The following is a 57,671-nucleotide window of genomic DNA, read 5'->3' as shown; positions in this document are numbered from 1 at the left end:
GTGGCGTTCGGTCGCCGCAGGGGCGAAAGAAGCTCCTGGCGCCAGCCAGTTGATCACCTGTGTTGCAACGCCCCCTTGAAACCGCCCGGCCGCGTCAGGGACCTTTCCCGGCGGAGCGGACGACCGCCTCCGGTGCCCCTCGGTGCCCTACCGCCCTCAGGGTGAGGGTGATCCTCACGGGCAGAACCTGACAGTGTGCAGGGTTTGGCGGCGATATGCCGACATATTGTAGGTATGAGCGATGGCCCCGAGAGGCGATACTCGATGTATGTCGGACCTCCTTGCGCGCCATCGCGCGGTAATGCCCAACTGGCTGGCCCTTTACTACGACGAGCCCATCGAGATCGTCTCGGGCAAGGGAAACCGCGTCGTCGACGCGTCGGGCAAGAGCTATCTCGACTTCTTCGCGGGCATCCTGACCAACATGATCGGGTACGACGTGCCCGAGGTGCGCGAGGCCGTCGAGCGGCAGATCGCCACCGGTGTGGTGCACACCTCCACGGTCTACCTGCTGCGCGGTCAGGTGGAGCTGGCCGAGAAGATCGCGAGGCTCTCCGGCATCCCGGACGCGAAGGTCTTCTTCACCAACTCCGGCACCGAGGCGAACGAGACCGCTCTGCTGCTGGCGACCTACGCGCGTAAGTCCGACCAGGTGTTCGCCATGCGGCAGAGCTACCACGGCCGCTCCTTCGGAGCGGTCAGCGTCACGAGCAACCGCGCGTGGAAGAACAACTCGCTGTCACCGCTGAACGTGCACTTCCTGCACGGCGCCGACCGGCATCTCACCCGGTTCCGCGGCCTGTCCGACGCCGACTACATCGCGGCGTGCGTCGACGACCTGCGCCACGTGCTCTCCACCGTCGTCGCCGGCGACGTGGCGGCGCTGATCGCCGAGCCGATCCAGGGGGTGGGCGGTTTCACCATGCCTCCCGACGGGCTGTTCGCCGCCTACCAGGAGGTCCTCGACGCCGAGGGCATCCTGTTCATCTCCGACGAGGTGCAGACCGGCTGGGGGCGCACCGGCTCGGCCTTCTTCGGCATCCAGAACCACGGCGTCACGCCCGACATGATGACCTTCGCCAAGGGGCTGGGCAACGGCTTCGCGGTCGGCGGCGTCGTCGCCCGCGGCGACCTGATGGACAACCTCCACGCCGTGGGACTGGCCACCTTCGGCGGCAACCCGATCTCCATGGCCGCCGCCAACGCCACCCTGGACTACGTCCTCGACCACGACCTGCAGGCGAACGCCGCGAGGACCGGCGCCCTGATCATCGACGGGCTCCGTGCGGCGGCGCCGAGGCTGCCGATCGTCGGCGACGTCCGCGGCAAGGGCCTGATGTTCGCCGTCGAGCTGGTCGACCCGGCGACCGGCGAACCCTCGCCGGCCCTCGCCACCCGGTTCATGGAGGAGACCAGGAAGTCCGGCCTGCTCGCGGGCAAGGGCGGCCTGAAGGGCAACGTGCTCCGGATGGCCCCGCCGCTCACCCTCTCCCTCGACGAGGCCGCGGACGGCCTCGGGATCATCGTCAGCGCGCTCGAAACCATCAACGCCGAGGTCGTCTCGTGAAGAACGTCACCCACTGGATCGGCGGAGGCCCCGTCGAAGGCTCCGACCGTACTTCGGAGATCTTCGACCCCGCGACAGGGGAGGTCGCGGGCCGCGTCCACCTCGCGTCCGTGGGCGAGGTGGACGCGGCCGTGGCCGCCGCCGTCGAGGCCTGGCCCGCCTGGCGGGACGCCTCGCTGGTCAAGCGCTCGCAGGTGCTGTTCCGCTTCAGGGAGCTGATGTACGCCAACCGCGACGAGCTGGCCCGTCTCATCTCCGAGGAGCACGGCAAGGTCCACTCCGACGCGCTGGGCGAGGTCGCGAGGGGCCTGGAGGTCGTGGAGTTCGCCTGTGGCATCCCGCACCTGCTCAAGGGCGGTTTCTCCGAGGGCGTCTCCACCCGGGTCGACTCCTACTCGATCCGGCAGCCGCTGGGCGTCGTGGCCGGGATCACCCCGTTCAACTTCCCGGCGATGGTGCCGATGTGGATGTTCCCGATCGCGATCGCCGCGGGCAACGCCTTCGTCCTCAAGCCGTCGGAGAAGGACCCCTCGGCGTCGCTGCTGATGGCCGCGCTGTGGAAGGAGGCCGGGCTGCCCGACGGCGTCTTCAACGTCGTCCAGGGCGACAAGGTGGCGGTGGACCGGCTGCTGGAGCACCCGGACGTGCGCGCGGTCTCGTTCGTCGGGTCCACGCCCATCGCGAGGTACGTCTACGAGACCGGCACCTCCCACGGCAAGCGGGTCCAGGCGCTCGGCGGCGCCAAGAACCACATGCTCGTCCTGCCCGACGCCGACCTCGACCTCGTCGCCGACGCGGCGGTGTCGGCCGGTTTCGGCTCGGCGGGGGAGCGCTGCATGGCGATCTCCGTCGTGCTCGCCGTGGATCCGGTCGGGGACGAGCTGGTCGACAAGATCGTCTCTCGGGTCTCCGCGCTCACCGTCGGTCCCGGCGATGACCCGTCCTCCCAGATGGGACCTCTCGTCACCGGGGTCCACCGCGACAAGGTCGTCTCCTACCTCGACCTGGGCGTTTCCGAAGGCGCCAAGCTCGTCGTGGACGGCCGCCTGACCCCCGTCCTCGGGGGCGGTGCCGCCCAGGACACGGCCGGATTCTGGCTCGGCCCCACGGTCCTCGACCACGTGGCCGCCGGCTCCCGGGTCCACCGGGAGGAGATCTTCGGCCCGGTCCTGTCGATCGTCCGCGTCTCCTCGTACGAGGAGGGCCTGGAGCTGATCAACGGTGGTGAGTTCGGCAACGGCACCGCGATCTTCACCAACGACGGCGGCGCGGCCCGGCGTTTCCAGAACGAGGTGGAGGTCGGCATGATCGGCATCAATGTGCCGATCCCGGTGCCGATGGCCTTCTACAGCTTCGGCGGCTGGAAGGCATCGCTCTTCGGGGACACCCACGTCCACGGGGCCGAGGGCGTGCACTTCTACACCCGGGGCAAGGTCGTCACCTCCCGATGGCTCGACCCGAGCCACGGTGGCGTCAACCTCGGCTTCCCGACCAACGGGTAGCCTCCGACCCGCGAGGCCCGCGCCCCTCCTGCCGGGGCGTGGGCCTCGCGTCTTTTTCCGCCCCTTTCTCGGTGCGACATGCGGACACCCGGGGTGGGCGCGGGCCGGTAGGCTCCCGGGCAGGTCGGTGGCGATGTCGGGAGGAAACCTCGTGGGCCTCGTGGGCAGGGACAGGCTTCGCCTGGCGCGGCTGGGAGCGCTGTTCGGAGTGGGCGTGCTCGCGCTCGCCGCCTGCGCCCAGGCGGGGGCCACGACCACGGCGAGGCCGATGCGCGGCCCCTCGTCCTCCGCGACACCCGTCACCCCCTCCGCGACGCCCACCGCCGCGACCCGTGCGGCCAGTCCGAGCCCGACGCCTTCGCCGTCCATCGGCGAGGGCGAGGGCACGCTGCGGGTGCTCACCTTCCAGGGGTACGTCGAGTACGGCGGGACCAGTTCGCAGGTCAACTGGCTCACGCCCTTCGAGCGGGAGAGCGGCTGCGTCGTCAAGCTCGACCGGGTCCGTACGAGCGAGGAGATGGCCGTCAGGTTCGCCACCGGCGCCTACGACGCCGTCTCACCCGCTCCCGACCTGGCGGGGCTGCTGGTGGCGCAGGGGAAGGTGGCGCCGCTGGAGACGGCGTTGGTCGACGACTACCGGCGGATCCCCAGGCGGCTGCGCGAGCTGCCCGGCCTGCGCGAGGACGGCAAGGTCTACGGCATCCCCTACCTGTGGGGGGTCAACCGGGTCCTCTACGAGGAGGGCAGGCCCGAAGGGCCGTCGGCGCTCTACGAAACGTCCTCCGCGGCGATCAGGAACAGCCCGCTGAGCATCGCCGACGCCGCGCTCGCCCTCGGCGGGAGGCGTCCCGGGTCGAAGACCGAGGATCCGTTCCAGCTCACTTCCGCGCAGCTCGACGCCGCCCTGAGGCTCCTCGCCGAGGGCGAGGGTCCCGACCGGGTTTACTGGGACGGCTCACTCGACCTGGTCAGGGCCCTGTCGGCGGGACCGGTGCGGATCGCCCAGGCCCTCCCGTACCACCTGGACCTCTTCCGGCGCGCGGGCCGGCCGATGAAGGCGCTGGAGGGGGTGCCGATGACCGGGTGGGTCGACTCGTGGATGCTCGCGGCGAAGCCCGCCAGCCCCAACTGCGGCTACCGGTGGCTGAACTGGGTGAGTTCGGCGTCGGCGCAGCGCCCCGCCGCGGCCTGGACCGGGCTGGCCCCGGCCAATCCGGAGGCGTGTGGCGGTCACGCCCGTCGGATGTGCGAGATCTACCACGTGCGAGACAGCCGGTGGCTGCGCGATGTCGTCTTCGCCACCCGCCCGACGCGCGATTGCGGGGGTCGTGGTGGGGAATGCACCGATTACACCGAGTGGGCGGAGCGCTGGAAGCAGCTCCTGAAGTGACCGGTTTCCCGCCGGTCCGAGCGTGAAGGGCCGCGGGCCCGTCCTTCCCTCCTCGTGACACTCGTCTCCAGCCATGCCCGCATATCTCGCGTTTTGCCGCGCTTTTCGTTGTCGTGATCGTGTTTGGCGATGGATTCGGTGGGAAAATCATGGTCTCAATATCGACTGGTTGACCAGTCAGTGGGTAGTCTGGTCGCCATGAGAATCCTTCTTGTTGGAGCGGGCGGCGTCGGTTCCGCCGTCGTGCCGATCGCCGCACGCCGAGATTTCTTCGAACACATCGTGGTCGCCGACTCCCAACAGGACCGGGCCACCGCCGTCGTGGCCAGGATCGCGGACCCGCGCTTCAGCGCCATCGGGCTGGACGCCTCCGACCGGGTGGCGGTCGAGGCCGCCCTCGCCGAGCATCGCTGCGACGTGCTCTTCAACGCCGTGGACCCCCGCTTCACCATGTCCCTGTTCGAGGCGGCGCTCAACGCCGGGGCGCACTACCTCGACATGGCGATGTCGTTGTCGCGACCGCACCCGCGCAGGCCGTACGAGCTGACCGGGGTGAAACTCGGCGACGAGCAGTTCGCCCTCGCCGAGGCCTGGCGGCGGAAGGGCGGCCTGGCGCTGGTGGGGATGGGGGTGGAGCCGGGGCTCGCCGACGTGTTCGCGCGCTACGCCGCCGAGCACCTGTTCCGGAGCATCGAGGAGATCGGCATCCGCGACGGCTCCAACCTGGTGGTCGACGGCTACGACTTCGCGCCGACGTTCTCCATCTGGACGACGATCGAGGAGTGCCTCAACCCGCCGGTGATCTGGGAGAACGGCGGCTGGCACACCACCGAGCCGTTCAGTGAGCCCGAGGTGTTCGACTTCCCCGAGGGGATCGGGCCGGTCGAGTGCGTCAACGTCGAGCACGAGGAGGTGCTCCTCGTGCCCCGCTACATCGACGCCAAGCGGGTGACGTTCAAGTACGGCCTGGGTGAGGAGTTCATCGGGGTCCTGAAGACCCTGCACAAGCTCGGCCTGGACAACGCGGACAAGATCAAGGTGGGGGGAGTCGAGGCCTCGCCGCGCGACGTGGTCGCGGCCAGCCTGCCCGACCCGGCCACCCTCGGCGACCGGATGCGCGGCAAGACCTGCGCCGGGACCTGGGTGAAGGGTGTGGGCAAGGACGGCCGGCCGCGCGAGGTGTATCTCTACCACGTGGTCGACAACGAGTGGTCGATGCGGGAGTACGGCTGCCAGGCCGTGGTCTGGCAGACGGCCGTGCACCCGGTGGTCGCCCTGGAACTGCTGGCCACCGGTGCCTGGTCGGGCAGTGGCGTGCTCGGCCCCGAGGCGTTCGACGCGGTGCCCTTCCTGGAGTTGCTCAACGCCTACGGCTCGCCGTGGGGCATGCGCGACGAGAGCACCGAGAGCGCTAAGACGCTCCTGTCCGCCTGAGGGCCCTCCCCGCCGTCTCCTCGGCTTACTTCGTAAAGGCGTTCCGGGGATTCCGGCCGCATCGGCTTCGCGAGGGTGATCGGGGTGCCGACGGAGGCCGCGGCCGTACCGGTGATCAACCGGTGCGGGGCCGCGGACTCGCACCGGTTGTCGAGAAGAGCTCAGAAGAAGGCCACGCGCCGGGGCCGGGAGCGGGCGTCGTCCTGCTGCGGTAGCAGCGCGTCGGCGCACTCCGGGCAGGCGAAGAGGGCCGTGCCGTCGGGGAGGCGGCCGATCCTGGTCCGCGGGCGAGGCCACTTCTTGTGGCAGGCCACGCAGGCGTCGCCCTCACGCTGGGTGCGGGTCAGTCCGTCGGGATCGAAGGTCATCGTGGCGTGTGCCGTGCTGGGTGGCCTCCAGTTCATCGTGTTCCTTTCAGCGCGGAGACCCCGCCTTGAGGCGTGGGAAGGAAACGCGGCAAGGCGCCGTACGGGTTGGTGGCGTGCGCGTGCGGTGGCGATGGCCGAGCCGCCTGCGCATCCCCGCACCACCCTCGCCGCCGGGCCGGCGGCGAGAGAAAACGCCTGTGGAGCCGGGGTGGGACCTCAGAGGGGAGAATTTCTCTCCTGGCGGGCAACTGGCGGTGAAGCGGGAGACCCACCCGTGAGGGGTGGAATCCCCTGGCTTCGGTCGTGGGGAGGAAGCCGATCACATTCCTCCAGCGTGGTGACTCCTTGTTCTCTCCCGTGGCTCGGCCGCGAGGAGGACGTCGGCACGTTTCCTGTCTTGATCGCGTACTTTCATATCGGAACCGTTATAACGCGGTCACGACCCGTGATCGCTGTGGCGGATGTCAAGCGGTGGTTAAATCACGGCCTACATGCGGGCCGTATAGCGGCAAAAGGGACACTCGGCATCAAGCCGGGTGCCCCTTTTGGTGTGTTCTAAACAGTCAGGCCTCGTTCACGGCCTTCTCCAGAATCGCGAGACCCTCCTCCAGGAGGTGATCGGGGATGACCAGTGGCGGCAGGAAACGCAGCACGTTGCCGTAGGTGCCCGCGGTCAGCACGAGCAGACCCTCCGCGTGACACCTTTTCGCGATCTCGCCCGCCGCGGTGGGGTGGGGCTCGCCGGTGCCGGGCACGACCAGCTCGATGGCGATCATGGCGCCTCGGCCGCGTACGTCGCCGATGATCGGGTTTCTCCTCGCCAGGGCGCGCAGCCGCGGAAGCATGGTCTCGCCGATGCGGCGGGCCTTCCCGATCAGGTCGTCGGCCTCGATGGTCTCCATCACGCCCAGCGCGGCCTCGCAGGCGAGCGGGTTGCCGCCGTAGGTGCCGCCCAGCCCGCCGACGTGGACCTTGTCGAGGATCTCGGCGCGGCCGGTGACGGCGGCGAGCGGCAGGCCGCCCGCGATGCCCTTCGCGGTGACGATGATGTCGGGCACGATGCCCTCGTCCTCGCAGGCGAACAGGTGGCCGGTGCGGCAGAAGCCGGTCTGCACCTCGTCGGCGACGAAGACGATGCCGTTCTCGCGGCAGAACTCCAGGATCCTCGGCAGGAAGCCCTTGGCGGGCTCGATGAAGCCGCCTTCGCCCGCGATCGGCTCGATCACCACGGCGGCGACGTTCTCGGCGCCGATCTCCTTGGTGATCTGGTCGATCGCCTGGGCCGCGGCCTCCTCCGCGCAGTTCTCCGGGCCGGTGGGCCAGCGGAACGGGTAGGCGAGCGGTACCCGGTAGACCTCGGGCGCGAACGGGCCGAAGCGGTGCTTGTAGGGCATGTTCTTGGCCGTCAGCGTCATCGTCAGCAGGGTCCGGCCATGGTAGCCGTGCTCGAAGACGACGACCGCCTGGCGGCCGGTGGCGTGGCGGGCGACCTTGACCGCGTTCTCCACCGCCTCGGCGCCGCTGTTGAGCAGGAAGGTGCGCTTCTCGTGGTCACCGGGGGTGATCTCGTTGAGTTTCTCGGCGACCCGCACGTACGACTCGTACGGCGTGATCATGAAGCAGGTGTGGGTGAAGTCCGCCACCTGCCTGCTCACCCGCTCGACGACGCGCGGGGCGGAGTTGCCGACACCGGTCACCGCGATGCCGGATCCGAAGTCGATCAGAGAGTTGCCGTCGGCGTCGACCACGACACCGCCCCCGGCGTGCGTCACGAAGACGGGCAGCGTGGTGCCGATGCCCGGTGGTACGGCGGCCTGCTTGCGCGCGAGCAGTTCGCGGGACCTCGGGCCGGGAATCTCGGTGACGAGGCGGCGCTCCTGCGGAAGCGAGGGGCCGCCCTCGGTGACGGTGCTCATGATGTGAAGCTATGTCGCCGATGCCGGTGTGCCGATGATGCACTATGGCAAAATTGCGAAGAGCAGAATAGACATAACGTACAAAAAAGGGGGTGGGGATGGCGCCGACGCTGAACACCGTCGTACGGCGGCTCGCCCTCGGGCTCGTGGTCCTCACCGGGCGGGAGGCGCTCGACCGGCCGGTGCGCTGGGTGGCGGTCAGCGAGCTGGAAGATCCCACCCCGTTCCTCGAGGGCGGCGAACTGGTTTTGACCACGGGCATGCGCCTGGACGCCCGCAACGCCGGCCCCTACGTCGAGCGCCTGGTCGCCAGAGACGTCGCCGGACTCGGGTTCGGCGTCGGACTCGGGCACGAGACGATCCCCGAGGCACTGGTCGAGGCCGCCACGCGGGCCGGGCTGCCGCTCGTCGAGGTGCCGCGCGACACCCCGTTCGTCGCCATCGGCAAGGCGGTGAGCGAGCTGATCGCCGCCGAGCAGTACGACGAGCTCAGCAGCGCCTTCGCCGCCCAGGGCCGCCTCACCCGTGCCGCGCTGCGCCCGGAGGGCCCTCGCGCGGTGATCGACCGCCTCGCCCGCGAGCTGGGCGGCTGGGCGATCCTGCTCGACGAGGCGGGGGCCGTACGACATCTGGCGGGCAGAGGCGCCGCCGCGGCGGCCGGAGACCTCGGCCCCGAGCTGGAACGGCTGAGAAGGATCACGAGTCAGGGCGCTCCCGCGAGCGTCGCCCTCTCCTCACCCGAGGAACACGTCATCGTGCGGCCACTGGGAGCCCGTCGGGTGAGGGGATTCCTCGCCGTCGGCATCGGCCGGTCCTTCACCCCGGTCGCGCACACCGTGGTCAACGCCGCCGCGTCCCTGCTCACACTCGCCGTCGAGCACGGTGTGGAGCACCTGGCCGCCGAACGCCGGGTTCGCTCCGCGGTGCTGCGGCTGCTGCTGGCCGGGCAGCCGGAGGCCGGGCGCGAGACGTTGGAGCGGCTGGGGGAGCGACTCGCCGGCGAGCCGCTGGTGGCGATCGCCTGCGCCGGTGAGCCGGAGGCGGTGCTCGAGGCCGCGGGGGCCGAGTTCGCGGCGGCCGACGGCGACAGGGTGGTCCTGCTGGTCCCGCCCGCGCGGGCCGACGCCGTGGCCGCGACGCTCGGAGAGTACGGCCCCGTCGGGGTCGGCGAACCGGTGGGTCTCGACGACCTGCGCGCGGGACTGGAGCAGGCCGACCGGGCGCTCGCCGCGGCCGGGCGCGGCACCGCGCCGGTGGCGCGCTTCGCCGACCTGGCGGGGCAGGGGCTGCTCTCCCTGCTCGACCCCGGCGTGGCGGAGGCGTTCTCCTCCGCGCTGCTCGCCCCGCTCAGGGAGTACGGCTCGCGCGCGGATCTGCTCGGGTCCCTGCGCGTCTACCTGGACTGCAACGGCCACTGGGACGCGGCGGCGCAGCGGCTCGGGGTGCACCGCCACACTCTGCGCTACCGCATGCGCCGGGTGGCGGAACTGGTCGGACGTGACCTTGAGGACCCCGCCGTCCGCGCCGAACTCTGGGTCGCCCTCGCCGTCGCCAGGTGAGGGCGGGGTCAGTCGCGGTCGACGACCAGATAGCGGGAGATGACGGCATAGGTGACTGTTTCGTAGGTGGCGCTGTCGCGCAGGTGCCCGGCACGTTCCAAGCCGATCGCGCCCTGGGCCGCGGCCCACACGGCGTCGGCGATCTTCCTGGGCTGGGTGGGGACGATGTATCCCGCCGAGATGCAGTCCGCGATCACCCGATCGACGATGTTCAGCGCCGCGCGGGCGAGGGTCCTGGCCCGCTCGCTCGGCACGAAGCCGGGGATCGCGCGCTCGAACATCAGGGCGTAGTAACCGGACTCGTCCAGCGCGACCTCCCGGTAGACGGGACCCAGCGCGATGAGGTGCTCCAGGGCGTCCTTGCGCGAGGGCACGGCCTCCAGACGGCGCCGGAAGCGCTCGAAGCCTTCCAGGTACAGCGCCTCGGCGAGGCCCTCCTTGCTGCCGAACATGGTGTAGACGACGGTCGTCGAGCATCCCGCCTCGGTGGCGATGCGACGCATCGAGAGGCTCTCCGGCCCGATGGTGACCAGCAACTGGCTGGCGACGTCGAGCAACCTGGCACGAAGCTCGTCCTGAGATGCCCGCTCACCGACAAGGTAGGCGCCCTGAAGGCCGCGCGGCGCCGAGAAGGTCATGCGCCCACGCCCTTCCGCTCTCATCGTCATCCGGTGACTTAGCCACGGTGAAGATCATTCAAACCGGTGCCTTGTAAGGAATATCCCCGATTACCCCTGTTTTCGTTACAGGGCACGGGCGGGCGGTTTTATGCGGAACGGCGTGCCGTCGCGAGGCTGTTGTGCGGAGTGGAGTAAGGCCGCTCCCATGCCGGTGACATAGCGTCTGGATATGGACGTGCGCCCCTTCTGGCTCGCCGGACGCCCCGCCAAGGGCGAGACCGAGCTCACCGTGACCAACCCGCATGACGGCCGCGTCGTCGCCGTCTGCTCCGTGCCGACCGACGGCCAGGTCGAGGAGGCCGTGGCCGCCGCGGCGGCCGTGCGGAAACAGGCCGCCGCGCTTCCGATCCACGTACGGGCCGAGGCCCTCGCGCACGTCTCGCGTCGCCTCGCCGAGCGCGCCGACGAGATCGCCGCCCTGATCACCGCCGAGAACGGCAAGCCGATCTTCTGGGCCCGCGGCGAGGTCGGCCGGGCGATCTCCACCTTCAGGTTCGCGGCCGAGGAGACCCGCCGTCTCGGTGGCGAGACCGTGCGCCTGGACACCGAGGCCGCCTCCGCGGGCCGCCTCGCCTACATCTCCCGGGTCCCGCACGGCCCGATCCTGGGCATCAGCCCGTTCAACTTCCCGCTCAACCTGGTCGCGCACAAGGTGGCCCCGGCCATCGCCGTCGGTGCCCCGATCGTCCTCAAACCCGCACCGGCGACGCCGGTCTCCTCGCTGGTCCTGGGCGAGATCCTGGCCGAGACCGACCTGCCGGAGGGCATGTTCTCCGTGCTCCCCGTGTCCAACGACCGCGCCGGTGCCCTGGTCGAGGACCCGCGCCTACCGGTCGTCTCCTTCACGGGTTCGGCCCCCGTGGGGTACGCGATCATCGACCGGGTCCCGCGCAAGCACGTGACCCTGGAACTCGGCGGCAACGCCGCCGCGGTCGTGCTCGCCGACGCCGACCTCGACTGGGCCGCCTCGCGGATCGCGCTGTTCTCCAACTACCAGGCCGGTCAGAGCTGCATCGCCGTACAGCGGGTGATCGTCGAGGCGTCGGTCCACGACGACTTCGTGGCCCGGCTCGTCCCGGCCGTCGAGGCCCTGGTCACCGGTGACCCCGCCGACGAGAAGACGCAGGTCGGCCCCCTCGTGTCGGCCGAGGCCGCCGAGCGCGTGGAGCAGTGGGTCGGCGAGGCCGTCTCCGCGGGCGCCCGCCTGCTGACCGGCGGCACCCGCGACGGCGCCACGTTCGCGCCGACCGTGCTCGCCGACGTGCCGGCCGACGCCAAGGTCTCCCGCGAGGAGGTCTTCGGCCCGGTGATGGTCGTCCAGAAGGTGTCCGGTGTGGACGAGGCGTTCGCCGCGGTCAACGACTCCAGGTACGGCCTGCAGGCGGGGGTGTTCACCCGCGACCTCGACCACGCCTTCCGCGCCAACCGGGAGCTGGAGGTCGGCGGTGTGATCATCGGTGACGTGCCGTCGTACCGCGCCGACCAGATGCCGTACGGAGGGGTCAAGGACTCGGGCGTCGGCCGCGAGGGACTTCGCTCGGCGATCGCGGACTTCACCTACGAGAAGGTGATGGTCCTCACCGGCCTCACCCTCTGACGGGCCGGGGCCCGACCCGCGCGCCGCCGATCCGCCCTTCCGAGGCTCATCAGGGGCACCGGCCCGAACTTTCGACGGGCCGGTCCCGGCGCCACAGGCCCGGCCTTCCGCGGCCGGTTCCGGCTCTCGGTGCCGTCGAAGCGACCTTGCGACGCTCTCGGCGCGGTCTCAGCGCCGAGGTCACGACGCGGAGGCCGTGGCGTAGAGGGCCTTGGCCGAGTCACCGAAGTAGGGGCCGTACATGGTGCGGCGGTCGTCGCTGTACTTGAAACTGCTGACCGAGACGATCGTGCCCCGGCCGGTGGAGGCGTCGAAGCCGCTCAGCCAGGGACCCCCGCTGGATCCGGCGGTCATGTCGCAGCGCATGCCCTGGTCGCGGGTCTGCCCGTTCGGGTCGTCGCGGAGCGGGCCCGCGCAGTAGACCAGGTGCTCACCGTCGTAGGGCGCGTCGGCGGGAAAGCCGAAACCGCTCGCGAGGCGCCCCCTGGGAACGCCGAAGGCGATGTCCTGGCCGCCGACGACGTCGCCGAGGTGCCTGCCGCCGCTGGTGGCGACCGCCACCATGCCGATGTCGTGGCTGTCGTCGCCCTCACGCGACCAGGGGCCCGCGACGAACATGCGGCGCGCGGTGTACTGCCCGTACGGGCGGCGGCCCTGGCTGTAGCCGGGGACGAAGGTCCAGTTGTCGGCCCAGGCGCCGGTGCCGTCCTTGACGCAGTGGCCGGCGGTCACCACCAGATCCTTGTTGGCGCTCCTGACCGAGCTCGCCGAGCACACGAAGTCGCTGCCCTTGATGGTGAGGAACACCCGTCCCGTGGTGCGTGCCACCGCCCCGCCGGAGGTCCACCGGGCGCCGGCGGTGCGGGACACGGCGCCGCGCGATCTCTGGCGGGGGACGACCCCCCGACCGGTGGCGGAGAGCCGCCCGAGCGTTCCGGCGACCTTGTCGAGCCGGTCGAAGGGGGTCGCGGAGGCCATCCGGCGGGGGGTCCAGTAGCCGAGCAGGCGCTCCCGCTCCGACGCGGTGGGAGCGGGCGCGTGCTCGACGACGTCCGGAGCACCGGACGTCGCGACCGTCGCGGGTTTCCCCGTCGTCTCCGTCGTCCCGGCCTTCTCCGCCGTCTCCGCGAAGGGGTGGACGGAGGGCTTCGCGGACCGTTTCCCGAACTCGGTGACCGCCTGCCAGGTGGCCGTCGCGCCGGGCATCGGGGCGCTCAGCGACCCGGCGAGGAGCGAGGCGGCCGCAAGCAGGGGGAGGCTTGAGGTCATGAAACCCGAGTTTGCACTACGTGTGGTGTTCCTGTGATTACTTTTGGTGAATATCAGGGGGTGCCGGTGGTCTGGGCCGCCTCGTAGACGGCCCGCGCCTCGGCCCCGAAGTAGGGACCGAACATCCAGCCCTCGGCGAAGCCGTACTTGAAGCTGTTCACCGAGTTCAGGGTGCCGAGGCCGGTGCTCTCGTTGAAGTCGAGGAACCAGGGTCCGCCGCTCGACCCGCCGGTCATGTCGCAGTTCAGCCCGATGTCGCGGGACATCAGGAAGTCGTCGAACGCGCGCCCGGAGCAGTAGACCAGTTTGGAACCGTCGTACGGGGCGGCGGCCGGGTAGCCGAAGGAGTGCATCTGCCGGCGTCGCGCCTGGTTGAAGGAGACGCCCTGGCCGCCGACCACGTCGGTCAGCGATTTGCCGTTCAGCGGGGCCACCACGGCCGAGGCCACGTCGTAGTTGATGTCCTCGCTGTTGTTCCACTGCGGGGTGGTGTAGAGGGTGGTCGCCACCCACGTGCCGTAAGGCCGGTCGCCGTTCTGGTAGCCGGGCACGAAGACCCAGTTGCCGTGGAAGGCGCCGCCCATCCTCACGCAGTGCCCCGCTGTGATCACGGTGCTCTTGTTCTCGCTGGTCACCGCGCTCGCCGAGCACGAGGCGTTGCGGCCCTGGTAGGTGAAGAAGACCCGGCCCGCGGTCTTGACGATCGCCCCGCGACGGGTCCACGCCGCGCCGGTGGAGGCGCGGGCCGCCGCCGAGCCCCTGGTGACCGTGACGGCGTCGCCGTCGGGCTCGGTCGCGGGGACGGAGACGGGGTCGGCCGCGGTCTGGGCCGCGATCGCCCCCGCGGTGAGCCGGGCGCCGTCCTTCTCGGGGACGAGGGCGGCGAGCGGCTTGGCCGCCTCCATCTTCGCCTCGGTCCAGTAGCGCTGGACGGTCTGCTGTTCCTTCTTGGTGTCGGCCGCCTCCTCCTCGACCGGCTGGGGAACGGCCCGCGCCGGGGTGACGCCGCCCCCGCTCCTGCCCGCCGCGCCCGCCGGGGTGTCCAGCCTGGCACCCGTCGTGGCCTCCACGGTGGCGCCGTGCGCGACCGTCGCGGAGAGCAGTGTGCTTCCCGCGATGGCGGTGAGAACAGGGATGAGTCGTGCCGTGCGCCGCATATGTACCTCCCGAGGGCCTGTCACTGCTCCGGGAAGCTAGTGCGCTGTACGTATGCATTTCTCAGGCTTTACAACTATTGATATGACGAAATTCGGACTTAAATACTGCCTTTTATCGTGTGCTCCACGGCTAACAGTTTTTCGCCGCGATCCTGCCTGATCAACACTGGCGTACGCCGATCCGGATTGATCAATCCTGGTACGGCCGATTCGACGATCCCCCGGGCGTTGGATCGCGGACAGGGGGATTCACCCTGGTGCGACCGATTCGACAGCGCGGTCCGAGCCGGGAGAATGGGGCGGTGCAGCCAGACACCGTTCGCTCCGTCGTCCTGCTCGGCTCGACCGGGTCCATCGGGACCCAGTCCCTCGACGTCATCGCCCGCAACCCCGGCAGGTTCCGGGTGGCCGCGCTGGCCGCCTACGGTGGCCGGATCGACCTGCTGGCCAGGCAGGCGGCCGAGTTCCGGCCCGACGTGGTCGCCGTCGCCGACCCCTCCGCGCTGCCGCGGCTGCGGGAGGCCCTGGCCGCGCACGGGGTGGGCTCGCGGGTGCTGGCCGGCCCCGAGGGGGTGGCCGAGGCCGCCGCCTGGCCCGCCGACGTCGTACTCAACGGCATCACCGGGGCTCTGGGGCTCACCTCCACGCTGGCCGCGCTCGAGGCGGGCCGGGTGCTCGCGCTCGCCAACAAGGAGTCGCTGATCGTCGGCGGGCCGCTGGTGAAACGCCTGGCCAAACCCGGCCAGCTGATCCCCGTCGACTCCGAGCACTCCGCGCTGGCCCAGTGCCTGTGGGCGGCGGGCCCCGCCGGCCCCGACGCCTCCGCCGTGCGCCGCCTGGTCGTCACCGCGAGCGGCGGCCCCTTCCGCGGCAGGTCGCGCGCGGACCTCGCGGACGTGACCCCCGAGCAGGCCCTCGCCCACCCCACCTGGTCGATGGGGCCGGTCATCACGGTGAATTCCGCCACACTCGTCAACAAGGGCCTTGAGGTCATCGAGGCCCACCTGCTCTTCGACATCGGCTTCGACCGCATCGAGGTCGTCGTCCACCCGCAGTCGGTCATCCACTCGATGGTCGAGTTCGTCGACGGCTCGACCATCGCCCAGGCCAGCCCGCCGGACATGCGCCTGCCCATCGCCCTCGCCCTCGGCTGGCCGGAGCGGGTCGCCGACGCCTCCGCCGCGGTCGACTGGACCGCGGCGCACACCTGGACGTTCGAGCCGCTCGACGAAGAGGCCTTCCCCGCCGTCGCGCTGGCCAGGCAGGTCGGCAAGGCCGGCGGCACCGCCCCCGCCGTCTACAACGCCGCGAACGAGGTCTGTGTCGAGGCCTTCATGTCCGGGCGCCTGCCGTTCCCCGGCATCGTCGACACCGTGGAGGCGGTGCTCTGCGAGCACGAGGTGACCGAGGCCGCCTCCGTCGCCGAGGTGCTCGACGCCGACTCCTGGGCGAGGATACGGGCACGCGAGCTCACTGGGACTGCCTAGACTGATGGGTGTCGTCGACTCTTCAAGGGCTGAAAATGACTTCTGTTGCTCTCGGAATCCCGTCCGTCAGGACCAGGCCGATCGCCGAGCGACGCGTATCCCGTCAGATCATGGTCGGCTCCGTCCCCGTGGGCGGGGACGCGCCGGTCTCCGTCCAGTCGATGACCACCACGGTCACCGCCGACGTCAACGCGACGCTCCAGCAGATCGCCGAGCTGACCGCCTCGGGCTGTCAGATCGTGCGGGTCGCGGTCCCCTCCCAGGACGACGCCGACGCGCTGCCGATCATCGCGAGGAAGTCGCAGATCCCGGTGATCGCCGACATCCACTTCCAGCCGAAGTACGTCTTCGCCGCGATCGAGGCGGGCTGCGCGGCGGTCCGGGTCAACCCCGGCAACATCAAGAAGTTCGACGACAAGGTCGGTGAGATCGCCCGAGCGGCGGCCGAGCGCGGCGTGCCGATCAGGATCGGCGTCAACGCCGGCTCGCTCGACCCCCGCCTGCTCCAGAAGTACGGCAAGGCCACCCCCGAGGCGCTGGTGGAGTCGGCGCTCTGGGAGTGCTCGCTGTTCGAGGAGCACGGCTTCCGTGACATCAAGATCTCCGTCAAGCACAACGACCCGGTCGTGATGGTCCAGGCGTATCGCCTGCTCGCCGCCCGGTGCGACTACCCGCTCCACCTCGGCGTCACCGAGGCCGGTCCGGCCTTCCAGGGCACGATCAAGTCCGCGGTCGCCTTCGGCGCCCTGCTCGCCGAGGGCATCGGCGACACCATCCGCGTGTCGCTGTCGGCCCCTCCGGTCGAGGAGGTCAAGGTCGGCAACCAGATCCTGGAGTCGCTCAACCTGCGCGAGCGCGGCCTGGAGATCGTCTCCTGCCCCTCCTGCGGACGTGCCCAGGTCGACGTCTACACCCTCGCCGACCAGGTCCAGGCAGGGCTCGAAGGACTGAAGGTGCCGCTGCGCGTCGCGGTGATGGGCTGCGTCGTCAACGGTCCCGGCGAGGCCCGCGAGGCCGACCTCGGCGTCGCGAGCGGCAACGGCAAGGGCCAGATCTTCGTCAAGGGCGAGGTCATCAAGACCGTCCCCGAGTCGCAGATCGTCGAGACCCTGATCGAGGAGGCCCTGCGCCTCGCGGAGGAGATGGGCGTGGAGGTCGATCTCGACGACGACGCCCCCGGACCCCAGGTCGTCGTCGGCGGCTGACCGCGCGTCCCGCGCCTGCTCCCGTCCGCCCCCGGGTGGTCCCTCCTCGCGTCGGACGCGGCCGCTGACCCGCGACGGCGCGGCAGATGCGGCACCTGCGGAGAACCGGGCCGACGGCCGCCCTGCCGTGGAGTTCCCTTCCGCCCGTCCCCGAGATCGCGTTCGCGCCGGGGCGGGCGGTTTCCTTTGGCGTTCAGCCTCGCGCCGTCTCGCCTGCAGGCGCGGCCGGAGGCGGGCGCTCGCCGGTCTTACGGGCGCCGCACCTCGCCGTACCCGTACCGCGGCGCGGGCGGGTCGCCGGGGCGGTCGGGGCCCCGATGACCGCTGCCGGCGTTCACGGCTCCTCGATCGGCCCTTCCCACCTGCGGCCATTACAGTTAGCAATTATCTGACTACACTTTGCCAGGTGTTCGGCTGTGTTCCGGATGACCGTGCCGCGCTCGGGAGACCATCGCCTCTGCCGTACGAGTAGGGGGATCACACAGTGAAGAAGAGGGTTGTCGGGATCGCCGCGAGCATCGCGATGCTGGCCGTGGCGATGGGGGTGCCGCAGGGGGCGGTGGCCCAGGAGAGACAGGCGAGGGAGGGGCTGGTCTGGGGCTCCTGCGAGGGCGGGGTTCCGGTGACCGGGGCGGCGTCCACCGGAGCGGGGGACAACCCGATGGAGTGCGCCACCCTGAGGGTGCCGCTCGACTACGCCAACCCGCAGCGGACCATCGGCATCGCCCTGAACCGGATCAGGGGGAAGGCCGTTCACGACCGTCTCGGCGCGCTGCTGGTCAACCCGGGCGGTCCCGGGGCGTCCGGCCGCGACCTGGTCAGGACCGTGGTGGCCGGGCTTCCCGACGGCCTGGCCGACCGGTTCGACGTGATCGGGTTCGACCCGCGCGGGGTGGGGGCGAGCGATCCCGCGCTGAAGTGCGTCGATCCCAAGAAGTACTACGAGGCGCCGCGGCCCGACCAGGTGCCGGTCACCAGGCGCGACGAGAACGTGCTGATCGGCCGGGCCCGCAGGTACGCCGAGGCGTGCGGCGAGCGCTGGAGCTGGATGCTGCCGCACATGACCACCGAGAACTCCGCCAGGGACATGGACGCGATCAGGGCGGCCCTCGGCGAGTCGAAGATCAGCTTCCTGGGTTACTCGTACGGGACCTATCTCGGGGCCGTCTACGCGACGCTCTTCCCTGACCGGCTCAGGCGGCTCGTCCTGGACAGCGTGGTCGATCCGCGCGGCATCTGGTATCGCTCGAACCTCGACCAGAGCATCGCCTTCCAGGACAGGCACGAGGACTTTCTGAAGTGGGTCGCCCGCCACAATCCGGTCTACCGGCTCGGCGCCACGGAGAAGGCGGTCTCCTTCGCCTGGGACGCCATGCGGACCCGGCTGGCCGGCCGCCCGGCCGGAGGGGTGGTCGGCCCGAGTGAGCTCGACGACGTCTACACCCTGGGCGGCTATTCGGACGTCATCTGGCCGCAGCTGGCCAGGGCGTTCTCCGCCTACGTCAAGAAGGGGGAGGCGACTCCCCTGGTCAACGCCTACCGCAAGCACGCGGTGAACGACGACAAGGACGAGAACAACTACGCGGTCTATCTCGCGGTGCAGTGCCGCGACGCCGCCTGGCCGCGCGACTGGGCACACTGGCGGACCGACATGACCAGGGTCCACACCAGAGCACCCTTCCTCACCTGGCCCAACGCCTGGTACAACGCGCCGTGCGCCTTCTGGCCCCAGCCGGCCGGGACTCCGGTACGGATCCACGACGACGCCAAGCTGCCGCCGGTCCTGCTGATCCAGGGGCAGCGCGACGCCGCCACCCCGTACGCCGGGGCGGTGCGGATGCGCGCCCTGTTCTCCCGCTCCCGGCTGCTGGCCGTGCCCGGCGGCAACCACGGGATCGCGCTCAACGGGAACGCCTGCGTCGACCGGCGCCTCGCCGCCTACCTCAGGGACGGCACCCTGCCCGGCACCCGCCAGACCTCGGGCGCCCCTGACGCCCGCTGTCCGGGAGTCCCCGCACCTGTTCCGGTGGCCGCCCCACCGGCCGTCCGTGTCCCCGCCGGTCACGCGGCGGGTCGCGTGACGGGTCATGTGGTGAGGCACATGGTGAGGCGCCCGGTGGAAAGAGATGGCCAAAGCAGGTAGATGAGAGGCTCTGTGTTGGTTCCTGCCAAAATCGAGGGGGTCGCGTAGGCTGAGCACGTGATGCTGCGCACAACGGCGTCGCGCGTGCTCGACGACAACGATCGAGACGAGGTCCTGGCGCTTCTCGACACCGATCCCGTCGGCAATGTCTTCGTCGCCTCCAGGGTCCGTTCGGTCGGGCTCAATCCGGCCAGGCTCGGTGGCCAGATGTGGGGGTTCGGGCCGCGCGGCGGCCTGACCTCCATCTGTTACGCCGGTGCGAACCTGGTTCCGGTCAACGCCGGTACGGACGCCGTCCACGCCTTCGCCGATCGCGCGCGCAAGCAGGGCCGCCGCTGCTCCTCGATCGTCGGCCCCGCGGACGCGGTGGAGTTGCTCTGGGAGCGGCTGGAGCCGCACTGGGGGACCGCCCGCGCGATCCGCTGGGCGCAGCCGGTCATGGTGATCGCCGAGCCGTCGCCCGTGCCCGCCGACCCGCTGGTGCGGCGCGTCCGGCCCGACGAGTTCGACATCCTGCTCCCGGCCTGCGTGGCGATGTTCACCGAGGAGGTGGGCGTCTCCCCCGAGGCGGGCGACGGCGGCGCCCTCTACCGCTCCAGGGTCGCCGAGCTGATCAGGATCGGCAGGTCCTACGCCCGCATCGAGGGCGGCAGGGTCGTCTTCAAGGCCGAGATCGGCGCGGTGACGCCGCACGCCTGTCAGATCCAGGGTGTCTGGGTCCACCCCGACCTGCGCGGCCGCGGCCACGCGGTGGCGGGGATGGCCGCGGTGGTCAAGCACGCGCTCGACTACTTCGCGCCGGTGGTCTCGCTGTACGTCAACGACTACAACGCCCCCGCCAGGGCCGCCTACCGCAGGGCGGGTTTCGTCGAGGTGGGCACCTTCATGTCCGTGCTCTTCTGAAACCCGCCCCCGGACACGTCCGTGCTCTCCCAGGAGCGGCCCTCTGTTTTCCGGGGCCGGACCGTCTGGGCCGCCCCAGGGGCGCCCGGCCGGGCCGGGATGTGGCGATCACGTCGGCGAGCGGCGCCGAGCTCCCGAGGCCGGGCGGCCTCGGACCAACACCGAACCTCTGGGGCCGGACATCTCGGACCGGTCAAGGGCTGCGGACCAGCCGGGCCACGAGGCGCTCCAGCTCCGTCTCCGGGTCATCGGTGAGACCGGCGTGGACCGGGCCGGTCTGCACGATCGTGCTGCGCGGGGCGGTCAGCCAGCGGAAGCGGCCGCCCAGCGGCTCCCTGGTCAGGGGCCCCGAGTCGCTGCCGCAGGAGCGCTGGTAGGCGCCGAGGGCGTGCCGTACCCCTTCGAGGTCGACGCTGTCGTCGAGGGCCCGCAGGCGCGCCTCGTCCAGCTCCACCCGGGCGCACAGGTATTCGCGGGGCTGGCAGTAGAGCAGCACCCCGGCGTTGATCAGCTCACCGCGTTCCACGCGGGGGATGACCCGGATGATCGCGTACTCGTAGACGTCCTTCACCGGTTGTCCCTCCAGAACGCGCCCACCGAGCCGGTCTTCCTCTCCTGGTCCTGCGGTGTCTCCTGGACCGCGGGACCCGGCAGCCAGGTGCGCGGCCCCTGGGCGCGGGCCAGCAGATGCTCGACGTACGCCTGCCGCACCGCCTGCGCCCCGTCGAACCCCGGTTCGTCCTCCAGCCACTCGTCGGGGACCTCGTCCACCACCCCGTCGAGCAGGTCCCTGGTGATCATCTCGCTGAACTCGGCGTCGGCCTCGGGCATCAGGGTGGCGAAGGGCGCCATCACGTGGTCGCCCGCGTCGAAGTCGCGCAGCGGGTTGGCCGAGGGCCAGTTGTGGTGGAACCAGAGCGCGGCGCCGTGGTCGATGAGCCAGGTGTCGCCGTGCCACAGGAGCAGGTTCGGGTTGCGCCAGCTGCGGTCCACGTTGTGGATCAGCGCGTCGAACCAGAGCAGACGGGAGGCGAACCCGGGCTCGGGGGGCCAGGCGAGCGGCTCGAAGCCCAGCGCGCCCGGCAGGAAGTCGACCGCCAGGTTGTTGCCCTCGCTCGCCCTGAGCAGGTCCTGGATCTCCTCGTCGGGCTCGCGGGCGCCGAGCTGCGGATCGACGTCGATCACCTTCAGCTCGGGCGTACGGAACCCCAGGCGCCGGGCCAGCCCGGCGGCCACGATCTCCGCGACGAGAACCCGGCGGCCCTGCCCCGCGCCGCGGAACTTCACGACGTGGGTGCCGAGGTCGTCCGCCTCCATGATCCCGGGCAGCGACCCCCCCTCACGCAGCGGTGTCACATAACGAGTGGCTTTGATCGCTTCAAGCACCTCGCCAGGCTACCGGCCGGCCCGCGGAACGACACGGCGGGCAGACGGCGGGAAGGGAGAACAAAGGCGGCTGCGTATTCGGGGGATGTGTTGTGTCTTGCCCTGACCTGAGCATCACATGAGTGTCACGGTGAGGAAGACAAGACCTTCAGCCCCGTTGACTGTCGGCGATGCTTCTTCTTGAGTGAGAAGGGTGGCGGCGAGGGGAGGCTCGCGTGCCGTATGCGCAGCCGCTCAAAACGGGGGATCCGGCACGGCTCGGTGAGTACGAGATCATCGGGCGTCTCGGCGAGGGTGGGCAGGGGGTGGTCTATGTCGGGGTGCGCCCCGGCACCGGCTCCGAGCCCTACGCGGTCAAGCTTCTGCACGGCTCGGTGGGGGAGGATCCCGACGTCTTCCTGCGCGAGGTCGAGCTGGCGAAGCAGGTCGCCAGGTTCTGCACGGCCCAGGTGATCGACGCCGGGCTGGACGGTGACCGGCCCTACATCGTCAGCGAGTACGTCGACGGCCCGTCGCTGCACCGAGAGGTCGCGGTGAGCGGGCCCCGTGAGGGAGGCAGGCTGGAGCGCCTGGCCATCGGCACGGCGACCGCACTGGCGGCCATCCACCGGGCCGGGATCGTGCACCGCGACTTCAAGCCCCAGAACGTGCTGCTCGGTCCCGACGGGCCGAGGGTGATCGACTTCGGGCTGGCCAGGGCGCTGGACGCCGCGGCCACCCAGAGCGGGCGCGGCGCGGGCACGCCCGCCTACATGGCGCCCGAGCAGGTGGAGGGCGCCGAGATCGACCCGGCGGCCGACGTCTTCGCCTGGGGCGCCACGATGTGCTTCGCCGCCAACGCCCAGGCTCCCTTCGGGCAGGACTCGATCGCGGCCGTGCTGAACCGGATCCTCACCGCGGCTCCGCGACTGGGCCGTCTGGACGGGCTGCTCGGCGCGCTGGTGGTCGACTGCCTGGACAAGAATCCCCGCAACCGCCCCACCAGCCGGGAGTTGCTGCTCGCGCTGCTCGGCGACGACGGGGGCCGCTCGGTGGCCGGGTCCCGCTCCTCGCCGGTGCCGGGGTTCCCGGCCGTGCTCGGCGGGCCCGACGCCTCCGGCCCCTCGCTCTTCCCGGGACGGACCGGTCTCACGGGCGCTTCCGGCCGATGGAGCGACTCCGGGTCCGCCTGGCGGGCCGGGGGCGGCGGGTCCGGCGAATCGGGCGGTGCGTCCTCGGCGGGCGCGAGGTCCGGCGGGCGCGCGTTTCCCGCGGAGGGTGAGAAGTTCGACGAGCACCGGACCCACCCGGGGCGTGCGGCGACCAGGGCCTCGGTCGCGGTCTCCGGCGCGCTGCTCGTCAGTGCCGCCGTGCTGGTGGGGGTGCTGGTCCCGGCGCTGAGCGGTGTGACGCCCGGAGGCGCGCCCGCGCCGCCGATCGTCCCCCTGGTGGAGACCACGGCCCAGGGCGGCACCACGTCGCACGAGGGCAGGGCGAGCGCTCCGATCAAACCGCTCCCGGTCGTGCCGGCCGTCACGGCCGGGCCCCCACGAGCGGAGGGCGTCAAGTCCTCCCCGCTGCCGCCCCCCGCCGCCACGGTGGTCGTGCCCGCGCTCATCGGGCTGGATCGTTCCGAGGCGGCGCGCCTGATCAAACGGGCCGGACTGGTCGCGGGGGCCGTGAAGGCGGTCGACTCCACCCGGCCGCTCGGGGAGGTGCTCGCGAGCAGCCCGGCGCCGGGGACGGCCCTGCCGAGGAAGGGCAGGGTCGATCTGCAGGTCTCCGGTGGCATCCAGGTGCCCACGCTGGTCGGTCTCGCCAGGGGAGGCGCCGAGGCGGCGCTCGCCCAGGCCGGGCTGGTCTCCGGCGGGGTCAGCACGCGCTGCTCGGAGCAGCCGGCCGGGCGGGTGCTCGCGAGCACTCCCGGCGCGGGCAGGCGCGTCTCTCCGGGGAGCGCGGTGGCGCTCGTCGTCTCCAGGTACGGTGTCCCGGTGCCTCCGGTCACCGGTCAGGGCGCGACCGACGCCTCCAACACCCTCGGCGGGGCGGGCTTCGCCGTGCGCACGCGGGCGCGTCTGGTCACCAACGAGGCCCAGGACGGGGTGGTGCTGGCGCAGAGCGTGGCGCCCGGCACCTGCGCGAGGCCCGGCGCGACGATCGTGCTCACGGTCGGTGTCGAGGGGCAGAGCGGCCCGGGCCCGGGCCCGGGGCCCGGACCGGACCCGGGGGAGACCGTCGAGCCCCCCGACCCCACGGTCCCGCCGACGCCCGTTCCCGGGGAGGCCGCTCCTTCCGGGTGAGGCGCTTCTTCGGCCGGACACACCCGAGGGACGGTCGAAAGCGGTGCGGGTTCGCCGTCCCGGCCCGGTGTGAGGCGACCGGAGGGCGGGACCTTCGGAGGCCGGCGCGGAGAGTTCAGTGCCGTCCGGCGAGGCCGGGGCCGGGAGGAATGGCGTTCGGCGCCGTGCCCGGGGAGTCCAGGGAGGCGAGGACGGTGGCGAGGAGGGTCTTCCTGACCTCCTCCTGGGGGAGGTCGATCGTCTTGATCACCGACTGGAGCGAGCCGAGCGTGGCCCACGCCCAGACCTGGCGGGCAAGGCCGGGGTCGGGTCCGGCCAGACGGCTGTAGATCGCGTCGCGGAAGGCGCGGATGGCCTCGCCGGGGGAGCCGGGGGGCGCGTCGTCGGCGCAGTGGATGTCCTCCATGATGAGCCGGATGATCGCCCGATGCCTCACCGTGAAGGTCACCAGGGCCTCGACGAAGGCGCGGTCGTCGGCGAAGTCGTCCTCGATCAGGGCCACGATGTCCTGGCCGGCGGGGGCGATCAGCTCCGTGGCCAGACGGTCCTTGGGATGGAAGTGGTAGGCGACGGCCGTCTTCGTCAGGCCGACGACGGAGGCGATGTCGGCCAGCGAGGTCGCGGCGTAACCGCGCTCGGCGAACAGTTGACGGGCGGCGTCGAGGATTCGCTCCCGCGTTTCGTGCCCGTGCTCAGGTGTGGTCATCGTCTCAGTCCCACGCTGCTTACAGCATTTACCGATTTATCCCCCTACGCTCTACCGTAGGTACTGTACGAGCGTACAGTACGACTTTTCAGGGTGTTTGATACTCCAAAAGCGGGGCGGTCACCGATGTCTGGTTTGCTGGGGCGGCTCGGAAGTTGGTGCGCGCGACACGGCAAGGCCGTGCTGGCCCTCTGGGTGATCGCTGCGGCGTTGCTGACGGCGGGCTCGGTGTTCTTCCCGGGACCGGTCAGCAACAACGTCAGCATTCCCGGCACTGACGCCCAGCGTGCCGTCGACCTGATGAAGGACGGCTTCGGCCCCGGCTACGGAGCCGGCGGCTCGGCACAGATCGTCCTCTACTCGCCCGACGGCTCTCTCATCACCGAGACGAGGAAGCGCGCGGTGGAGCGCGCCGTGGACCGGATCCGCGAGGTGCCGCACGTGGTGGAGGTGAAGTCCCCCCATCAGGGAGGTGGTCTCGCCTCCAGCCTGGCAATCGGCATCATCACCGTCAAACTGGAAGGGAACGACACCACCAAGCTGGCCGAGACCACCGAACTCCTCTCCGAGGCGGCCGAGCCCGCACGGGCGGCGGGCATCGAGGCGGTGCCCGCGGCCTCGGCCAACCCGGCGGACAAGGAGATCAAGACCGGGACGAGCGAGATCATCGGTGTGATCTGCGCGCTGCTGGTCCTGCTGCTGGCGTTCGGCACCCTGGTCGCCGCGATGATCCCGATCTTCACCGCGCTGGTCAGCATCGCGACCGGGCTCGGCGTGGTCAGCCTGCTCGGCCACGTCGTGGACGTGCCCAAGCAGGCGTCGATCATGGCGACGATGATCGGTCTCGGCGTCGGCATCGACTACGCGCTCTTCCTGCTCAGCAGGCACCGCAAGCTGCTGGCCGACGGCCTGCCGCCCCAGGAGGCGGTCCGCCGGGTGGTCGCGAGCTCCGGCGGCGCGGTGGTGTTCGCCGGGGCCACGGTGATCATCGCGCTCAGCGCGCTCATGCTCGCGGGCTTCCCCATGCTGCAGACGCTCGGCTGGATCACCGGCATCTCGGTCGTCTGCGCGGTGTTCACCTCGGTCACGCTGGTCCCCGCGCTGCTCGGCCTGCTCGGGCACCGGGTCAACGCGCTGCGCCTGCCGTTCATGGGACGGCAGGGCAGCCACGGCTCGTCGGGCTGGGCCTCGCTGGGCGACTGGGTGGCCAGGCGGCCGTGGAGTGTGCTCGCGCTCAGCGTCGTCCTGCTGGGCGCGCTGGCCGCACCCGCCCTCTTCATCAAGCTGGGCTCGGTCGACAACGGCTACGCCGACCGCGGCACCGACGCGCGACGCTCCTACGAACTCCTGCAGGCCGGTTTCGGGCCCGGCATGAACGGCCCGCTCGTCGTGGTGGCTGACCTGGACACGAAGGTCGTCGACCGGGAGCCGACCCCGGCCGTGCTGCGCGACCTGAAGGACAGCGTCGCGGACGTCGAGGGGGTGGCCCACGTCGGCGATCCCGTACTCAACGAGGACGGTACGGCGGCGCTGGTGCAGGCGATCCCCGACTACGCTCCGAGTGACCCCCGGGCGCTCGACGTGGTCAGGGCGGTACGCGCCCTCGACGTCGAGGGCGCCCAGGTGCACGTGGGCGGTCAGGTCGCCGGCATGGCCGACGCCGGCGACAGGATCGCCGGACGCACGCCGATGGTCGTCGGCGTCGTGGTGCTGCTGAGCGCGCTGTTGCTGCTGCTGGCGTTCCGCTCGCCGGTCGTCGCGATCAAGGCCGCGCTGATGAACCTGATCTCCCTCGGCGCCGCGTTCGGCGCGCTCTCGCTGGTCTTCTCCCTGGGGCTGGGCAGCCGCCTGGTGGGCATGGACACGCCGGTCAGCGCGGACGACTCGTACTTGAGCACGGTGTTCTTCACGGTGCCGATCGACAGCTACATCCCGCTGATGCTGTTCGCGATCCTGTTCGGCCTGTCGATGGACTACGAGGTCTTCCTGCTCACGGCCGTGCGGCAGGCGTACCTGAGGCACGGCGACAACCGCAGGGCGGTGGCCGAGGGGCTGGGGTCGACCGGTAGGGTCATCACCTCCGCCGCCCTGATCATGGTCGCGGTCTTCGTCGCGTTCATCGCCTACCCCGATCCGATGGTCAAGATCTTCGGTGTCGGACTGGCGGTGGCCATCGCGGTGGACGCCACGATCATCCGGGGACTGCTCGTCCCGGCGACCATGGCCCTGCTCGGCAGGGCCAACTGGTGGTGCCCCGCCTGGCTGGACCGCATCCTGCCCAACCTCTCCGTCGAAGGCCACGAGGAGGACGAGGAGGCGGAGGAGCCGGACAGGGAACTCGTCGGCGCCGGTCGCGGCTGAGGGGCGGAACACCGTCCCAGTCGCTTCCAAGTCCTCCCCAAGTGGCCTCCGCCATGCTCTCGCCTGGGAAGCGAGTTTTGGGGAGAGTACGAAGATGTTGGGAAGAATCAGCGCCGTCGCCGGCCTGGTGCTGGCGAGCACGCTGGCGCTGCCGGGCACCGCGGTGGCGAAACCCAAGGAGGTCGACGTCCCCGTCGGGACGTGGCTGGCCGCCAGGACGCACCCGGCCGTCCAGCTGACCTCGGTGTCCTACACGGCCGACGTGGCCGTGCCGACGCCCGAGGCGAACCTGGAGGCGATCAGGGTCCTCACCCAGCAGGGGGTGAACGCCGTGCAGAGCGGCAAGATCTCCTCCGACGAGAACAGCATCTACCGCTGGGTCGTCCAGCAGATGGCGAAGGACCCCGGCCGCTACTTCTCGCCCGGCGGGCGTGAGCGGGTCGTCGAGGCGACGGCGGGCGGGCTGTGCACCGGCTGGTGGGTCACGCCGGACGGCTACATGGTGACCGCGGCGCACTGCGTCGGCCAGGAGGAGACCGAACTGGCGCGGACCTTCGCGGCCCAGGCACTCACGAAGATCAACGAGAAGGACGCGGCCGACCTGGTCGCCGAGCTCGGGGACATCGCCTCCGACGAGGAGATCCTCAGGACGGCGACGAAGATCTTCCAGATCTGGAACGCGGACAACATCAAGATCCGAAACGTGCAGAGCTCGCTCTCGCTGCTGCAGAGCCTGCCGGGCGGCGGCGTCGACAAGACCACCAAGACGGTGCCGATCGAGCTCGTCGCCAAGGGGACGGTCTACCCGGGCAAGGACGTCGCGATCCTCAAGGCCAACGGGCAGAGCAATCTGCCGACTGTGCCGCTGGGGGAGGACTCCGACGTGCGCGTCGGCGACACGCTCTACATCAGCGGGTTCCCCGGCACGGTGACGCAGACCTCGATCTTCAACCTGGAGTCCAAGCTCGATCCGGCCTTCACCGAGGGGCCCTACAACGCCGCCCGCCAGACCCCGGAAGGGGTGCCGTACATCCAGACCCAGGCGCCCTCCTATCCCGGCAACTCGGGCGGACCGGTGTTCGCCAAGAACGGCAAGGTGATCGGTGTCCTCGTCGGCGGCCTGGTCCAGCAGGACGGCGGCTCCACCGAGGCGGAGAGCTTCGTGCTGCCGGTCAGCATCGTCAAGGAGAAGCTGAACGAGAAGAACATCAAGCCGGTCGAGTCGACGACGACGAAGGCCTACAACGAGGCGCTCGACCTGTTCTTCCAGAACAGGTACTCCGACGCGCTGCCCAGGTTCCGCGAGGTGCAGGCGCTGCAGCCGAACCACCCGTACGTCGCCAAGTACATCAGCGACTCCCAGCAGGCCATCACCGCGGGCAAGGACGAGAGCGGCACGCCGATCCTGCCGTGGCTGCTGTGGGGTGGCGGCGGCCTGGCCGTCCTGTTCGTGATCGGTACGATCGCGGCGGTCGCGAGGGGCAGGCGCCGTTCCAGGGGACCGGCCCCGTTCCCGCCCACCCCCTACGGTGCGCAGCCCGGCTACGCGGCGCAGGTGCACGGCGGTGCCGCGTACGGGCAGCCGCAGTACGGACAGCAGGGACAGCCGTACGGCGCGCCGCAGCAGTACCAGCAGCGGGCACCCTATCCGCTCCCGGCCGCGCCGGAGGAGACCCGGGCGGTCCGGCCGCACTCGCCCTACGGCCCGCCGAACCCCCAGCCCGGCCATGGGAGCGCGGGGGGCCCGGGGGCCAACACCCGGATCGCCGGTCTGGAGGCCGAGCTGGAGCAGCTGCGCCGCTCGATGGGGCAGCGCCCGCCCGAGCAGCGTTGAGCGCGCCCTCCGGGACGCGCCGAGGGCCCGGCCTCCGGGCCCCGGTGAACGCGGTCCCCGCCGGTGTCACGCCGGCGGGGACCGACCCATCTCCTGGCCCGGGAGAGACCCCTGCCTCATCTGGGTGGAGGGGTCTCAAGATCTGGGTGGAGGGGTCCCAAGGGCGACGTGTTCACCGCGACGCGGCGGGCCGGACCTAGATCCAGCCCTCCTCCCAGGCGCGGTGCGCGGCGGCGTGGCGGGAGCCGACACCGAGCTTGGCCATCGCCGCCGACAGGTAGTTCCTGACCGTGCCGGGCGCGAGATGGACCTGCGCCGCGATCTCGTTGACCGAGGCGCCCGCCCGTGAGGCGCGCAGCACCTCCAACTCTCGTTCGGACAGCGGGCAGTCGTCCTCCGACAGCGCGGAGGCGGCGATGTCGGGGTCCACGTAGCGCCGGCCTGCGGCGACATCGCGGATGATCTCGGCCAGCCGGGTGGCGGGCGTGGTCTTGGGCACGAACCCGCTCACCCCCGCGGCGAGGGCACGCCGCAGCACGCCGGGCCGGGCGTGCCGGGTGACGAGGACGATCCGGGTGGGCAACTCGGCGCGGATCGCCTGCGCGGCGCGCAGCCCGTCGGCGGGCGGCATCTCCAGGTCGAGCACGGCGATGTCCGGCCGCCGCTCGTGTGCCAGGCGCACCGCGTCGGTGGTGGTGGCCGCCTCGGCGACGACGTCCAGGTCGTCCTCCAGTGAGAGCAGCGCCGCCAGGGCACCTCTGATGAGGTCCTCGTCGTCGGCGACCAGCAACCGGATCACCGTGCGCCCGCCTCGGCCGGGTACGCGTGCGCGTCGGCGGGCAGGGCGGCCACCACCTCGAAGCGGTCGCCGTCGCGCCGCCGGTCCAGCGTGCCGCCCGCCCGCTCCAGCCGTTCGGTCAGGGAACGCAGCCCGGTGCCGGGGTCCGTTTCCCGTTGGAGACGATCGTCCTCGACGCCGTCGTTGCCGATCCGGAGCCGGGCGCGGCCGTCCTCGACGTCGTAGGCGATGTGTGCCCGGCGCGCCCGGCTGTGGCGCAGCACGTTGGTGGTGGCCTCGCGCATCACCAGGCCCAGGATGTGGCGCGCGGGCTCCGGCAGAGTGCCCGCCCCGCCGGCCCGGCCGTGCTCCACGGCCGTGTCGATGCCGGCGGCGGTCAGCACCTTCGAGGCGTTGGCGATCTCGTCCTCCAGGGTCGTGCGCCGGTATCCCTGCACCACGGCACGGGTGTCGCGGAGCGCGTCGGACGCGAGCCGCCGTACCTCCCGCATCTCGGCGGCGGCCCGGGCGGGGTCGGACTCGGCGAGCCTCTCTGCGAGCTCGCTCTTGAGCGCGACCACCTGCAGGTGATGTCCCTGGATGTCGTGCAGGTCGGCGGCGAACCGCAGCCGCTCGTCCTTGACCGCCAGTTCGGCGGCGAGGTGCCGCGCCTGGTCCAGCCGGTCGGCGATGTCCCAGGCCCACAGCATGCCCAGCGCCACCCAGGCGAAGGAGACGACGGTGCCGACGGGGAAGGCCACCGCGAGAAGCCGGTCGGAGTCCTCCGAGACGAGGGCCACGGACCCGCCGAGTGCCGCCGCGACGACCACCGCGCCGGCGATGAGGGTGCGCCGGTGCGCCGGCCGCAGGAACATCGCCGTGATCGACACCATCACCGCCGGGGCCACCGCCCACAGCCCGTCGTCGCGTGAGGCGAGCGGGACCGCGCCCAGCACGGTCGTCGCGAGCCCTCCTGTCACCAACCAGCCCACCGGCGGCCCGGCGGCCCGTTCGCGCGTGGGTGAGGCGCGGGACCGGTCCCGCGCGTCACCGGGTACGCGCGGCAGCCGGCGGCCGAGCAGCACGCCGACGGACACGATCAGCACGGCGAGGGAGAGGCCGGTGACGCCCCTGATCCAGGGAGGCACGCCCTCGTCCATCGCCCAGGCCCTGACGAAGAGCACCAGGGAGACCGTGATGCCCCCGGTGAGGCTCCACCAGGTGTAGCGGCGGAAACCGCTCAGTCCCGTTCCGTGCTGACCCGGCCGCTGATTCGGCTGCTCACTCGGTTGCTCGCTCGGCCCGTCACGCACGCGGACATTGTCCCCCGCGAGGTGGCGGCCATGGGGTGCCCGGATGACAAATGTCACGAAATCTCGTGACACGACCATGCCGGGACGTGCCGGTTCGCCACTACTGGCGGCTGCCGCCCTCCCGCAGTCTGGGTGTCGCGTACCCCGACCCCGTACACCGGAGGAGCACGAGATGACAGTGAGAACCGTCCACGTCCGCGCCTGGTGGCCGTTCTGGCGCCACTACCTGGAGATGCTCGCGGCGATGGTCGTCGGCATGGTGGTGCTCGGTGCCGCCGTGCGCGCCGGGCTGGCGCTCGCGGGCCTGGAGTTACCGGCGCGACCGGAGGTGGTCGCCCTGGAGATGGCCGTCGACATGTCCGCCGGGATGATCGTCTGGATGCGGTATCGAGGTCACGGCTGGGCCGCGACGCTGGAGATGGCCGGGGTCATGATCGTTTCCGCCCTCGCGCTGTTCCCGCTGCTGTGGATGGGGGTGATCTCGGGTGACGCGCTGCTCCTGCTGGAGCACGTCCTGATGCTCCCGCTCATGCTCCTGGTGATGCTCCGCCGCCGCGACGAGTACGGGGGCCCCTCCCGTGTCTGACGTCAAGGCGCGCGGTACTCGCTGGAAGGCCGTGCTGCGGCGCCGGCCGACCGTCCTGGCGGTCGGGACGGCGGCGGTGTCTGCGGTGTCGGCGGCGTCGGCCGGAGGTTCCTCGGCGGAGGAGATCACCTCGCTCACCGAGATCCTGCTGCTCCTGCCCCTGGTCTACCTCGTGGTGGCCAAGGTCCGGCGACGGGAGGCGTCGTGGCCGGCGCTCCTCGTCTTCACCGTCCTCTATGTGGTTCTGCGGGCACTGGAGGTGGTCGCCGTACCGGTCGTCTTCGCCGTCGTGGCGCTGGCCGTCCTGGTGTGGGGCGCCGTCTCCGGCGACCTGCGCCGCTCGGGCTCGTTCCGGGCGCAGTCCCTGGGGATGATCGGATTCGGCGCGCTGGTTTTGGCCGCGCTGATGGTGGAGCCCGACCTGGGCCGATATCTGGTCGCGGCGGGCTGGTTCCTGCACGGCGCCTGGGACTTCGTCCACCTCAGGAGGAACGCGGTCGTGTCGCGTTCGTACGCGGAGTGGTGCGGCGTTTTCGACATCCTCACCGCCGCGCAGCTGGTGTTCCTCGCATGAGCGGGCGCGCGGGTACGGACCCGCGCGCCCGCTCGGGGCGTCTCAGGTCTCGCCGTCGAGGTGTCACGGCCACCTCGGTCGGGCGGACCGGGTGGCGGAGGCGCCACGAGACTCGGCCGCCACTTCGGCGACGTCGCCTAGACCGGTGTCCTCGCCCGGCGCCGCCCCCGGTAGCCGCTGTGGACCAGGATGTCGCCCGGCTCCGCGAGGAGCGTGGCGGAACCGGCGGGGACGGCGGGTTCGCCCCGGCCGGTCCGTACCGTCGAGACCGGAACGGACGTTCTCGGTCCGGGGACCGGGCGGGCGGACGTGGTGGACCGGGTGGGGGCGATGGGGCGGACAGGACGGGCGGGGCGCGTCGGGGTGGCCGGGACGGTGGTGACCACGGGGTCGGCCCGGCGGTGACGGCGTCCGCGCGGCGGGGAGTCCTGGACCCAGGTCGACGACATCGACGACATCGACGACATCGACGACTCCGCCACGGCCTGCTCCTGCAGGCGGCGCCTGCCCCGGTAGGGGGCCCGGGGGCGGTCGTCGCGAGGGCGCGGTACGGGGGAGAGCGCGGCAGGGCGCCCCGAGGGCTCCTCGACGTGGGCGACGGAGGTCGTGACCGAGGGGAACCCGGTGGTGGCGGTCGGGGCGAACGTGCTCTCCGGAACGCTCTCCCTGGGACTCGTGGCCCCGCGGGAGGGGAGGAACGCGTCCCAGAGGTCGGGGGCGACGGGCGTGTGCTCCGAGGCGTCGGCCGGGATCGGCGCGTACCGGAGATCGCGGGAGGCGAGGGTGTTCTCCGGGGTGCCGGACGAGGTCGGCGCGTTCCCGAGGCCGGGGAAGACGGGCGTGTGCTCCGGGGTGCCGGCCGGGGTGGGCAGGTACGGGAGGTCGCGGGAGGCGAGGGTGTTCTCCGGGGTGCCGGACGGGGTCGGCGCGTACGGGAGGTCGCGGGCGGAGGCGTTCCTGGGCATGCGACGACGGCCCGGGGCGCGGCGGCGGCCCGGGGCGCGGCGGGACGAGGAGGCGGGGGCCACCGCGGCGCGCGCCGAGGCGGACGCGAGGAGCCGTACCCTCGACTGCCTCGCCTTGCCGTGGGCGAGGATCGCGGCCGCGGCGAGCAGGACCGGGGCGAGTACGGCGGGGGAGTCGAAACCGGGGACGGGCGTGGCGAGGTCGCGGGCGGTGGCGGTGGGGGTGACGGCGAGCGCGCTGGTGTCGGCGGTGGAGGCCTTGGCGTGCTTGCCCGGCGAGGTACGGCCGGTGGCCGGCGCCTGGGTTTCGCCGGGCGCCTTCGTGGTCGTCCGGTCGCTCCGCTGGGGGTTCGCGGCGGGGTTCCCGCCGGACACGGCGTGGGCGTCGTCGCCCGGAGCGGCCTTCCCCTTCGCCGCCGCGGCGGTGTGCCCGGGAGCCGGCTTGCTCGTCACTCCCTCGGAATTCCTGCCCGGCCCCGTGGAGGCCGAGGTCTCCGGCGTCGGCACGGGGGCGGGGACCATCGCGATCAGGTTGGGCCCGGGGCCGATCACCACCGCGTTGTCCCCGGCCGTGGCGGGCGTGAGGATGGTCTGCTTCTCGGTGGCCTCCCGGTCGAGCCGGGCCTTGATCTTCTCCGGGTATCCGTAACCGACGACCTTGCCGGTGTCGCGCTCCTTGCGCTTGGCGACCCCGCCGTCGATGTTGCCCTCGATCGTGTGGATCCTGTTTCCCTCGACCCTGGTGACGATGCCCACGTGGTCGATGTGGCTGATCTTGTCCGAGCCGCGCCAGTCGAAGAAGACGATGGCGCCCGGCTTGGGAACGGTGCCCCAGGCGTCCTGCTGCCGGAACCACTGGGCGTGGTGGACAGTGTAGGCGAACTGGCCGATCCACTCCTGGTAGCCCAGCTTCTCCGCCGCCCACGACAGATACATGTCGCACCAGGGGGCCGAGGTGTAGTCGGCGTCGAACTCGACGTTCTTGCCGTACCAGTCACCGAACTTGGTGTAGCCGCCACTCTTCTCGGAGTAGCCGAGCTGGCTCTCCAGCAGCTCGATGAACTTGCGCATCTCAGGTGTCATAGAGGATTTCAGGGGGGCTCCCGGTGGCCGTGCGGGCATGGTCGCTCCACCTCGCGACCTGGCTATCGGGAGACGAGGTTGAGCGACGGCGCGTTCACGCGAACCCGCCGAGGGGTGAGGAGGGACGCGTGTGGCGGCACCACTGACCGGTTGTCTTCCGTGACGAGGGAGGTTACCCGTCCCCAAGGATAGGTCAAGACACACTAAAGGGCGCGTCAAGTCGATCAACGTCGCATAGACGGACAAAAGCCGATGTCAGGGCGTCTCTGGGTGATCTTCAGTGGTAAAGCGCCCACGAAAAGGATCTACCGGAGGTCGCGGGCGGAGGGCGGGACCGCCGTGGCCGCGCCGTTCGATCTTGTCGATCCCCCTTTGCCTCGATGCCCGACTTCTTTACCTTTCGGGGAAATGGGTAGACATGTGGGTATTTCTCCCGATATGTAGGTAGTGGTCGCGGGAGATGCTGGTCACACCAGGTAAGGCTCAGCAGCAGTCAGAGAAGGTTAAAAAAGGTACGAGCCATGTGTCAGCACCAGCCGAGATGCCCAGTCGCCAGCGCACCCGACCACGAAGCCGCGTCGCTCGTGGCCTTCCACCCCGAGCAGGGGTGGGGTCTGCTCTGCAACGGTGTGGTGGTCTTCGACGACACCGGAGCGCTCATGCCTGACGGCCGCAGCACTCCCGTCCACGACATGCCGCTCCCGCTCCACCGGGTCACCCTGGGCCAGGCGGCGTGATCTCGCGCCGTGCGCCCGCCGTGCCGGGACCGAACGCGCCACGCGGACGAGTGGTTCCGCGGCGGCCGATGGTCTCCGGCGGGGGACGCGCGTGCGATCCGCATCCGATCGAGGTAACCGACGACCAGGGAGGTGGACAATGAACCCACTCCTCGAAAAGCCGTACGAGCAGGAAGAACTGGACGGCCGGGAGACGTCGTACTCCTTCGCGCCCGAGGCGGCGTCGGTGCCCCGTGCTCGCCACCTGACTCGCGCCCACCTGGCGGACTGGGGGCTGGACGAGCACAGCGCGGTCGCCGAACTGCTCGTCAGCGAGCTGGTCACCAACGCGCTGCGCCACTCGCGGGGGACCATCGGGCTCCTCCTCTCCTTCCAGGACGGTCTGCTGCGCTGCGAGGTCGAGGACGCCGACCCCTTCCTGCCCCGCGCGTGCCGGGCACGCGACGACGAGGAGCGGGGACGAGGGCTTCACCTGATCGAACTCCTCGCCTGCTGCTGGGGCAGTGCCCGCACGACCGAGGGCAAGGCCGTCTGGTTCGAGCTCACGACGGCGGACGCGCTCGCGGCCTGACCGCGAGACCACCCGGAACGCCAGGTCAGGAAGCCCTCCGCGAGGCTCCTTCGGGAGCCGGCCACACAGACCATCTCCGAAAGGCCGAAACCGAGTCCCCCGACTCGACCTCGGCCGAGTGCCGGAGCCGGGTCCCCCGACCCGGCCTCGGCAGGACGCCGGAGCCGACGAGATCATCGCACTCGTCGGCTCCGGCGTCCCGGCTTCTCCGGCCTCTCCGTCCCGTCCGTCAGGTGCCGGGCGGGCGCTCCCCGTCCACATTCAGGATGTGCTCGCCGGTCCATACGGCGATCTGGGCCCGCGAGTGGAAACCGAGCTTGGTCATGATGTGCTCGATGTGACCTTCCGCGGTGCGCTGGGAGATCGTGAGCGAGGCCGCGATCTCCTTGTTGCTCAGTCCCTGGGCGACGAGCCTGGCGATCTCCGTCTCCCTGCGGGTCAGTGGCGAAGGCTCCTCGGCCTCGCCCGAGGGCTCGCCGAGGGGCGCGCTCTCCTCAAGGGCGAAGGCGATCGCCTCGTCGCACCGCATCTTCGAGCCCTGTCTGAGCACGGTGTCGAAGGACTGCCTTCCGAGAGCCTCGCGTGTACGCTCCTCGCACTCGTCGTGGTAGCGCCTCAGGTGCCCGAAACCGGACAGTGGCGCTCCGATCACCTGCCAGACCTGCTCCAGGATCCCCAGCAACCTGGCGGCCCGCCGGTGGTCGTCCTCCGCGGCGGCGATCCAGGCCAGCACCTCCAGGTTCACGCCGATGCCCAGAAGATCGTCGAGTGAGCGGTTGACCCTCAGGCTCTCCTTCTCCAGCTCGGTGGCGCGCCGGGCGTCGCCCTGGCACCAGACCCCGAGGCCGAGCGCCATCATCGCGTACGCCCGGTGCCAGCCCTCCTGGTGGGCGTCGCACAGCGCGATGCACTCCTCGCCGGCGGCGACGGCGCTCGACCAGTCCCCCCGGAAGGAGTGGGCGAGGCAGAGACGAATGAGCGCCAAGGCCTGGCCGGTCGGGTCGTCGTCGGCGCGGTGGCGCGCCGCCGCGTCCTCGTACAGGCCGATCGCGCGATCGACGTCTCCACGGAACATGGCGATCATCCCCGAGTAGAGCGCGACGTAGGCCAGGATCCGCTCGCACCCGGGGCGTTCTCCGATCTCCCTCGCCTCCTCCAGCATCCTCGTGGCGGCGACGACATCGGCCTGGATGATCGCCAGCCAGCTGTCGGACCACAGCGCGCGGCCCCGGCTCTCGTCGGGTCCTGTGCCGCCGAGCAGGCTCAGGTCCATCCAGCGGCGTCCCTCCCTGAGATAGTGGCTGGTGATCCAGTGATAGAGCAGGTCGGCGGCCATCTCCAGCGCGACGGGGGTCTCCTCGGGGTCGGCGAGGCAGTACTCCAGGGCGGTGCGCAGGTTGGCGTGGTCGAGCTTCAGCCTGCCGAACCAGAACACCTGCAGCGGGCCGAACCGCTGCGCGTACGCCTCCGCCGCGAGCCGCCGGTAGTGGTCGCGGTGCAGCCGCTGCAGGGCGTCCTCCTGCCCCGAGGCCGCGAGTCTCTCCCTCCCGTACTGCCTGATCGTCTCCAGGAGCCGGTAGCGGGTCGCGGTGGAGGCCGAAGGAGGGTCCTCCCGGATCAGGATCGACTTGCCCACGAGTCCGATCACCAGGTCGACCACGTCCTCGCGCTCGATGCCGTTCCCCGAGCAGACCGCCTCGGCGGCTTCGAGGTCCAGGCCGTCGGCGAACACCGAGGCGCGCTGCCACAACAGCCGCTCCTCCTCGCCGCACAGGGCGTAGCTCCAGTCGATCAGCGCGCGTAGCGTCTGCTGGCGGGGCAGCGCCGCGGGGGAGCCGCCGGTGAGCAGCCGGAACCGGTGGTCCAGCCTGGACAGCAGCTCTTCGGGGGAGAGGGCGCGCAGCCGCACCGCCGCCAGTTCGATCGCGAGCGGGATGCCGTCCAGGCGGCGGCAGATCTGTTCCACGGCGGACCGGTTGGCCTCGGTGAGGGTGAAATCCGGCAGGACGGCGGTGGCCCGTTCGGTGAACAGGCGTACCGCCTCCGACAACGCCGGCACCTCTGTGGACAGCCTGGGGAGATCGGGGTCCGGTGGCAGCGGCAGCGTGGGGACGACCAGCGTCTGCTCGCCGGAGATGCCCAGCGCCTGCCTGCTGGTGGCGAGGACCCGCAGGAAGGGGGCCGAGCGTACGAGGGCTCCCACCAGTACGGCGCAGGGTCGCAGGAGATGCTCGCAGTTGTCGAGGATCAGCAGCGCCCGCTTCTCCCGCAGGTGGTCGATGAGCACATCCAGGGGAGACCGGTGGGAGACGTCCCTGATCTCCATGGCCTCGTTCAACGACGCGGCGAGCAGCTCGGGATTCTCCAGCCCGGCGAGCTCGGCCAGCCACACCCCGTCGGGGAACGCCCGCTGGACGTCTGCGGCGACGCGCAGGGCCAGCCGGGTCTTGCCGACGCCGCCGGGACCGGTGAGGGTCACCACGGGTGCCCCGGACAACAGGCGTTTGACCTCGGCCATCTCATGCCGACGCCCCACGAAACTGGTCACCTCGGGGGGCAGGTTCGTCGCCTGCCACCGCTTCGAGGTGGTCGATGCCACCTCTCCCATCAACCCTCACGCCGGTTTTATCAATTAAATCGCTTTATGTCCGGATCTGGTGGGCGTAATCCACCCTATGCGCACGCCGTTCCCCGCGCGCACCCGTGGCCGGGCGGGCACTCAACGGGGCGGTGGCCCGCCGACGGGGACCCGTTCGCGTACGGTGGGCGCGGCGCCCCGAGGCTCGCCGAGGCACTGGCCCGCCCTCCCCGGCGGGGAGCCGGTGGGAGGACGCGTCACGGGCCGGGGCGGTCCTGAGGGGTCGGCGGCCGATCACTTCGGCGGCCGACCACCACGCGGCGCGGGCGTGGTCGGCTCACAGGATGCCGCCCAGGTCGAGGTCTACGTCCAGGTCGATCAGGCCGGGCTCTTTCCCTGTGGGCCCCTCGGAGTCCCGCGGTTCCCGTGGACCCGGGTTCTCGGAGTTCCGCGGCTCCCGTGAACCCGGGCTCGCGCCCGTGTCCTGGTCCTGGCCGGTGCCCGGATCGGGGGTGCAGGAGGGCAGGTCGATCCTGGCCGTCCGGGAGGGGGTGTCCCCCTCGGGAGAGGTGGTGATCGTCACCAGCCGGGTGACGTACCCCCCGCACTCGGGCAGGTCGGGGAACTCCCCGGTCACCTCCCGCTCGTACTCGGTGGCGCCGGACAGCTCCAGCTCCCGCACGCCGCCGGTCGGGGTCCCACGCGTGCCCCCGGCTCTCTGGGCGAACCCGAGCCGCACGGTCACCGCCGAGGTGGTGGGGGTCCGCACCCGGAACCTGACCGTGGTGCCGTCGAAGGAGGTGATCGAGACGGCGGGTGGCGCGCACGGCTCGCCGTGGACCCGCTCCGTGCGGCCCGCCCTCCCGCCCGTGGAACGGGGCACGGTGGAGACGGTGACGCGACGGTAGAGGGTCTGCCCGCAGGCAGGGACGGTGAAGGCGTGCGGGACGGTGTGGGAGTAGGTCTTCAGCCCGCCGATCACGGAGGTGCGCGAGGACGCCCGGACGAGCCGGTCACGGTCGGGGCCCTCGGCGAAGGTGACGGTCACCGCGACGTTCCCGGTCGTGGAGGCGCGGAAGCCGACCGTGGTCCCGTGCGCGTCGATTCCCACGACCTTCAGGCCGCTCACCGTGTGCGCGGGCCCCGGTGTCGCCGTTGGCGTGGGCTCGGGGGCGGGTGTGGGCGTGGAGGTGGGCGGCGGGGGCGGTGGCTGCGAAGCGGTCGGTGTGGGGGGTGGGGAGGGTGGGGCGACCACCGTCCGGGTGGGGGCCGGGACCAGGGAGGGGCGCGAGGTGGCCTGGCCGGGGTTCGCGCCACCCGAGGGGGAGACGGGCTTTTTGACGGCGGCGCTTCGCGAGGGGGTGTCGGGTTCAGGGGAGGGGTCCGGCGGTGCCGACACCCGGCTCTGCCGCCGCTGCGCGGGGGTCTCCTGGATGATCGCGGAGCTGGGCGGCGGGGTGAAGATCGTGTCCGCGGAGAGCCGGTCCTGCGGCCGGTTGGCCGCGATCACACCGGCGGTCATCGCGACGGTGATCACTCCCAGCCCGGCGAGGGTCCGGGGGCCCAGCCGGGGGCGGCGCGCCCGTCCCACCCGGCCGAGCACCGTCCGGGCGACCGAGGAGCCGGCCTTCGGGGTGGGCTTGGCCAGCGGGAACGCCAGCGCCAGCAGCGTGGCGAGCTCGGCGAGGTGCCGCCGCCCGCGCTGCTCCCAGTCCGGTCCGTACGCCGCCCGCGCGGCCGTCTCCAGCTCCTCCAGGAACGCCCGCGCGCTCCGCGGCCGGTCCGCCGGGTTCTTGGCCAGACCTCGCGTGACCAGCCCGCGTACCGACGCCGGCACCTCCTCCGCCGGGATCGGCGCGTGCCGGTGCCGGTGCATCATCACGACGCGGTGATCGGCCGCGTACGGCCGGTGGCCCGTGAGGCACTCGAAGAAGACGCACGTGGCCGCGTAGACATCGCTCGCCGCGCTCGCCGGCGCCCCCTCCCACTGCTCGGGGGCCATGTAGGCGGGAGTCCCTGCGGTCACCCCCGCCTCCCCGACGTGGGCCGCGATGCCGAAGTCGGCGAGCTTGCTGCCGCCGTCGGCCTGGATCAGCACGTTCTCCGGCTTGTAGTCGCGGTGCACGATGCCGGCGGTGTGCGCGAAGGCCAGACCGAGCAGCGAGCCCTTGAGCACGGCCAGCGCCGCCTCCGGGCTCGTACTGCCGTGCTCGGACAGGATCCGCCTGAGCGCGACCCCGTCGACCAGCTCCATCACGATCGCGGCTTCGAGGACGTCCTCGTAGTACTCGTAGAGCTGGACCACGTTCGGGTCCTGCAACTCCACCATGACGCGCGCCTCCGCGCGAAAGCGCGCCAGGAAGCGACGATCGTCCTTGAGGGTCGCGTTGAGGTATTTGATGGCCACGTAGGCGCCGGTGGGGGCGTACGTGGCCAGCACCACGCGCCCGCCTCCGCCGATGCCGAGTTCCCGAACCTCGCGGTATCCCGGAACCATCCCGTCCCCTTCCGAGCGCCGTCGACTTGTTCGACGGTCTCACCCCTGCGGTTGGTTGTCACGATTGGTCAACTTTGGCGGAGAGTGACGTTGGAATAATGGCCGGTAGCCGATTTAGTGGCTTATGAGATTAATGAGTCATGCGAGTTCTGAAAAGGGAGTCGCGGAGGTTCTCGGTCGGGGGATCGCCGGGAACGGCGGACGCGTGGTCGCGGCCTGGGAAACCCGCGCGGTACCCGAGGCGAGCGGACCGTTCCAGGACAGGTGGGCACGGCGGGAAAGCCTGGATCGGCAGTGACTAGAATAGTTGTACTAACATCTGAAATTAATTCCCCGGGGGAGAAGTATGAGCCGTCCACAGCGGGGGACCCTTCGTGACGTGCGCAAGGGCAACCGGTCCGTGGTCCTGTGGACGCTGTACTTCGCAGACGAGTTGAGCAGGCACGATCTCGCCCGGCTGACCGGGCTCAGCGCGGCCACGGTCAGCAACGTCATCGGCGACCTCATCACGGACGGCATCGTGGTGGAGACGGGTTCCGTCGACTCGGACGGCGGGCGGCCACGGATCATGCTCAGGGTGGATCCCTCGTACGGATACGTGGTCGGGGTGGGCGTCGGAGAGACACGCGTCCGCGTGGAGCTGTACGACCTGGCGTTGCGGGAGCGGGCGAAAAAGGAGTTCGCCCTCGACCCGGGCCACCACGAGCCGGCGGTGGTGGCCCGTCACGTCCTCGACGGTCTTGAGGCGGTCCTGTCCGACGCCGGAGCCACCGAGTCCGAGGTGCTGGGCATGGGCCTCGGTGTACCCGGCGTCGCCGAGCAGGGGCCTGACCTGCTCATCCACGCCCGCGCGTTCGGCTGGGACGGTGTTCCCCTGGGCGCGCTCATCCGCGAGGGCACCTCGCTGCCGGTCTTCGCCGACAACGGGGTCAAGACGACGGGCCAGGCCGAGCTCTGGTTCGGCGCGGGCAAGGGTGCCCAGCACCTGGTCATGGCCTTCATCGGTACGGGGGCCGGGGCGAGCGTCGTCAACGGTGGCGTCACCTACCGGGGAACGGCGAACGGTGCCGGTGAGTGGGGACACACCAAGATTGTTCTTGGTGGGCGTCCCTGCCGATGCGGCGGCCAGGGTTGCCTGGAGGCCTACGTCGGGGCCGAGGCGATACTCGCCGGCGCGGGCAGGGACCTGGGAGGTGACGACGAGGAGAGCGTCTTCGCCGAGTTCCTCGCCGACCCGCTCGCGCGGCCCGCGCTGGAGGAGGCCGTCGGCTCCCTGGGGGCCGGGCTGGCCAACCTCATCAACCTCCTCAACCCCGAGCGTGTCATCCTCGGCGGCTGGGCCGGGTCCCTCCTCGGGCAGAGGTTCCTCCCCGAGATCCGCGCCGCGGCCTCCCGGTACGCCCTGCCGCTGCCCTTCTCACAGACGTCGATCGAGCTGGGAAGGCTCGGCGCCGAGGCGGTCGCCCTGGGCGCGGCCACCCTGGTCGTCGAGGACTTCCTGCTGCGCAGCCACGCGGTGCGCCCGGCGGGCCGCGTCGAGCCCTCCGCCCCAGCCCCGGCGGGACACGTGTCCGGCTGAACCGGCGCAGTGAGGCCGTGCCCCTGGCGGCACGCGAAAGTGAGAACGGGCGTACGGGTCCGATAGCTTTCCGTGGGTGACTGTCCTTCTGCCCGGTGTGGCGCTCACCGACCACGTGTTCACCGTTCCCCTCGACCACGCCGACCCCGGTGGCGAGACGATCGAGGTCTTCGCCCGTGAGGCGGTGGCCCCGGAACGACGGGGGGAGGACCTCCCGTGGCTGCTGTTCCTGCAGGGCGGCCCCGGAGGCAAGTCGCCTCGCCCGGCCTCCGCCGACGGATGGCTGGGACACGCGCTGAAGACCCACCGGGTCCTGCTGCTCGACCAGCGGGGGACCGGCCGCAGCACCCCCATCACCGCGCAGACCGTACGCGGCACGGACGCCGAGCTCGCCGCCCGCCTCGCGCACTTCCGGGCCGACTCGATCGTGGCCGACGCCGAGCTGATCCGGCGCGAGCTCTCCGGTGACCGGCCGTGGGAGACCCTCGGTCAGAGCTACGGCGGTTTCATCACGCTGACCTACCTCTCCCGGGCTCCCGAGGGCCTGGCGGCCTGCTACGTGACCGGTGGCCTGGTCGGGCTCGACGCCACCGCCGACGACGTCTACTCCCGCACCTACCCGCGGGTCCGCGACAAGGTGAACCGCTACTTCGCCCGCTACCCGCACGACTCCGAGCGCCTGGACGCGATCGCGGCCCACCTGCGCCTTCGCGAGGTGCTCCTGCCCGACGGCGACGTGCTGACCGTGCGCCGCCTGCAGACCCTCGGCATGTGCCTGGGCATGAGCGACGGGGCCGAATACCTGCACTGGGTGCTGGAGGAGGCCTGGAGCGGCGGCAGGCTCTCCGACCTGTTCCTGTACGAGGTCATGATGGCCACCGGCTTCGTCGGCAACCCGCTCTACGCGGTCCTGCACGAGTCGATCTACGCCCAGGGTGCCGCCACCGGCTGGGCCGCGCACCGGCTGCTGCCCGAGGAGTTCCGCGAGGACGCCGGGCCGACCCTGCCCACCGGAGAGATGATCTATCCCTGGATGTTCGACGAGATCGCCGCGCTCCGCCCCTTCAAGGGCGCCGCCGAGATTCTCGCCACCGTCTCGGACTGGCCGGCCCTCTACGATCCCGCCCGGCTGGCCGCCAACCGGGTTCCGGTGACCGCCGCCGTCTACTACGACGACATGTACGTCGATCAGGGCCTGTCCATGCGCACCGCGAAGGCGGTGGGCAGCGTGCGGACCTGGGTGACCAACGAGTGGGAGCACGACGGTGTCAGGGTCTCCGGCGGCAAGGTCCTCGCCCGCCTGATGGAGATCGCGGGTGGTGTCCACGGCTCCTGAGCGCTCATGACCGCCGAGCGGCCACGGCTCCTGAGCACCCGCGCCTTCCGAACCGAACGCCCACGCCTCCCGGACCGCGGTAACCGGCCGGACGCCATGGAGGCCGTGGGGTCCTCCCGCCGCCGGGCGGGAGGACCCCACGTTCCGGTGTCAGCCGGGAGCGGCCGTCTCGGTGAGGGGCAGACGCACCTCGAAGCGGGTGTCGCCGGGCTTGGACTCCACGCGCAGGTCGCCGCCGTGCCGGCCGGCGACGATGCGGAAGGAGATGTCCAGGCCGAGCCCCGTGCCCTCGCCGACCGCCTTCGTGGTGAAGAACGGCTCGAAGATCCGCTCGCGCAGGGCCTCGGGGACGCCGGGGCCGCTGTCGCAGATCTCGATCAGCGCGATCGTGTCGTGCTCGAGGCGGGTGCGGACGGTCAGGACGCCGGTGCCGGCCATCGCGTCCAGCGCGTTGTGGATCAGGTTGGTCCACACCTGGTTGAGTTCCCCGGCGTAGGCCGGGATGGGCGGCAGGTCCGGGTCGTAGTCGGTGACGATGCTGATCCCCGGCGGGATCTTGCCGCGGAACATGGTGAGGGTGCTGTCCAGGAGTTCCCGCACGTCCACCGTCTGGTACGGCGCCCGGTCCATCTGGGAGTACTGCTTGGCGGAGGCGATCAGCGAGGAGATCCGCTCGGTCGCGTCGGTCACCTCGTTCAGCATCTGGGTGATCTCGATGGCCTCCGCCAGCCAGTGCATCGCCCCGGACAGGTACCGTTCGCCCAGCGCCTCGCGGATCTTGTCCAGTTTCTCCGGCTTGAAGCCGGCCGCCACCAGGGGCGAGGCGATCTCCCAGGGGTCCTCCACCCCCGCGTCCTCCATGGCGTCGGACAACTCGTCCTCGGCGTCGGAGATCTCCATCGGGGAGCGGGGCGGCATCTCCGCGAGGCCGGCGGCGCACGCCTCCTGCAGGTCGACCAGGGCGCTCAGCCGGTGGGGCTCGATGCCGTCCTCGGCCAGCACGGCCAGCCGCCTGCGCGAGGTCTTCATCCGGACCCGCAGGTCGTCGACGGCCCGCACCGCCGCCGCGGCCGGGTTGTTGAGCTCGTGGGTGAGTCCGGCGGTGATCGTGCCGAGCGCGGTCAGCCGCTGCCGCCGGTCGATGAGCTCCCGCTGTGCCATCCCGCCCAGACGGGCCCCGTCCAGAAGGTGCACCGCCATCGGGAACCACTCGGCCATGATCATGCCGTACTTCCTGGCGGGGAGCATGAACATGCGGGTCGGCTTGGTGGCGCGCAGCGTGTGGGCGTAGGTGGCCGGGGCGCGGTCTCCGAGGTAGGCGAGGACCGCGCCGCCGTAGGCGCCGGGCTGCGAGGTGGGGGTCATCGTGACGGGCCCGGCGGTGGTCTCGGTGACCATCACCACCTCGCCCTCGACGAGCACGGCGAAGCAGTCGGCGGGATCCCCCTGCTTGACGATCGGGTCGCCCGCCTCGTACTCCTCCTCGTCCCCGTACCTCGCGAGCCACCGGAGCTTGTCGTCGTCGAGCTTCTCGAAGAGGAACAGCCCGCGGAGCACCTCGATGTCGATCATGTGACCTCCTTCGTGAGCGCCGCAGGAGACCTCGTCGGGGGCACTCACGTCTTCTCCAGGTAGCGGTGGACGAGGGCCACGGCCATCGCGCCCTCACCGACCGCGGAGGCGACCCGCTTGATCGAGTCGGCACGGACGTCGCCGGCGGCGAACACCCCCGGCACGTTCGTCTCCAGGTGGTACGGCCCGCGCCGGAGCGGCCAGTTGCGCGGCCTGTTCTCGTCGGCGGTCAGGTCGGGACCGGTGAGGACGAAGCCCTTCGCGTCGCGTTCGACGGTGTCGCCGAGCCAGTCGGTGAACGGCTGGGCGCCGATGAAGACGAACAGCCACTCGGCCTCGACGGTGCGCTCGCCCTCGGGACCCTTCAGCGTGATCCGCTCCATGTGGCCCTCGCCCTCGGCGCCGACGACCTCGGTCTCGGTGTGCACCTCGATGTTCGGGATCTGGGAGATCTGCTCGATCAGGTAGTGCGACATGGTCCTCTCCAGCCCGTCGCCCCTCACGATCAGGTGGACCTTGCTGGCGTACCCCGACAGGTAGACCGCGCCCTGGCCCGCCGAGTTGGCGGCGCCGACGATGTAGACCTCACGGTTCGCGCACTCGGGCGCCTCGGTGAGGGCCGCGCCGTAGTAGCAGCCGGAGCCGATGAAGTCGTCGAGGCCGGGGGCGTTCAGCCGCCGGTAGGAGACGCCGGTGGCGAGGATGACGGTGTGCGCGGCGATCGAGCCGCCGTCGGCGAAGCCGACCACCCGGGCCTGGCCCTTGACCTCAAGGCTGGTGACCGTGCGGGCGGTAAGCAGCTCGGCGCCGAATTTCAGCGCCTGGCGCCTGGCGCGATCGGCGAGTTGCGCGCCGGAGACGCCGTCGGGGAAGCCCAGGTAGTTCTCGATCCTGGAGCTCTGGCCCGCCTGCCCGCCCGAGGCGTGCTGCTCGACCATCACCGTGCGCAGCCCCTCCGAGGCGCCGTAGACCGCGGCCCCCAGGCCGCCGGGACCGCCCCCGATCACGATCAGGTCGTAGAAGTCGGTGGCCGGGGCGGTGGACAACCCCACGGCCTCGGCCAGCTCCGAGGTGCTCGGCGCGGTGAGCTTCGTGCCGTCTCCGGTGATGACCAGCGGCAGCCTGGCCGGGCCGGCGGCCCCCTTCTCCCCGGCCTCCGCGGCCGCCGCGAGCAGCTCGGCGCCCTCGGAGGAGTCGGCGAGCATCCAGCGGTAGGGCACCTGGTTGCGCGACAGGAACTCTCTGACCTCGTACGACGGGGCCGACCAGCGCGCGCCCACCACCCGCAGCTCGTCGGACTCGCGCCGATCCGTCCGCTGCCAGGCGTCGAGCTGGGCGTCCAGCACCGGGTAGAACTTCTCCTCCGGCGGGTCCCACGGCTTGAGCAGGTAGTGGTCGAGATCGACCACGTTGATCGCCTGGATCGCGGCATCGGTGTCGGCGTAGGCGGTCAGCAGTACGCGGCGCGCGTAGGGATACAGGTCCATCGCCTGCTCCAGGAACTCCACGCCGTTCATCTGGGGCATCCGGTAGTCGGCGAGGATCGCCGCCACGTCGTCGCCCCTGAGCCGCAGCTCGCGGACACTGGCCATGCCCTCGACCGCGGTGTCGGCCCGGATGACGCGATAGGCGTGGCCGTAGCGGCGCCGCAGGTCGCGGGCGATGGAACGGGACACGCCAGGATCGTCGTCGACCGTCATGATGACCGGTTTTTCCATGTCCTGCCTTCCCCCGAGATGGAGATAGCCGATATTAAGGACAATCTCTCCGAAGGATGTCACATCCGTGTTAAAGCCAGCATTGATCAGGCGTGGTCATGAGGGGTGGGAGTCGCGGGGGGCGCGAGGGAACCGTGGAGACGGTGACCGGGCATCCCAGCGGCACGCAGCAGGACGGCCGGGCGGTCGCGGTCGCTGAGGAAGCGTCTGAGTTCGGAGTCGGTCGTCCAGATCTCGCGCATGGCCTCGTGCCCGACCCGGTCGGCGACGATCTGCAGGGCGATGTCCTGCCTGACGTACTCGACCGCCATCGCGACGACGGCCGGGTCCTCGGTGTAGACGCCCCACGCGGTGCCGCCGGCGAAACCGCCGACGAGGGCCTCCCGCCGGTCCCCCGCGACGACGAGCAGCCGGTGGTCCTGGTCCTCCTTCACGCTCCCCTCGCCCTCGTGCAGGGGCGCGGGGAAGGGGAAACGGCGCTCGTACAGGTTCCCGACCGGCTCCCGCGCCACGCCGAAGTGCATCACCGAGGTCTCGACCCCGCGCTCGACGGCGCGCCTGATCAGCGGGGAGAGCGGTTTCATCTCCTCGGGCCAGATCGACACGAACAGGTCGCTCCGTGCCCCGGCCACCACGTCCTCCGCCCGGTCGAGCAGCGCTACGGGGTCCTTGAGGCTGTGGATCAGATAGGCCTTGGGAGGCGCCACGATCGCGGGCAGCGCGACCTCCAGTGCCCCGATCGAGTCGGCGAACTCCCTGCGCATGCGCTCCAGCAGGGATCGCGGTGGTAGTGGCAGGTAGTCGGTGGCGTCGTCGGAGCCGCGCAGCTCGTAGGCCGCGCCCTTGGCCACCAGCTTGCCAAGCGTCTCGTAGACCGTGCTGCGCGGCACCCCCGAACGTTTGGCGACCTCGTAGCCGTTGAGGGGCTGTCCGGCGCCGACCAGGGTGACGTACGCCTTGGCCTCGTAACCCGACATGCCCAAGCGCTGTAATTGCTCCACTACGTCCCGCATCGCAGTTATGGTACGGCGCCGACTACCCGTTTAGCGCTGTCCTAAAGCACCTGTTTTGTAGGATTTTTGTGACGTGAGGTCGTCCGGACCCGTGGAACGGGGGCGACGAAGCGTGGGAGCGCTCCACCGGGAGGCGTTTCACTCTCGTCCGGCCGCCGACGTCATCATGCGTGCTCAGCTGCCTGCGAGGGGCACCGCCCGATCCTGTCCGGGGCCGGACCCGCCGGTCCCGGTGGCCTCCGCGGGTGGGAGCGCCGCGGGGCCGGGGCCCGTCCCGCTCGGGTGGCGTGCGCGGTAATTTCGGTCGCGGCCGCCGCGCCTTCGCTCCGCTACGCGGGCTTCAGGGCCCGCAGGGCGAACTCCACGAGCGTGTCGGCGTACTCGTGGGTGAGAGGGGCGGTGCGCAGCATCCAGCGGTGGTAGATCGGTCCGTACAGCAGCTCCACGGCCACGCTCAGATCCGCGTCCTCGGCTACCTGGCCCGCCCGCTGGGCGCTGCGCAGCCGTTCCCTGGTCGCCTCCAGGTGCGGCCCCAGGAGTCGCGCGGTGATCTCGGCGCTGATCGCGGGGTCGTTCAGGGACTCGACGGTGAGTGCCCTGGTCATCGTGTCGAGCTCGGGATCGTGGTACTCGTCGACGATGGCCCGCAGCGTGAGGCGAAGGTCGGCCCCGAGGTCGCCGGTGTCGGGAAGTGCGACGCTCCCCTCCTCGTCGGAGGTCCTGGAGAGGAAGGCGTCGATGAACACGGCGCCCTTGGAAGGCCACCAGCGGTAGATCGTCTGCTTGCCCACTCCCGCGCGGGCGGCGATCGCCTCTATCGTCAGCTTGGCGTATCCGGACTCGGCGACCAGGTCGAAGGCGGCGCTCAGAATGGCCCGGCGCGACTGCTCGCTGCGACGGGCCGGGTTCGGGGTCTTCACGTGCCCGAACGTATCATTTCACGAGTCGAAACGTATCGTCTTGCTCGGCTCGCCGCATTGGCCGCGCTCGCGGGTCGATTCTCCCCGAGAGGCCCCGGACACGGCCGAAGGGGGCGGGTGAGCGGACGAGCGGAACGCCGAAGGCCGCGGAGACCCCCGGCAGGGCTTCCGCGGCCTTCGAGTCTGCGGTCGGATCAGACCTGGCCGGCCTTCTCCAGGGCGGAGCAGCAGGTGTTCACGATGAGGCGGGTGACGAGGTAGGGGTCGACGTTGGCGTTCGGACGCCGGTCCTCGATGTAGCCCTTCTTCTCCACCTCGACCTGCCACGGGATGCGGACCGAGGCGCCGCGGTCGGAGACGCCGTAGCTGAACTCGTTCCAGGGGGCGGTCTCGTGGAGGCCGGTGAGGCGCTCCTCGATGCCGGCGCCGTAGTGCTTGACGTGCTCCAGGGCGTTCGCGGCGAGGGCCTCGCAGGCGGTGACGATCGGGTCGTACTCCTCGCGCATCGCCTTGGTGGAGAAGTTGGTGTGCGCGCCGGCGCCGTTCCAGTCGCCCTTCACCGGCTTGGCGTCCAGGGTGGCGCCGACGTTGAAGTCCTCCGCGGTGCGGTAGAGCAGCCAGCGGGCGATCCACATGTGGTCGGAGGCCTCGACGGGACCGGCCGGGCCGATCTGGAACTCCCACTGCCCCGGCATGACCTCGGCGTTGATGCCGGAGATGGCCAGGCCCGCCTCGATGCAGTAGTCGAGGTGCTTCTCGACGATCTCGCGGCCGAAGACCTCGTCGGCGCCGACGCCGCAGTAGTAGCCGCCCTGCGGGGCGGGGAAGCCGCCGATCGGGAAGCCGAGCGGGCGGCCCTCCTTGAAGAAGGTGTATTCCTGCTCGATGCCGAACCACGACTCCTGGTCGGCGTACTTCTCGGCGACCTCGACGAGGGCGGCGCGGGTGTTGCTGGAGTGCGGGCTCATGTCGATGTTGAGCACCTCGCACAGCACCAGCACGTTGGCGCCGCCGCGGATCGGGTCCGGGCAGGTGAAGACCGGCTTGAGCACCCGGTCGGAGGAGGAGCCGTCGGCCTGGTTGGTGCTGGACCCGTCGAAGCCCCAGATCGGGAGCTCCGCACCGTCCGCCATCACCTTGGTCTTGGAACGAAGCTTGGCGGTCGGCTCGGTGCCGTCGATCCAGATGTATTCAGCCTTGAAGGTCATCGGCGGAGTCCTTGAGGATGGAGGGATCTTCTGCTCTCAAAGATTCGCAAGGCGCGATTTCGCATCTGTTGCCCATGTGTGAACAGAGTGTTACTCAGACCTATATGGGCAGGCAGAGGCTGTATTGAAATCCGCACAGATGGTTTCCAGGGCTGTGAGCTGCCCTTTCGTGGGACGATTGGAACGATTGAGACATCCGTCACAGATGACGCCGATTATTGCGCCAAGTCATTTTCGTCACCTTTGTCGCAGGTGATATCAGCTGCCGAGGAGACGGGCCGAGACCGACTCGTGGGCGAGCCGCCGCATGATGTCGAGGACCCTGCCGTGCACGACGGTGCCGAGGACGAGGGCCTCGACCGCCTCCTCGCGGGGTCCGTCGAACGGGATGGTGCCGATCTCGTGCTCGGTCACGAGCCGCAGGGCGACGTCGGCGTAGGGGCGCAGGGCCTCACCGTCGGCGGGTATGCCGAGCCGGCCGAGGGTGAGGACGGCCTGGGCCAGCTCGTCGCGGGCCGGGGCTTCGGGATCGATCTGCCATCCAAGATCTGTGATCATGGTGTCGGCCTCGGCGCGGGCACGCGTCCACTCCTCGTCGGGTGTGTCCGGCTCGACCGCGGGCGCGAGGGCGTACTGCGCGACGCCGAGGACGTGGTGCAGGTCCAGGCTCTCGTCGTCGACGGCGGCCACCACCTTGCCGATGGAGGCGATGGGCAGCCGCCCGACCTCAAGCAGCGCCCGGATCAGCCGCAGCCTGCGCACGTGGCCCTCGCCGTACCGCGCGCTGGTGGCCGAGGTCTGCTCGCCCGCGGGAAGCAGGCCCTCGCGCAGGTAGTACTTGATCGTCGGGATGGATACGCCCGATGCGGCGCTGAGCTCGGATATCCGCATCATTGGATAGTACAGATGGCCAGTGTGGGGGGCGTCTAGCGCAACGAGGGACGGACGTCGATGACGGTCATCCCCGCGGCGAGGGCGGAGGCCACTCCCTCGTCGGTGTCCTCGTAGGCGACACAGGTGTACGGGGCGACGTCGAGGAGGCGCGCGGCGAGGAGATAGACGTCGGGGGCGGGCTTGCCGTAGCGGACGTCGTCCCTGGTGACCACGGTGTCGAAGAGGGGGCGCAGGCCGGTGACCCGCAGGGTCTCCTCCACGGCCTGGCGGGCGCCTCCCGAGGCCACGGCCATCGGCACCCGTCCCCGGTGAGCCTCGGCGACCGCGCTGACCGGCCGGTGCGGGGTGACCGTGTGGATCAGCCACTGGTAGGCGTCGAGCGCCGCCGCCCGCACCGCCTGGTAGTCGAGCTCGGCTCCGGTCTCGGTCTCCAGCTCCGCCAGCAGACGGTCGGACGACAGGCCCGTGCGCGCCCGGTACCACGCGGAGTCGAGGTCGACCTGCCACCCGGCCAGCGCGGTCCGCCACGCGCTCTCGTTGGCGGAGGTGGTGTCGACGAGGGTCCCGTCGCAGTCGAAGATCAGGGCCGCGTAGGGGGTGGGGGGCTGGAGTCGCTGGTGGAGCATGGTCGCCTAACACGTGACGGTGGATCTACGCCCACTTTAGCCCGCGCGGGAAAGGGCGGGCGCCTGCCCGGGGGGTGGTCGCGTCACCGCGACGGGTGAGATCGCGACGGCGGGTGCGAGGGGCGGTCAGGGCGGCGAACGTGCGGTTCTTCGGCTTCCGCCGGCGGGGCGGACAGGGCTCCCGAGCTCGTCCGGCGGGGTCCGGCCCGGCGGGTGCGCGCGGTCGCCCGCGTACGCCGGAGGTGCCGATCCGTCGGAACGCGGCCGGTGCTGGAGGACTCAGCTGATCTCGTCGCCCCAGCCGTCGTGCCGTGCCCTGGCCAGCTCGTTCTCCATCTCCTCAAGCTCCCGCATGAACCCCTGGAACCCCCGCGGGCCCAGGCGGCGCCAGACGAGCAGCTGCAGGGAGCGCGTCTCCTCGTCGACGAGCGGCTCCTGGTGAGGCGGCGACGTCAGCAGCTCCTGGGCCTGGCGCTCCGCGGCCTGGAGTTCTTCGGCGGTGAAGCGGATGCCGTGCTCGTGTTCCAGCAGCCGGATGTGCGGGTCGTTGCGCAGTCTCTGGTCCCGGGCGCGCCGGGCACGCCGGGCGGCGAGCTCGTCGTGGACGTGCGCGCCGGAAACCTGGTGCGGCGTGTCGGCCGGACGTGGAGTCATCGTGGGGTTCGCCTCCGTCAGCGCGGTTCCTTTTTCTGGAACCTCTGCTAGAAACGACGCCCGAAAGGCGGCGGAGGTTGTCGATTTCTCCCCCGAAACCCCGGCTGGGCGGGTGCGGGGCACCTAACGGTGCCCTCGACGGCCTTGACGCGAGCTTGACTTGAGAATAATTTTCACCCAGAAGAACTCCGGTGAAAGGAATGCTTGTGGCCGCAGGCGCGCTCGGACGCATACAGACCGAGACACCCGCGCTGCCCGAGGCGCTGCGCCGGGTGGGGGAGGCGATCCTGGCCGACCCCGCCGAGGCCGCGCGATCGACGATCATCACGCTCGCCGAGCGGAGCGGCAGCTCGCCCGCCACGGTGACCCGCTTCTGCAGGGTGTTCGGCTTCGCCGGGTACGCCGGGCTGCGCGTCGCCCTCGCCACGGAGAACGGGCGTGCCGCGCAGGCCAACTGGGACGCGGGGGTGGGCCACGAGATCGGTCCCACCGATCCGCTCGACGCGGCGATCGGCGTGATGGCCGCCGCCGACTCCCGGCTCATTCAGGAGACCGCCGCCCAGCTCGACGTGGGCACCGTCACCACGGTCGCCGACGCCATCGTCGCGGCCCGCCGCGTCCTCATCTTCGGGGTCTCCACCAGCGGGGCGGTCGCCGTGATGTTGGGCGGGCGGCTGCGCCGCATCCGGATCCCCTGCTGGAGCCACGCCGACGCGCACGAGGCGCTCGCCGACGCCGCGCTGCTCGCCGAGGGCGACGTCGCGATCGGCATCTCCCACCAGGGCCGTACCCGCGAGGTGCTGGAGTCCCTCGGCGAGGCGGGGGACCGGGGCGCGCTCACCGTCGCGGTCACCTCCTTCGCCCGCTCCCCGCTCGCCGAGCTGGCGGATCAGGTGCTGACCACCGCGAGCCGCGAGACCACCTTCAGGCTGGGCGGCCTCGCCGCCGTCCACTCCCAGCTCTTCGTCCTCGACACCGTCTATGTCGCGGTCGCGCAGCGCACCTACGAGCAGACCAACGAGGCCTTCGAGTTGACGATCAGGGCTCTGGAGAGCCATCGCGTGGAGAGGAGCTGACCGTGCGGATCGGTGCTGCCGAGTACGTTCACGAGGTCAAGGCACTGGTGGACGAGGTTTCCGGCACCCAGCAGGAGGCGGTGGGGGCCGCGGCGGCGCTGATCGTCGAGTCCCTGCGCGGTGGCGGCGTGATCCAGGCGTTCGGCTCCGGGCACTCCGAGGCGATCGCGATGGAGATCGCCGGACGCGCGGGCGGCCTGGTGCCCAGCAACCGCCTCGCCCTGCGCGACGTCGTCCTGTACGGGGACGCCCCGGTCGCCACCCTGCTGGGAGCACCCGGCGAGCTGGAGCGCGACCCCTCGGTCGCCCGGCGGATCTACGACCTGGCTCCCGTCCGCCCCGAGGACGTGTTCGTGCTGATCTCCAGTTCAGGGGTGAACGGATCGGTGGTCGAGCTCGCCTCGATCGTCAAGGAGCACGGGCACCCCCTGATCGCCCTCACATCGGTGCGGCACAGCACCGCGATGACCTCCCGCCACCCCTCGGGCCGCAAGCTCCTCGACCTCGCCGACGTGGTGCTCGACAACCGCGCCCCGTACGGCGACGCGGTCCTGCCGCTCCCGGACGGCGGCACGTTCGGTGCGGTCTCCACCATCACCTCGGCGCTGCTCGCCCAGATGGTCGTGGCCGAGGTGGTGCGCGACCTGAGCGAGGCGGGCCTCACCCCGCCGATCTACCGCTCCGCCAACGTGACCGGCGGTGACGAGCACAACCGCGCCCTTGAGAACCGCTACGCCGGAAGGATCCGGCGAGGTGCCTGAGCACCGCCCCTCACTCCCAGGCCACTTCCAGGAGGAAGCATGACCCAGCTATCCAGGCGCGAGCTCCTGCGCGGCGCCGCCCTGGCCGGTCTCACCGTGCCGGCCCTGTCCGCGTGCGCCACCCCCGCGGGCAACGGCGGCGCCGCCTCCTCGGCACCCGTCGTCGGGGCCACCAGCGCGGCCAACCCGCTCGGCCTCGTCGAGGGCAGGCCCCTGGAGGTCTGGATCTTCGACGGTGGTTTCGGCGACGCCTACGCCACGGACGTCCACGAGCCGCTGCTCAAGACGAAACACCCCAACCTGGAGATCAGTCACAACGCCACCAAGGAGATCGCGAAGACCCTCCAGCCGCGCTTCGCCGGCGGCGACCCGCCGGAGTTCGTCAACAACTCCGGCGCCAACGCGATGGACTTCGGCGCCCTCGTCCAGGACGGCCAGCTCACCGACCTCACACCGCTGTACGACGCGCCGAGCTGGGACGACCCCGCCGTCAAGGTGCGCGACACGATCGATCAGAACGCCATCGAGCTGGGCAGCTACGACGGCACGCCGTACGTCCTCAACTACGCCAACACCGTCTGGGGCATCTGGTACTCACGAAAGCTCTTCGAGGCCGAGGGCTGGCAGGTCCCCAAGACCTGGGCCGACTTCCTGGCCCTGTGCGAGACCATCAAGAAGTCGGGCAAGATGGCGCCCTTCACCTACGCGGGCAAGCACCCGTTCTACATCTACGAGGCCATCCTCACGCTCGCCGCGAAGATCGGCGGCAAGGACGTGCTGAAGAACATCGACAACCTCCAGGACGGCGCCTGGAAGGCCGAGCCGGTCAGGCAGGCCGCGGGGGCCTTCGTCGAGCTCGGGTCGAAGTATCTGCTCCAGGGCACCGCGGGGCTCGACCACGTGCAGACCCAGACGGCGCACAACAAGGGCCAGGTCGCGATGCTGCCCTGCGGCTCCTGGCTGGAGAACGAGCAGAAGGACTCCACGCCAGAAGGCTTCGACTACGCGATGTTCGCGCTCCCCGACTTCGGCACCTCCGACGCCCTGCCGTACGGCACCCTGCACGCCCAGCCGGGCGAGGAGTACGTCGTCCCCGCCAAGTCGGCCAACCCCCGCGCGGGCCTTGAGTACATGCGCGCCATGCTCTCCAAGGAGGGCGCGGGCAAGTTCATGGAGATGGTCTCCACACTCACGGTCGTCAAGGGCGCCGACGCGGGCCGCACCCTCCAGCCGGGACTGAAGAGCGCCTCGGCCGCGCTGGAGGCGGCGGGCGACAACGCCGTCTGGTTCCTGTTCCGCAAGTGGTACGTCGAGCTGCACGACGAGGTGGCCGCCGCGACCGGGCAGCTCATGGCGGGCAAACTCACCGTCGACCAGTGGGCGGACCGGGCGCAGAAGAAGGCGGACGCCATCAAGAAGGACGCCTCGGTGAAGAAGTTCAGCCGATGACGGCGGCAGGCGACGGGGCGCCCGGGGGCCGGCCCGTCGCTCACCGGGCACCGGTCCTGGGCCGTCGCCTCGGTGGTGTGACGACGCCGGGGAAACGGTAGGCCGGCGATGGACCACGGCAGGACACGGTTCGTCGCGGGGTTCCTCGCGATCCCGTTGACGCTCTACCTGATCTACGTGATCGCGCCCTACGCGCAGGCCTTCTACATCGCGTTCACCGACTGGCGCGGGGTGAACGCGACCCCGCGCCTGGTGGGGCTGGAGAACTTCCGGCGACTGCTGGCCGACAACGTGTTCTGGCAGGCGGTGAGCCACAACCTGGTCCTGCTCCTCCTGCTGCCGATCCTCACGCTCGGGATCGCGCTCTTCTTCGCCTTCCTGCTCAACGCGGGCGGGCGGGGCGGCACCGGGGGCATCTGGGGGTCGAAGTTCTACCGCGTGGTGTTCTTCTTCCCCCAGGTGCTGGCCGTCGCCGTGGTCGCCGTACTGTTCCAGCAGGTCTTCAGGCCCGACCGCAGCGGCATGCTCAACGCGCCGCTCATCGCCCTGGGCTTCGAGCCGATCGGTTTCCTGTCCAGCACCGACGTCGCCTTCTGGTCGATCCTCGCCGTGCTGGTCTGGCAGGCGGTCGGCTTCTACGTCGTGCTCTTCTCCGCGGGCATCGCCTCCATCCCGCGCGACCTCTTCGAGGCGGCGGCGATCGACGGCGCCGGAGGGCCCTCGCTGTTCCTGCGGGTCACGCTGCCGCTGCTGTGGGACACCATCCAGGTCGGCTGGGTCTATCTGGGCATCGCCGCGCTGGACGTCTTCGCCATCGTGTGGGTGATGACGGCCGAGCACGGCGGCCCCGACCACTCCACGACCGTGATGGCGGCGGAGATCTACCGCACCGCCTTCCAGTACTTCAAGTTCGGCTACGCCTCCGCGATGGGCGTGGTCCTGTTCTTCTTCACCATCGGGTTCGCGGCGCTGGCCCTGCGCCTGTCGCGGCGTGAGCGGATCGAGTTCTAGTGGCCGACGTCGTGACTTCCCCGAGCAGGGCGTTCGCCCGCGAGGAGCGCAGGCGGCGCCTGGGGCCCCTGTCGGCCCTGACGCACGTCGCGCTGCTCGTCTGGACGGTCCTGGTCGTCGTGCCGATCGTGTGGACGTTCCTCGCGTCGGTGAAGAGCGAGGACGAGATCTTCGGCGACGCCTGGTCGCTGCCCGCCCACCTCCGCCTCGACAACTGGGCCCGCGCCTGGGAGCAGGCGCACATCGGCCAGTACATGATCAACAGCATCGTCGTGGTGGCCTTCGGCACCCTGGGCACGATGCTGTTCGGCTCGATGGCCGCGTACGTGCTCGCCCGCTACCGCTTCCGGGGCAACCGGTCGATCTATCTGCTCTTCGTCTCCGGCCTCGCCTTCCCGGTCTACCTGGCGCTGACCCCGCTGTTCTTCGTCGTGCAGAACATGGGGGCGGTCCCGGTGATCGGCCCGTTCATCGGCCTGAACACGCACGGCGGGCTGGTGCTGGTCTACATCGCCTACTCGCTGCCCTTCACCGTCTTCTTCCTCGCGGCCTTCTTCAGGACGCTGCCCGGAGCGGTGGCCGAGGCGGCCTTCGTGGACGGGGCCTCGCACGCCCGGGTCTTCTTCCAGATCATGCTGCCGATGGCCAAGCCGGGCATCGTGAGCGTGACCATCTTCAACGTGCTCGGCCAGTGGAACCAGTATCAACTGCCCCTCGTCCTGCTCAACTCCGACCGGGACAAGTGGGTGCTCACCCAGGGCATCGCCGACATCTCCACCGCCGCGGGCTACGACGCCGACTGGTCGGCCCTGTTCGCCGCCCTCAGCATGGCCATCCTGCCGATGCTGATCGTCTACACGATCTTCCAGAGCCAGATCCAGAAGGGCCTCACCGCCGGCGCCCTCAAGTAGGACACCCGGCCGCGCTCCCGCAGGAACCATCTCCGTGACACTTCGGCATCGTTGACGCTCTCGTATAACGAGAGTTATCGTCAACTATATGAGAGCGTCAGCTCCCGAACTCATGCCCATCTTCCGATCACCTCTTCAGGCCCGCCTTCTGACACGCCTGTTCCTGGCCGTCGACGAAGAATTCACGATCACCGATCTGGCCGACTTCCTCGGTTCTCCACTTCCCACGGTCCAGCGAGAGGTGCATCGCCTCGTGCGCGCCGGTCTCCTCAGAGAGCGCAGAATCGGCAGGGCGCGGCTTGTCAGAGCCAACGCCGATGCCGCCGCCTCACGGCCACTGACGCAACTGCTGGCCGTCACCTTCGGTCCTCCCGCGATCCTCGCTGAGGAGTTCGCGTCGGTGGCGGGCATCGAGCGACTCGTCATCTTCGGCTCCTGGGCCGCGCGTTATCACGGACACTCCGGCCCTCAGCCCAATGACGTCGACCTCCTGGTCATCGGCTCCCCCTCCCGGGGGG

At 70.8% G+C, this 57,671-nt stretch carries 46 protein-coding genes (1 of these 46 running past the window's edge); 25 read left to right on the top strand and 21 right to left on the bottom strand.

Features of this window, described 5'->3' with window-relative positions:
* The first annotated feature begins 268 nt into the window (after positions 1-268).
* The 4 genes from AB0B96_RS14365 (at position 269) to AB0B96_RS14350 (ending at position 5,893) form a co-directional block, all read left to right on the top strand.
* Positions 269-1,567 (top strand): aspartate aminotransferase family protein, encoded by a 1,299-nt coding sequence (locus AB0B96_RS14365; protein WP_362898749.1) that lies wholly within the window; start codon positions 269-271, stop codon positions 1,565-1,567.
* The gene (locus AB0B96_RS14360) at positions 1,564-3,069 is read left to right on the top strand and encodes a CoA-acylating methylmalonate-semialdehyde dehydrogenase (protein WP_362898747.1); all 1,506 of its coding nucleotides are present in this window, start codon (positions 1,564-1,566) and stop codon (positions 3,067-3,069) included. Before AB0B96_RS14365 ends, AB0B96_RS14360 begins: the two co-directional genes overlap by 4 nt.
* A 151-nt stretch (positions 3,070-3,220) precedes the next feature.
* Positions 3,221-4,459 carry an extracellular solute-binding protein gene (locus AB0B96_RS14355; protein WP_362898745.1) on the top strand — a complete coding sequence of 413 codons (1,239 nt, stop codon included), beginning with the start codon at positions 3,221-3,223 and terminating at the stop codon, positions 4,457-4,459.
* Between the two features lie 198 nt (positions 4,460-4,657).
* A complete protein-coding gene (locus tag AB0B96_RS14350) occupies positions 4,658-5,893 on the top strand; it encodes a saccharopine dehydrogenase C-terminal domain-containing protein (protein ID WP_362898743.1) in 1,236 nt (411 codons plus the stop codon).
* 161 nt (positions 5,894-6,054) lie between these two features.
* Here AB0B96_RS14350 and AB0B96_RS14345 read toward each other — a convergent pair whose 3' ends face one another.
* Complete coding sequence (locus AB0B96_RS14345) at positions 6,055-6,297, bottom strand: hypothetical protein (RefSeq protein WP_350944810.1); 243 nt, start codon at positions 6,295-6,297, stop codon at positions 6,055-6,057.
* 527 nt (positions 6,298-6,824) lie between these two features.
* The gene (gene gabT / locus AB0B96_RS14340; protein WP_362898740.1) at positions 6,825-8,177 is read right to left on the bottom strand and encodes a 4-aminobutyrate--2-oxoglutarate transaminase; all 1,353 of its coding nucleotides are present in this window, start codon (positions 8,175-8,177) and stop codon (positions 6,825-6,827) included.
* 98 nt (positions 8,178-8,275) lie between these two features.
* On the opposite strand from gabT, the gene AB0B96_RS14335 reads away from it, so the two are divergent.
* On the top strand, positions 8,276-9,736 hold the full coding sequence (locus tag AB0B96_RS14335) for a PucR family transcriptional regulator (RefSeq protein WP_362898738.1): 1,461 nt from the start codon (positions 8,276-8,278) through the stop codon (positions 9,734-9,736).
* 8 nt (positions 9,737-9,744) lie between these two features.
* Here AB0B96_RS14335 and AB0B96_RS14330 read toward each other — a convergent pair whose 3' ends face one another.
* On the bottom strand, positions 9,745-10,374 hold the full coding sequence (locus AB0B96_RS14330; RefSeq protein WP_362898736.1) for a TetR/AcrR family transcriptional regulator: 630 nt from the start codon (positions 10,372-10,374) through the stop codon (positions 9,745-9,747).
* Between the two features lie 211 nt (positions 10,375-10,585).
* Between AB0B96_RS14330 and AB0B96_RS14325 the strand changes: the two genes are divergently transcribed.
* Positions 10,586-12,013, top strand: coding sequence for an aldehyde dehydrogenase family protein (locus tag AB0B96_RS14325; RefSeq protein ID WP_362898734.1), 1,428 nt, complete (start codon positions 10,586-10,588; stop codon positions 12,011-12,013).
* Between the two features lie 180 nt (positions 12,014-12,193).
* Here the strand turns inward: AB0B96_RS14325 and AB0B96_RS14320 are convergent, their stop codons facing one another.
* Together AB0B96_RS14320 and AB0B96_RS14315 are read right to left on the bottom strand one after the other, a co-directional pair.
* Positions 12,194-13,282, bottom strand: a complete 1,089-nt coding sequence (locus AB0B96_RS14320; protein ID WP_362898732.1) for a trypsin-like serine protease — start codon at positions 13,280-13,282, stop codon at positions 12,194-12,196.
* Between the two features lie 53 nt (positions 13,283-13,335).
* Complete coding sequence (locus AB0B96_RS14315; protein ID WP_362898730.1) at positions 13,336-14,439, bottom strand: peptidase; 1,104 nt, start codon at positions 14,437-14,439, stop codon at positions 13,336-13,338.
* A gap of 302 nt (positions 14,440-14,741) precedes the next feature.
* Between AB0B96_RS14315 and dxr the strand changes: the two genes are divergently transcribed.
* The 4 genes from dxr (at position 14,742) to AB0B96_RS14295 (ending at position 20,177) form a co-directional block, all read left to right on the top strand.
* On the top strand, positions 14,742-15,926 hold the full coding sequence (dxr, locus tag AB0B96_RS14310; protein WP_362898728.1) for a 1-deoxy-D-xylulose-5-phosphate reductoisomerase: 1,185 nt from the start codon (positions 14,742-14,744) through the stop codon (positions 15,924-15,926).
* 35 nt (positions 15,927-15,961) lie between these two features.
* A complete protein-coding gene (gene ispG / locus AB0B96_RS14305; protein ID WP_350944802.1) occupies positions 15,962-17,131 on the top strand; it encodes a flavodoxin-dependent (E)-4-hydroxy-3-methylbut-2-enyl-diphosphate synthase in 1,170 nt (389 codons plus the stop codon).
* A 484-nt stretch (positions 17,132-17,615) separates the two neighbouring features.
* Entirely contained in the window at positions 17,616-19,274 is a 1,659-nt protein-coding gene (locus AB0B96_RS14300; protein ID WP_362898726.1) for an alpha/beta hydrolase, read from the top strand.
* 60 nt (positions 19,275-19,334) lie between these two features.
* Positions 19,335-20,177 (top strand): GNAT family N-acetyltransferase, encoded by an 843-nt coding sequence (locus tag AB0B96_RS14295; protein ID WP_350944854.1) that lies wholly within the window; start codon positions 19,335-19,337, stop codon positions 20,175-20,177.
* Between the two features lie 193 nt (positions 20,178-20,370).
* Here the strand turns inward: AB0B96_RS14295 and AB0B96_RS14290 are convergent, their stop codons facing one another.
* Entirely contained in the window at positions 20,371-20,748 is a 378-nt protein-coding gene (locus AB0B96_RS14290; protein ID WP_350944798.1) for a DUF3037 domain-containing protein, read from the bottom strand.
* The gene (locus tag AB0B96_RS14285) at positions 20,745-21,563 is read right to left on the bottom strand and encodes a HipA family kinase (protein ID WP_362898723.1); all 819 of its coding nucleotides are present in this window, start codon (positions 21,561-21,563) and stop codon (positions 20,745-20,747) included. The genes AB0B96_RS14290 and AB0B96_RS14285 overlap by 4 nt, the downstream gene beginning before the upstream one ends.
* Before the next feature lie 215 nt (positions 21,564-21,778).
* On the opposite strand from AB0B96_RS14285, the gene AB0B96_RS14280 reads away from it, so the two are divergent.
* Positions 21,779-23,842, top strand: coding sequence for a PASTA domain-containing protein (locus AB0B96_RS14280; protein ID WP_362898721.1), 2,064 nt, complete (start codon positions 21,779-21,781; stop codon positions 23,840-23,842).
* Between the two features lie 115 nt (positions 23,843-23,957).
* Here AB0B96_RS14280 and AB0B96_RS14275 read toward each other — a convergent pair whose 3' ends face one another.
* Positions 23,958-24,548, bottom strand: a complete 591-nt coding sequence (locus AB0B96_RS14275; RefSeq protein WP_362898719.1) for a TetR family transcriptional regulator — start codon at positions 24,546-24,548, stop codon at positions 23,958-23,960.
* A gap of 126 nt (positions 24,549-24,674) precedes the next feature.
* On the opposite strand from AB0B96_RS14275, the gene AB0B96_RS14270 reads away from it, so the two are divergent.
* Positions 24,675-26,909, top strand: a complete 2,235-nt coding sequence (locus tag AB0B96_RS14270; protein ID WP_362898717.1) for an MMPL family transporter — start codon at positions 24,675-24,677, stop codon at positions 26,907-26,909.
* A gap of 94 nt (positions 26,910-27,003) precedes the next feature.
* Positions 27,004-28,743, top strand: coding sequence for a serine protease (locus tag AB0B96_RS14265; protein WP_362898715.1), 1,740 nt, complete (start codon positions 27,004-27,006; stop codon positions 28,741-28,743).
* Between the two features lie 196 nt (positions 28,744-28,939).
* On the opposite strand, the gene AB0B96_RS14260 is transcribed toward AB0B96_RS14265, so the two are convergent.
* Positions 28,940-29,542, bottom strand: a complete 603-nt coding sequence (locus tag AB0B96_RS14260) for a response regulator transcription factor (protein ID WP_362898713.1) — start codon at positions 29,540-29,542, stop codon at positions 28,940-28,942.
* Complete coding sequence (locus tag AB0B96_RS14255; RefSeq protein ID WP_362898711.1) at positions 29,539-30,834, bottom strand: histidine kinase; 1,296 nt, start codon at positions 30,832-30,834, stop codon at positions 29,539-29,541. The genes AB0B96_RS14260 and AB0B96_RS14255 overlap by 4 nt, the downstream gene beginning before the upstream one ends.
* Before the next feature lie 172 nt (positions 30,835-31,006).
* On the opposite strand from AB0B96_RS14255, the gene AB0B96_RS14250 reads away from it, so the two are divergent.
* Complete coding sequence (locus AB0B96_RS14250) at positions 31,007-31,420, top strand: hypothetical protein (protein WP_362898709.1); 414 nt, start codon at positions 31,007-31,009, stop codon at positions 31,418-31,420.
* The gene (locus tag AB0B96_RS14245) at positions 31,413-31,994 is read left to right on the top strand and encodes a hypothetical protein (RefSeq protein WP_362898707.1); all 582 of its coding nucleotides are present in this window, start codon (positions 31,413-31,415) and stop codon (positions 31,992-31,994) included. Before AB0B96_RS14250 ends, AB0B96_RS14245 begins: the two co-directional genes overlap by 8 nt.
* Before the next feature lie 137 nt (positions 31,995-32,131).
* On the opposite strand, the gene AB0B96_RS14240 is transcribed toward AB0B96_RS14245, so the two are convergent.
* A complete protein-coding gene (locus tag AB0B96_RS14240; protein ID WP_362898705.1) occupies positions 32,132-34,030 on the bottom strand; it encodes a CHAP domain-containing protein in 1,899 nt (632 codons plus the stop codon).
* A 533-nt stretch (positions 34,031-34,563) separates the two neighbouring features.
* On the opposite strand from AB0B96_RS14240, the gene AB0B96_RS14235 reads away from it, so the two are divergent.
* Entirely contained in the window at positions 34,564-34,779 is a 216-nt protein-coding gene (locus AB0B96_RS14235; RefSeq protein ID WP_362898703.1) for a DUF5999 family protein, read from the top strand.
* 139 nt (positions 34,780-34,918) lie between these two features.
* Complete coding sequence (locus AB0B96_RS14230; protein WP_362898701.1) at positions 34,919-35,350, top strand: ATP-binding protein; 432 nt, start codon at positions 34,919-34,921, stop codon at positions 35,348-35,350.
* Positions 35,351-35,579: 229 nt separating this feature from the next.
* On the opposite strand, the gene AB0B96_RS14225 is transcribed toward AB0B96_RS14230, so the two are convergent.
* Positions 35,580-37,958, bottom strand: coding sequence for a LuxR C-terminal-related transcriptional regulator (locus tag AB0B96_RS14225; protein ID WP_362898699.1), 2,379 nt, complete (start codon positions 37,956-37,958; stop codon positions 35,580-35,582).
* 307 nt (positions 37,959-38,265) lie between these two features.
* Entirely contained in the window at positions 38,266-40,425 is a 2,160-nt protein-coding gene (locus AB0B96_RS14220; protein ID WP_362898697.1) for a protein kinase, read from the bottom strand.
* 346 nt (positions 40,426-40,771) lie between these two features.
* On the opposite strand from AB0B96_RS14220, the gene AB0B96_RS14215 reads away from it, so the two are divergent.
* Entirely contained in the window at positions 40,772-42,004 is a 1,233-nt protein-coding gene (locus tag AB0B96_RS14215) for an ROK family transcriptional regulator (RefSeq protein WP_362898695.1), read from the top strand.
* A 76-nt stretch (positions 42,005-42,080) separates the two neighbouring features.
* The gene (locus tag AB0B96_RS14210; protein WP_362898693.1) at positions 42,081-43,340 is read left to right on the top strand and encodes an alpha/beta fold hydrolase; all 1,260 of its coding nucleotides are present in this window, start codon (positions 42,081-42,083) and stop codon (positions 43,338-43,340) included.
* A gap of 150 nt (positions 43,341-43,490) precedes the next feature.
* Here AB0B96_RS14210 and AB0B96_RS14205 read toward each other — a convergent pair whose 3' ends face one another.
* The 8 genes from AB0B96_RS14205 to AB0B96_RS14170 all read right to left on the bottom strand — a co-directional run bounded on the left by AB0B96_RS14205 (position 43,491) and on the right by AB0B96_RS14170 (position 51,945).
* Entirely contained in the window at positions 43,491-44,912 is a 1,422-nt protein-coding gene (locus AB0B96_RS14205) for an ATP-binding protein (protein ID WP_362898691.1), read from the bottom strand.
* Positions 44,913-44,956: 44 nt separating this feature from the next.
* Positions 44,957-46,630: an FAD-dependent oxidoreductase gene (locus AB0B96_RS14200; protein WP_362898689.1), complete on the bottom strand. Its 1,674-nt coding sequence runs from the start codon at positions 46,628-46,630 to the stop codon at positions 44,957-44,959.
* Positions 46,631-46,716: 86 nt separating this feature from the next.
* Entirely contained in the window at positions 46,717-47,643 is a 927-nt protein-coding gene (locus AB0B96_RS14195) for a helix-turn-helix domain-containing protein (RefSeq protein WP_362898687.1), read from the bottom strand.
* 329 nt (positions 47,644-47,972) lie between these two features.
* Entirely contained in the window at positions 47,973-48,563 is a 591-nt protein-coding gene (locus tag AB0B96_RS14190; protein WP_350944776.1) for a TetR/AcrR family transcriptional regulator, read from the bottom strand.
* Between the two features lie 194 nt (positions 48,564-48,757).
* Positions 48,758-49,771: a glutamine synthetase gene (gene glnII, locus AB0B96_RS14185; protein WP_362898685.1), complete on the bottom strand. Its 1,014-nt coding sequence runs from the start codon at positions 49,769-49,771 to the stop codon at positions 48,758-48,760.
* A 258-nt stretch (positions 49,772-50,029) separates the two neighbouring features.
* Positions 50,030-50,662, bottom strand: coding sequence for a MerR family transcriptional regulator (locus AB0B96_RS14180; RefSeq protein WP_362898683.1), 633 nt, complete (start codon positions 50,660-50,662; stop codon positions 50,030-50,032).
* A 35-nt stretch (positions 50,663-50,697) separates the two neighbouring features.
* Positions 50,698-51,291: an HAD family phosphatase gene (locus tag AB0B96_RS14175; protein ID WP_362898681.1), complete on the bottom strand. Its 594-nt coding sequence runs from the start codon at positions 51,289-51,291 to the stop codon at positions 50,698-50,700.
* Positions 51,292-51,570: 279 nt separating this feature from the next.
* Positions 51,571-51,945, bottom strand: a complete 375-nt coding sequence (locus tag AB0B96_RS14170; RefSeq protein WP_362898679.1) for a hypothetical protein — start codon at positions 51,943-51,945, stop codon at positions 51,571-51,573.
* A 200-nt stretch (positions 51,946-52,145) separates the two neighbouring features.
* Here AB0B96_RS14170 and AB0B96_RS14165 point away from each other — a divergent pair, with 200 nt between their 5' ends.
* The 6 genes from AB0B96_RS14165 to AB0B96_RS14140 form a co-directional block, all read left to right on the top strand.
* A complete protein-coding gene (locus AB0B96_RS14165; protein WP_362898770.1) occupies positions 52,146-53,021 on the top strand; it encodes a MurR/RpiR family transcriptional regulator in 876 nt (291 codons plus the stop codon).
* Between the two features lie 2 nt (positions 53,022-53,023).
* Positions 53,024-53,782 (top strand): SIS domain-containing protein, encoded by a 759-nt coding sequence (locus AB0B96_RS14160; RefSeq protein WP_350944771.1) that lies wholly within the window; start codon positions 53,024-53,026, stop codon positions 53,780-53,782.
* A gap of 39 nt (positions 53,783-53,821) precedes the next feature.
* Entirely contained in the window at positions 53,822-55,231 is a 1,410-nt protein-coding gene (ngcE, locus tag AB0B96_RS14155) for an N-acetylglucosamine/diacetylchitobiose ABC transporter substrate-binding protein (protein WP_362898676.1), read from the top strand.
* Between the two features lie 108 nt (positions 55,232-55,339).
* Positions 55,340-56,242 (top strand): sugar ABC transporter permease, encoded by a 903-nt coding sequence (locus AB0B96_RS14150; RefSeq protein ID WP_362898674.1) that lies wholly within the window; start codon positions 55,340-55,342, stop codon positions 56,240-56,242.
* 11 nt (positions 56,243-56,253) lie between these two features.
* Positions 56,254-57,153, top strand: a complete 900-nt coding sequence (locus tag AB0B96_RS14145) for a carbohydrate ABC transporter permease (RefSeq protein ID WP_362898672.1) — start codon at positions 56,254-56,256, stop codon at positions 57,151-57,153.
* Between the two features lie 88 nt (positions 57,154-57,241).
* On the top strand, positions 57,242-57,671 hold the 5' portion of the coding sequence (locus AB0B96_RS14140) for a helix-turn-helix domain-containing protein (RefSeq protein ID WP_362898670.1). The gene runs 146 nt beyond the window's last position; only the first 430 of its 576 coding nucleotides appear in the window; the start codon lies at positions 57,242-57,244; the stop codon falls past the right edge of the window.

It is taken from the genome of Streptosporangium sp. NPDC049046 (assembly GCF_040649155.1).
In the GTDB taxonomy this organism is placed as follows: Bacteria; Actinomycetota; Actinomycetes; order Streptosporangiales; family Streptosporangiaceae; genus Streptosporangium.
The sequence above is the reverse complement of the archived record's forward strand: the minus strand, read 5'-3'. Positions and strand labels throughout refer to the sequence as shown.

Excerpts from the sequence above, each read along its gene's own strand:
- AB0B96_RS14365 (WP_362898749.1), top strand. The coding sequence starts at position 269 with ATGTCGGACCTCCTTGCGCGCCATCGCGCGGTAATGCCCAACTGGCTG.
- AB0B96_RS14350 (WP_362898743.1), top strand. The coding sequence starts at position 4,658 with ATGAGAATCCTTCTTGTTGGAGCGGGCGGCGTCGGTTCCGCCGTCGTG.
- AB0B96_RS14345 (WP_350944810.1), bottom strand. The coding sequence starts at position 6,297 with ATGAACTGGAGGCCACCCAGCACGGCACACGCCACGATGACCTTCGAT.
- gabT (WP_362898740.1), bottom strand. The coding sequence starts at position 8,177 with ATGAGCACCGTCACCGAGGGCGGCCCCTCGCTTCCGCAGGAGCGCCGC.
- AB0B96_RS14335 (WP_362898738.1), top strand. The coding sequence starts at position 8,276 with ATGGCGCCGACGCTGAACACCGTCGTACGGCGGCTCGCCCTCGGGCTC.
- AB0B96_RS14330 (WP_362898736.1), bottom strand. The coding sequence starts at position 10,374 with ATGACCTTCTCGGCGCCGCGCGGCCTTCAGGGCGCCTACCTTGTCGGT.
- AB0B96_RS14325 (WP_362898734.1), top strand. The coding sequence starts at position 10,586 with ATGGACGTGCGCCCCTTCTGGCTCGCCGGACGCCCCGCCAAGGGCGAG.
- AB0B96_RS14320 (WP_362898732.1), bottom strand. The coding sequence starts at position 13,282 with ATGACCTCAAGCCTCCCCCTGCTTGCGGCCGCCTCGCTCCTCGCCGGG.
- AB0B96_RS14315 (WP_362898730.1), bottom strand. The coding sequence starts at position 14,439 with ATGCGGCGCACGGCACGACTCATCCCTGTTCTCACCGCCATCGCGGGA.
- ispG (WP_350944802.1), top strand. The coding sequence starts at position 15,962 with ATGACTTCTGTTGCTCTCGGAATCCCGTCCGTCAGGACCAGGCCGATC.
- AB0B96_RS14295 (WP_350944854.1), top strand. The coding sequence starts at position 19,335 with ATGCTGCGCACAACGGCGTCGCGCGTGCTCGACGACAACGATCGAGAC.
- AB0B96_RS14275 (WP_362898719.1), bottom strand. The coding sequence starts at position 24,548 with ATGACCACACCTGAGCACGGGCACGAAACGCGGGAGCGAATCCTCGAC.
- AB0B96_RS14270 (WP_362898717.1), top strand. The coding sequence starts at position 24,675 with ATGTCTGGTTTGCTGGGGCGGCTCGGAAGTTGGTGCGCGCGACACGGC.
- AB0B96_RS14265 (WP_362898715.1), top strand. The coding sequence starts at position 27,004 with ATGTTGGGAAGAATCAGCGCCGTCGCCGGCCTGGTGCTGGCGAGCACG.
- AB0B96_RS14250 (WP_362898709.1), top strand. The coding sequence starts at position 31,007 with ATGACAGTGAGAACCGTCCACGTCCGCGCCTGGTGGCCGTTCTGGCGC.
- AB0B96_RS14240 (WP_362898705.1), bottom strand. The coding sequence starts at position 34,030 with ATGCGCAAGTTCATCGAGCTGCTGGAGAGCCAGCTCGGCTACTCCGAG.
- AB0B96_RS14235 (WP_362898703.1), top strand. The coding sequence starts at position 34,564 with ATGTGTCAGCACCAGCCGAGATGCCCAGTCGCCAGCGCACCCGACCAC.
- AB0B96_RS14230 (WP_362898701.1), top strand. The coding sequence starts at position 34,919 with ATGAACCCACTCCTCGAAAAGCCGTACGAGCAGGAAGAACTGGACGGC.
- AB0B96_RS14225 (WP_362898699.1), bottom strand. The coding sequence starts at position 37,958 with ATGGGAGAGGTGGCATCGACCACCTCGAAGCGGTGGCAGGCGACGAAC.
- AB0B96_RS14220 (WP_362898697.1), bottom strand. The coding sequence starts at position 40,425 with ATGGTTCCGGGATACCGCGAGGTTCGGGAACTCGGCATCGGCGGAGGC.
- AB0B96_RS14215 (WP_362898695.1), top strand. The coding sequence starts at position 40,772 with ATGAGCCGTCCACAGCGGGGGACCCTTCGTGACGTGCGCAAGGGCAAC.
- AB0B96_RS14205 (WP_362898691.1), bottom strand. The coding sequence starts at position 44,912 with ATGATCGACATCGAGGTGCTCCGCGGGCTGTTCCTCTTCGAGAAGCTC.
- AB0B96_RS14200 (WP_362898689.1), bottom strand. The coding sequence starts at position 46,630 with ATGGAAAAACCGGTCATCATGACGGTCGACGACGATCCTGGCGTGTCC.
- AB0B96_RS14195 (WP_362898687.1), bottom strand. The coding sequence starts at position 47,643 with ATGCGGGACGTAGTGGAGCAATTACAGCGCTTGGGCATGTCGGGTTAC.
- glnII (WP_362898685.1), bottom strand. The coding sequence starts at position 49,771 with ATGACCTTCAAGGCTGAATACATCTGGATCGACGGCACCGAGCCGACC.
- AB0B96_RS14180 (WP_362898683.1), bottom strand. The coding sequence starts at position 50,662 with ATGCGGATATCCGAGCTCAGCGCCGCATCGGGCGTATCCATCCCGACG.
- AB0B96_RS14175 (WP_362898681.1), bottom strand. The coding sequence starts at position 51,291 with ATGCTCCACCAGCGACTCCAGCCCCCCACCCCCTACGCGGCCCTGATC.
- AB0B96_RS14170 (WP_362898679.1), bottom strand. The coding sequence starts at position 51,945 with ATGACTCCACGTCCGGCCGACACGCCGCACCAGGTTTCCGGCGCGCAC.
- AB0B96_RS14165 (WP_362898770.1), top strand. The coding sequence starts at position 52,146 with ATGCTTGTGGCCGCAGGCGCGCTCGGACGCATACAGACCGAGACACCC.
- ngcE (WP_362898676.1), top strand. The coding sequence starts at position 53,822 with ATGACCCAGCTATCCAGGCGCGAGCTCCTGCGCGGCGCCGCCCTGGCC.
- AB0B96_RS14150 (WP_362898674.1), top strand. The coding sequence starts at position 55,340 with ATGGACCACGGCAGGACACGGTTCGTCGCGGGGTTCCTCGCGATCCCG.